Genomic DNA, 47,641 nt, shown 5'->3' with positions numbered 1-47,641 from the left:
AACCCGTCTGTGGTGTATTTCGCCACGAGGTTCACAACGGCTGAACGGATCTGCCCGAAGGCTTCCAGATATTCACCCTGGATGTCGTCGTCCCGGATGTCATGGATCAGAGCCATGATCAGTTCGATCTTGCGCTTGGCGGCGGCCATCTCGGCCTCCATCTCCTTGCTGAGCTTGCGGCGCTTCCTCGGCATCCCCACGTCCTGTCCGGGCTGAGACTACGGGAGGCACTGCGTTTCAGGGGGCATCCTCGCCAAGGAGGTAATCGAACTTTCCGATCGGCACGCCGTTGTGGCGAAGGATGGCGAAGGCGGTGGTCACATGGAAATAGGCATTGGGAAGCACGAAGGAGCGCAGGAAGTCCTCCCCCTCGAACACCCGCTCGCCTCCCCCCATGCTTCCTGGGATGGGCAGTCGGATCTCGCGGTCTTCGGCCCCATCAAGTTCCGCCGCTGTGATGCTCTCCATGAAGTCGATGCTTCGTGCGATCCGTTCCAGCAATTGGCTCAGCTCCGTCTCGTTGTCTTCCATCACGGGAGCCTCCCGTCCGGAGAGACGGGCCACGCCCCGCCGGGAGATGTCCGTGCTGATCTGCACCTGACGGGTGAGATCGAACATGTCGGGGTAAAGGCGGCTGGAGAGAAGCACGGCCATCGGGAACCCCGAGGCCTCCGCGTGACGTCCGGCCCGCCTCAGCAGGTGGCTCAGATTGTTCAGATTGCGCACCAGCGGAGGAACCAGAGCGGAGTGAAAGGAGCGAGACACGGATGTCTGGAGCTGGTGCTGCTTCTTTAGCCTTTCGCCAGTCGCTTCGGCCAGCGTGAACTCCACCTTTCGCGGTATCGCCTATGTCTCGGTCTGGGTGGTGATCTGGGGCACGGTTGCGTCACTGATGGACTGGATGCTGCTCACAGGCGAGGTCTACGAAACCGGTACGACCGGTCAGGCCATCACCTTCATCGCCTACGGGGCAGCCACCGCGGTGCTGGCGACCCGTTTTGCCGGACGTTTTCTGGCGACAGATCCCTCAGAGACTCCGGATCAGCAGTGAAACGCCCATCAGCAGGGCCAGCAGCTCGAAGGCGCGTTTCACCATGCGGCTGCCCCGCTTCAGGGACAGGTGCGCTCCGAGGTATCCACCGATCAACGACCCGGCGATCAGTGCCGGCAGCCAGTCCCAGCGGATCTCCCCGCTGATGCCCAGCACGAGGGCTCCGGTGCCGTTCCAGCCAAGGCCCACCAGGATCAGCGTGTGGGCCACCGCGCGGGTGTAACTCAGTCCGAACCAGCGCACGAGCCAGATGGTCACGAACAGTCCGGTGCCGGAGGTCAGTGATCCATTCAGGATTCCGATTCCGAAGAGCACCGCGGCCCCGACGGCGATCGTTGAACGGGTCCAAGCCGTCGGCCGGTCCTCACGGCCCAGCTCAGGTCGGCGGGCCGAATAGAACCCCAGTCCGAGGGTGAGGAGTGCGAGGGCAGCCGAGGCCAAGCGATCCGGCAGGGCCAGGACGGCACTGGCACCGATCCACACCCCGGGAAGTCCTGCCAGCAACACGAGGCCTGACAGCTGCGGATCGAGACTGCTGGCCCGCCAGTGACGTCCGGCGGCACCGATTCCCAGGGCCACGCTGGCCAGCTTGTGCGTCGCCAGGGCTGTGGCGAAAGGCAGGCCCAGCAGGATCAGGGCCGGCAGCTGCACCAGTCCGGCTCCGCCGCCGGCAAACGCCGACATCGCGTTGGCGATCACGGCGATCAGGCCGAGCCCCAGGAACAGCAGCAGGGATTCCAGGCTCATCGGGATGCGGCGGCGGTCATCCGCTCGTGAGGAAGGCGATCGGTACCGAGAAGGTGACGATGGCGTGAGGTTCTCCGGGAAGAATCGCCACACAGGCCACTTCGCGATCGCTGAGCGCCTCCCGCGAGGTCATCACGAAATCCGTGGCGTCTTCGATGCTCCACATCGGTGCTTCGCCGCGGCGGCGTTCGTCCTTGTAGGCCTGCCAGACCTCTTCGAAGGCTTCGGATTCCGGCCCTGAGTTGGATTCGTTCAGGGCCTGATCCACACCGACGGCCTCCATGCGTTCGAAGAAGCGCCGCATCAGCGGATGGCCGATGGTGGCGGATGCCCGCACCACCGAGTTGATCGTTCCGATGGCGGTGACGGTCAGTTTCGGGGTGCTGCGCCGGGCATCGATCACACCCACCGGCACGTTGAGATCCCAGGTGGTGAGGGCACTGACATGGCAGGCCAGGTCGAAGAGACCGAGGCCGCACTCCTTGATGAGGCTCTGAATCCGCTGGGGGTGCATACCGCTTCCGTCCGTGTCGAAGGACGCCTCCGTTTCCCGACCACTGTTGCCAGGATTGTGCCCTGTTGACGTCGGAACGATGTCCCTGGTTCAGATCTATCTGGATGCCGTCACCCATCAGGTGATCACCAGTGAGGAGCTGGCCTACGTCGCCGGAAACCATGACGACTTCGATCGAACGGAGCAGAAGCTCACCGCCAGGCTCGAACAGCTGATCAGTGCCGGCAACATCAGCGTCGGGTCTCGCTGAGGATCCGCATCGATCCGATGACCGATGTGATCAAGCCGATCCGACCGCAGGACTCCCGGTTCTCGGCGTGTGGAACCCTGCTTCTGCCTCAGGACGATCCAGCCAGATTCGGTCCGGAGGATGCCGATCTTCATTTCGACCCCGACGGCCAACCGCGCTTTTATCTGATGCGTCTGAGGCGTCGCCCTCCCGTGGTGGCGGCGATGACCTGCCATTTCCGCGTCAGTCAGTGCCTCGGATCCGCTGATGCCGAGCCCTGGTGGCTGGCGGTCGCTCCGCATGAAGCCGGCACCGCCGGGCTCAGCTCCGACTCTGTTCTGCTGCTGAAACTGCTCCCGGGTGAGGGCATCAAGCTGCATCCGGGTACCTGGCATGCGGGACCTTATGTGTCGAAGCCGTCGGCCCTGTTCTTCAACCTTGAATTAAGGACCACCAACGACGACGACCACAACTGCCGATCCCTGGATCATCCCCTTCCGCTTGCCTTGATCTGAGGGCTGTTCTCACCTGCTGAACGGCGGCTCAGCAGGTGGGGGAGCTGAAGATCCTCACGATGCGGTTGGGGTGGTCCTTGATGTAGTTGTTGAATTCGATGGCGAGCAACCGAGCCTGAAAGGCATCAGAGGCGTAGAAACAGTTTTCGAGGGTGCTGTTGTCAGACGTCCGGTAAAGGACGGTGTAAGGCCTGCGATCGGTCACGGACGCGACGCGAAGGACACGCCCAACATGGCCCACCACAGGCTCGCGGCGCCGCATCATTTGCTGAAGCACTGACCTCAGCTGTTCATCAGCCGAAAATCAATTGGCGCATGCTGGCGAGAAAGCGATGCAATCCTGCTTTCCGTCTGCGAAAGATGATGCGCTCAGCATTGCTGTTCATGATCTCGAAGCCGCCTTGGCAGTGTTGATAGGCGGTTCAGGATCGTTCGTCAATATCAGGGCAGGGCCACCACACCGGACCAGCTCTGCAGCACGTCAGGAGCCCCCTGGGTGAGTGCCGATACGGCGGTCGCCGAGCCGATGGCGATACCGACGATCAGCCCAATCCCGAACAGGATTGTGCCGGTCAGCAGCGATCGTTCCGTGAAATGCATGAACGCTTTTCTTTGTCAATCAGACGATCGCCCCTGATGGCTCTTCTGACCACCAATGCGTCACATGACTTTGATCAGAGACGATTGCGAATGCTGATGTGTTGTTTTTCCAATAAAGGTAGAAATACCCGCTGATCCGGTCCGCCTTCGCTCGCTAACAAACGGAGGAGAGGTTTCGACCGGAAGCATGAAAACCATCGACGACCACATCCAGAAGGATCAGGAGGAATTCCTGAAGGCCCTCGCCGATCACAACGACGGCAAGGTGCGCCACCTGACCGAGGAGCTGCAGTGGCTGCTCGATCACAAGCGTGCTTTCCCCGAGGACAAGCACGATCCTTCCCCGCTCGAGCTGTTCTGCGAGCAGAACCCCGACGAACCCGAATGCCTCGTGTATGACGACTGACCTGGTTGACAGGTTCGGCCGTCTGGCCCTGGCGGCGATGTTCATCAACGCCGTTCCAGGGAAACTGACTGACTTCGGCGGCACGGTGAGCCGCATCGCCGCCAAGGGCATTCCCGCTCCAGTGGCGGGTGCCCTGCTGGCAGCGGCGATCGTGCTCCTGATTCTCGGTTCGTTCTTTCTGGGGCTGGGGCGAGACACCCGTCTCGGTGCCTCGCTTCTGCTGATTTTTCTGGTGCCGACCACGCTGATCTTCCATGCGGCACCGATCGATGCTGGATTCATCCGCAATCTCTCCCTGATCGGAGCCCTGCTGCTGGCGATCACCCGACCCGTACCCACGGCGGGCCGTCGTTAGGGTCTGGCCAGCGACAGCACCAGCATGCTCGGCACGGTGGCCGTGAGTGGAGCTTCCGGGCGGACCGGTTTCCGCGTGGCCGAAGAGGTGGTGCGTGCCGGAGGCCAGGCCAGGCTGCTGCTGCGACCAGCATCCACGCTGCCTGAATCCCTGGAGGCCTGTGAGCAGCATCGCCTCGATCTGACGGATGACGCGTCACTTGATCAGGCCCTGCGGGATGTGGATTCCCTGGTGATCGCCACAGGTGCTCGCCCCTCGATCGATCTGAGTGGTCCGATGCGTGTGGATGCCTGGGGCGTGAAGCGCCAGGTGGAGAGTTGCCGTCGTGTCGGAGTCTCCCGTGTGGTGCTGGTCAGTTCCCTCTGTGCCGGCCGCTGGCGGCATCCCCTCAACCTGTTCGGTCTGATCCTGGTCTGGAAGCGTGTCGGCGAACGTGCGCTTGAAACCAGTGGTCTGGACTGGACTGTGATCCGACCCGGCGGTCTCTCGGAGCGAGATCAGGATCTGGAGCGCGAGGCCATTCGCTGGAGCGGGCCGGATCAACAGGAGAGTGATTCCATCCCCCGGCGGCTGGTGGCCCGTTGCTGTGTGGAGGCTCTGCAGACTCCGGCGTCGATCGGTCGCATCGTCGAGATCACCAGCAGTGAGGAACTCGAACCGGTGGCCATGGCCGATGCTCTCGCCTGATCGTGTCTCAGGGGGCACCGCCCTTCGGATGCGGTTGCCACTAGAAGAACGGCGTCCCCAGGAGCTCCCGTGCAGTTTTTCGTTTGCGAAGCGCAGATTCCCTCTGAAACCCAGGACGAGGCCTACACCGCCTTCATCGAATACATGGAAGGTGGTGCTTCCGAAGACAGATTCGACGGCTTCGAGCTCGTGGCCAGGCTCCACATGCCGGAATCAGGTCGTGTGTGCATCATCTGCAAGGCGGCTGACGCCAAAGCGCTGTTCCGGCATTTCATGTTCTGGAGATCGATGTTCGGCATCGACATCGAGTACACACCGGCGCTGAGCTGTGGCGAGATGGTGGAGATGCAGAAAGAGCACAACGCCAAGCTTGACGAGGTCGACTGACCACGCCCCCCAGCCACCGGCAGGGCTGGGTAGAAATGCTCAATTAAGCGGTTGAGCCACACTGCTTCACATAGGTTTTTTAACCTATGTGAAGTGTTAGCAGTCCCATGATCCGCGCCGTCCTTACGCGACCTTTCCTTGCAGATCTGGGTCTGCTTCTTCTGCGGGTGTTCACAGGCTCACTTCTCATTCACCACGGTTACGAGAAGCTCGCCAACATCGAGAACTTCGCCGACGCCTTCGTGCGTCCCCTGCATCTCCCCTTCCCGATCCTGCTGTCGTACGTGGCTGCATTCTCCGAAGTGATCGGCAGCTGGCTGCTGATCACGGGTCTGCTCACCCGCTTCGGGGCTCTGGCCGTCGCCGGAACGATCAGCGTTGCCATCTACCACGCCATCATCACGGCCGGATTCAACATCTACCTGCTCGAACTTCTCGGTCTGTATTTCGCGGCCGCCGTCGCCGTTCTGGCCTGTGGGCCGGGAATGCTGTCCATCGATGAGCTGATCGCCCGCCGGCTGGAGCCTGATTACACCGCCACGGCTGAATCCCTGGATGACCTGGTCTCCCGTACGCCCGGCCTGAGCGAAGTTCCTGTCAATCGTTGAAGCGGGCTTCACGTCCTGTAACATTGCTTCACGCAAAGGACCTGCCATGTCCAACTCAGTCACCCAGTCCAGCGATGCCTGGTATCAGGACGCTGCCAAGGCACAGATCCAGTCGGAGCGCATGGGACGAGCCGAGTTGCTCAACGGCCGTGTCGCGATGCTGGGTTTCCTGATCGGTCTGATCACGGAATTCCTCACCGGCCATGGCATTGCCAGCCAGATCACGTTCGGCTTGTTCGGCCAGGGCTGAATCCACCGAACTGTCACTGTGACAGTCGGCCCTCTTTCACCTGCGTTCTTCCGGTCGGACTCCCTGTGAGCCACCTTGTGACTGTGAGGACTTGATCAGGGTGGAAACAAGGTCACACGCCTGATCGGGAAAGACCCTGCCTTCGGCGGGGTCTTTTTTTTTGGGATCACTGCCGGTTCATCGCGCTGAGCACCCACCAGATGATCAGCGCCAGGATCATCCAGGGAAGCAGAGTGCGCAGCAGCACCAGTCCGAAGAGCACCACCGCGGCGGATATGCCGACCTTGCGGGTGAGAGCTTTCGCCTCCGGGGTCATGTAGCGCCAGCGAGGCAGGAGCGGCATGGGATTCAGCGTGGACGCTTGAAGGTGTAGCAACCACCGTGGTAGCCGGTGAAGGGCTGGGCATAGGACACCAGCTCCCAGCCTTGCTCCCCCAGTTCATTCATCAGCCCCACCAGTGTGATCTCCCTCTGGGGATGGCTTCGGGAGATGAGTTGCTGCTCATCAAGCCACAGCTCCTCGATTTCCCCGGTCCAGCTCTTGCCGCGCGGCACGAACCTCAACTGGGTGTATTCCCACTTCATCGGTGTGCCCAGCAGAGCGCCGAGATCATAGGGGCCCTGCCGCAGCCAGAATCGGTGCATCACCACGATGTTCCGATGAAAGAGGTCAGCCTTCTGGAGATGATCGGCCGCTCGCTGGCCAAGGTGGCGGCTGGGGCGGGTGTGGCAGCGCTGCTGCTGTGGCTGACCTACGTGATGCTCGACGTCGGGCACATGCAGTCAGGGTTCACCCTGCCGGAGTCCAGCTACTGATGCTGGCGTTGCTGCTCACAGGGGGGCTGTTCGCCGCGCTTCAGCTGTGGTGGATCGGGTCGCTTCTGCAACGCAACAGGCGCCGGCGCGGTGGAGAACCACTGAGCAGTCAGGCCTTCCGCCGGGAGTTGGAGCGGATCTTCCACGAGAGCGCCTGAACGCTGCGATGGTCCGGAAGTTCTCAGCGCGGCGCTGAACTCACCAGAAGTCCGTCCTTCGGCGAAGGGCTGGGGATCAGCTGAAGATCGAGATCCTGTCCGGGAACAAGGCTGAAGCGGACCCGCTTGAGCAGACCCACCGTCATCAGACGGAGCTCCAGCTCCGCCAGGGCCTTGCCCAGGCACACCCGTTCACCACCACCGAAGGGAAGCAGCATCTGCTGGGAGGACCCATCCAGGTGGCGCTGCGGCCGGAACGTCTCCAGGTCTCCGGCACCCTGACGGTTGGAGGCGGCCAGGGCGACCTGAATCACCCGTCCAGCAGGAATCTCCACATCCGCCAGGCCGATCGGTTCGATGGTCTGCCGGAAGAAACCACCCACCGGAGGGGTCATCCGCATCACTTCACTGCTGAGGGCCTGCAGCCGTGGCGCCCGGCTGGGATCGAAGGCTGAGGTGGGATCGCCCTGCGGTGGCCAGGTGAGTTGATCGAGTTCCTCATCCAGCCAGGGCATCAGCTCCTGATCCAGCAGCAGGGCCCGCATCAGGCAGCTCAGCGATGAGGCGGTGGTTTCATATCCGGCAAACAGCAGCAGCAGCAGCTGTTCAACGAGGTCCTCATCCGTGAGTGGCAGACCGGCTTCATCCAGGCCTCCGCTCAGCAGATCCAGGCCTCCCCTCCCGCCATCCGCTTCCTGAAGCACCGTCTGCAGGCGTTTCAGCAACCTGCTGCGTGCCGCCAGAGCCCTGGCGAAAGGACTGCCGGGAGCAGCCAGTGGAACGGAGAACAGCGCTTTCGTCCAGATCTCGAAGTCCGTGAACAGAGCATCGCGGTCGTCTTCGTCGAGACCGAGCACCGTGGTGGCGATCACCGCAAAGGCGAAGCGGCGCATGCGTTCGGCCAGAGGAACGGCCGTTTCCGACTGCAGCAGTTCGTCGGCCAGCCCGTCGACCATCGCCACGATCGATGGGCTGTAGCGCCGCAGGGCGGCGGAGGCGAACAGCTGACCCACCACGCGACGGCGCGCTTTGTGGGCGGCACCGTTGCGGTTGGCCAGGGAACGGCTCCCAAGCAGCGTCTGGACGCTCTTCGGCCACCAGCCCTGCACGGCGTCGGATTGATCGAACAGATCGCGGATCGCCTGCTCTCCCCGGATGAACACCAGTCGCTGACCGATCAGTGTCGTCTCAAAGACATCGCCGTATTCATGGAATCGTCGCGATGCGAAGTCCGGATCCCGGAAGAAGCCAAGCGCTTCAAGGATGCCGGTGACGGCGCCGGTTGTCGGGAGCGGACGAAGGGTTCCGGTCACAGAGCCATCAGGTTCGGAACAGCTCTTCCACCATGCCTCGGTAGCCTTTGAGGGAGGCACCCGGGCGGCGTTTCCGTCTCACCAGCGTCTGACCGGGGAGCAGATGATCCGGAGCGAAGGTGACCAGATCGGGTGGTGAGGCACTCTCCTGTTCCTCAGCCAGTGACCGGGCGATCTCCTCGGCGGTGGTCGGCGTGACATCACGCTCCTCGACCATCGCCACCGCAGCGGGTTCGGGGTCGCGGATCGGGCTGGGAGCCATCGGACGTGCCGCTGTTCGCCCTGCTGACGGCCAGAGGAACAGCACACTGAAGGCGAGCGCCGCCAGAGACGTGATGGTGCCGGTCAGTCCAAGCGCCAGACCCTGAAAGTTCCAGAGCAGGCCTGATGCTGCGAGACCCAGCGTGCCGAACGTCGCCAGCAGGGATCCGATCAGGGATGCTTCAGGGCGCTTCAGGCGGATCGGTTCAGACAGGGTTGGCTGGGTCTGCGGTTCGATCACCAGCACCGGCTCCGGGGGCAGGGGGCGCAGCAGCACAAGACTGATGGCGACGAGCACCAGGGAGGCGACGGTGCCGCCCAGTCCGTAGAAACGGCCCAGAAAGTTCCAGACGATGCCGGATCCGGCGATGCCAAGCACTCCGGCGGCGGAAAGAGCGATGCCCGCAAGCAGGCCGAGACGGGTCTTCACGGGTTCAGTTGCTGTTGGATCGGGTAGCGGCGTAGGCCACGGCGCCTCCGGCGATCACCGTGAGCAACCCGCTGGTCAGCAGGAATCCCACGAGCATGGCGAATCCGAGCACGCTTCCCAGCAGCGACATCTTGAGGCGAAGCAGTTTCGACTTCATCAGAAGCACGAGCAACAGCACCACCGTGGCCTTGAGACCGGCGATCTTGGCGGCGCTGATCGGGCAGAAGGGATTGGGAAGCAGCATCGATGGATCCCGGAGCGCCGTGAGTCTGGCGAAGGGGGACCATCAGCTGTGACGTTGAAGACGGTCAGCTGCGTCCTGATCTGGAACAGTGAGAGTGATCACCAGTAACAAAGCCGTGACCAGCTACCTGAACAGTGTTCGTGTGATCGTGAAGCAGGGCTGCGAAGAGCAGTACCTCGACAAGGTGCGTGCGTGGGTGCGTCCTGAGGGGATGACCTCAAACCACATGGCACGGATCGGTGAACGGCGGTATTGCTTCGTCGGCCTCTGGGACAGCGAGGACGCTCTGATGGCCGGTCGTTCCAACATGATTGAACATCTGAACAGCGTCCGGGATTTCCTCGAGGAGATTTCCCCGGAGCTGGGGGTGACAGACCCGGTCTCAGGTCCTGTCGTGATCAGCATGGGCTGAGTCTCAGCTCTGCAGACCCGCCACGGTGTTCTTCAGGTCAGCGATGTCCAGCAGACCGTTGACATCGAACCAGGGTGCCGTGGCCCAGTCGAATCCCTCCCCGAAGGTGCTGTCCGGAGCTGTCACATACCAGTGGCAATCGACGTCCGGTACGTCAACGGCGCACTGGGACCAGTCGTCCTGCCACTGAGGCACCTGAACCCAGAGGAGGGCGACGGCGACGATCGAGAGCAGGCTGCGAATCATGGGTCCCAGTCGTGTGCGCAGAACCTACCAGTGTTCTGCGCATCTCCGCGAGGCGGGATGGCGGTGGTAGGAGCGGGTGTCCTTTTCCAAGAACCGATGACCTTCTTGATGCATTGGCAATTCAAGACCGGCTACCACGAACAGGCAGCCCGTCGTTTCATGAGCACCGGCGCTCCGATGCCGGAAGGGTGCAGCTCCTGGACGCGCTACCACGCCCCCGGATCCGTCGAGGGCTGGATCATCGTTGAAACGGATGATGCCGGCGTCTGTTACGAGCACGCCGCCGAGTGGGCTGAATTCCTGAACTGGACGGTCACTCCGGTTTTCCCTGATGAGCAGGCCGGAGCACTGATCTCGAAGGTCTACAGCTGAACGGCTGATTCAGCGTTGACGCTGAGCTCTCCTGCAGGGCTCAGCGCCGGCGGTTGCGGGAGCGCTGCTTCAGCTTGCGCTTGTACTTCTCAACCGGAGTCTCGTGGTGCCGGATGCGGCGCAGATCGGAGAAGATTCCAGCCTTAGCGACCGACCGCTTGAAGCGGCGCAATGCGGATTCGATGCCTTCGTTCTCGCCGACAGTGACCTGACTCATCCGTTCTCCGAGGAAGAGGAGCAAAAAACCACTTTACCAGCAGCACCATTGCCATGTCTCTGAGGCTGACCGAGCATCCGGGCAACGCTTCTTCGATGGTCATGGCCAAACTCGGTCAGGTGTCCCTGAAACGGATTCATCAGTTCAGTACCGAGGGTGATCCCGCACTGATCCGTTGGCACAAGACCGCACTCAACGCCCTGATGCGCCGGTTTCAGCTGGGCACATATCCACTGTTATGGATCTCCTTCGCGAAGGGGGTGGCGGTGACCCTCGCCGTTCAGCGTCTTCTGGGTTGAGGCCAGGCCTCCGATCATCAAGAATTCCGTCGTTCGGTTCCCATCCCTCAGCGCAGACGAAGATGCTGCAGCGATGGGATTGACTCACTGCCCCCTCTGCATCGGTCTGGCGCTGCTCTGTGCCGTCCGGTTCACGGCTCACGGCCTGATGGCTTTTCAGTTCAGCAGCCTGCGATCCAGCCCCGCGCTCGACTGAAGCTGGGTTGGGTATTTGCACTCATGCCGCCGAAACGGTCACGACGGCCACGGAATGTGAACTAATATTAATTACTGTCAGGGCATTCAATGCCGACGAGATGGAACTGCTGATTGCAGCCGCTGTGTTCATTCCTTTCTCAGCATTGGTAATGAATGCATTTGCCGGTGATTCCGAAGACGATTACGACTTTCTGTGATGGAAACCAAACTTCTCGCTCTGCTCACGTTCGGTGCTTCCGTGATGACCCTCTGGGCCTGGATGACGGCGAATGTCGGTCGATCCGAGCGTTGATCACAGGCTTTCATCACAAGCGCCTGTTTCATTCCGCTGACGGAATCTGACCTGCGCATGCCATGCATCCGCCGTTGATTCTGTAGGGAGCAAGATGTCCTCGGAGACAACGGGTTCCGCGGAAGAATTTCACCGCTCCCAGTTCACGGGCGTGAGCATCTGTCAGCGGCAGTTTGAGCCAGGCGTCTGGAATGCTTCCCTTCAGATCCAGACGGTTCTGCTGTGCTGCACGGCGTCGTTCCAGTTCTTCTCGATCATTCTTGGCGCAGACTCCTTCCACCTGCCTCTCGCGGGAACAGTTCTCGCAGGCTGTGACGGTGGCTTTGCGGCGAGTTGTGTTGTGGGACAACTTGTCGCTCGGTACCTCCCGTTCACAGCCGCAGCTGCAGCGACACCACCAGTAGGCGTTTCCCCCGCGGGAACGGCGTTCGGATGGCCGGACGACCGTGAGCTGTCCGTAGACCTCACCGATGCGATTGCGTGGGCGCGATGGCATATGGCATGAACCCGATGGATTCAAGGAACCACCCAGATCATGCCGAATCCCTGTCGTCTCGCTTACAGGAACCATGCGTTTGACTCACCGTGAATCGCCGATCCCCGATGGCCTCGACCTTCTTTCATGTGCAGCACGAATTTCGTGCCGGTAAAGCTCAGCAGTGGTGGGACACCGCCCAGAAAGCCCAGGCTCCCGGTGGTGGCTGGGATGAGGCTGTGACGACCAACCTTGAGGCCGGCTTCTACAACCACAGCTTCAATCCGATCGCTCCGGAGGGTCCCTGTTTCTGCATCTGGGAAGTTCGCGAGGGGATCACCCCAGAACAGTTCCAGGCGTTCATCGATGGCCCCAACGGTCCAGATTTCGGCCTCGGTGCGATGATGAACATCTGCCGTGAAATCAATCTCGAGCTCGCCGGCGACACGCCCTACCCGCGTAAGTTCGCCTGATCAACCGTCTTCCGTTGATCCGCGGAGCTCGGCGAATTTGGCTGCCATGGTCGGGTTGCGCCGGGTCAGCTTCTTGATCGATACATCCTGCGCTTTGTCATTGGCAAGGCGCAGATTGTTGTCGGCACCGATCAGCGCGTCCTTGGTTTTCTGCAGGTGGAGAATTGATTTGTCGATCTCGTCGATTGCGGTCTGGAACCGTCGGCGTGCCAGATCCGTGTTGCGGGAGAAGTTGTTCCGGAACGAGTCCAGTTCATTTTCGAAGTTGGTGATGTCGATGTTCTGAGCTTTCACCAGTGCCAGCTCGGCCTTCACCTCCAGAGACTTCATGGCGGCATTGCGCAGCAGGGTGATGAACGGGATGAAGAACTGGGGTCGGATCACATAGGTCTTGCCGTACCGGTGTGAGACATCGACGATGCCGGAGTTGTACAACTCACTCTCCGGCTCCAGCAGTGAGACCAGCACGGCGTACTCGCAGTTCTTCTCGGTGCGGTCCTTGTCGAGTTCCTTGAGGAAGTCTTCATTCTTCTTCTTGGTGGCTGTTGTATCGGCTTCGTTCTTCATCTCGAACATGATCGAGATGATCTCATTGTTGGCCTCATCCTGATCGCGGAAGATGTAATCCCCCTTGCTGCCGCTGCGGGCGTCGTTGTCTTTCTCGAAATACGCCCTGGGGAAGGCGGCAGCGCGGATGCGATTGAATTCCGTTTCGCAATGCTGCTCGAGGGTTTCGCCGACCATCTTGGTGGACAGCCGCGCTTTCATATCCCGCAGGCGTTCAATCGCCTGATCGCGATCCTTGATCTGCCGTTCGTAACTGTCCTTGAGAGATTGTTCTTCCAGCTGATGTTTCAGCTGGGTCTGGTCGAGAACGTTCCGCAGGGCATCGCGCTCCTTCTCAACGCCGCTCACCGCTTCGTTGATCGCCAGCTTCCGCGCGACCCCACTGGAATCAAGCTGTGCTCTGAGGTCTCGCAGCTCACTCTCTTTCTGGAGTGTGATCGCCTGAAGGTCCTTGGCAAACTTCGTCTCCGCCAGTCGTGCTGCGGTGGCATGACTGTCCTTGAGTTGCTGCAGTTCCCCTGCAATCATGTCGCGCTGCCTCTCCGATGTGGTGACGGCTTCTGTGATCGCCAGTTGTTGAGCGAGATCTCTGGCATCCAGGGACGCTTTCAGATTCTGGATTTCTGCATCCTTTGATGCAGCGATCTTCTGCATCTCCGTGGTTACTTTCTGGGCTGTGATTTCCACAGCAGCCTGTTTCTCCCTCTCCGCCAGCGTGAGTCGTTCCTGCAGCTGTTGTTCGAAATCCCGATCTCTAACCTGTTTGAGGATGTCGGCATACCCTGCCTCGTCGATCTTGAATGCCGTTCGGCAATGGGGGCAGATGATTTCATGCATTTGTGTATTTTCCTGTAATCAGGTTTCTGTCTGTGAAGGCATTTTATCGAGGCTTTGCTAGCTGTTCATCAATCGCCCTTTCCTGCCATGTGTGTGCTCACCTCCTCCTGGTCCGCACTGATGGCCGATCCCAGAGCGCTGATGGAAACGCTGATCATCGTTGGCTTCGTGGCTTTCGCGACGGTGGGCTTTCTGGCCGGCCTCCGGGAGATGGCCAGCGATCTGCGTCGTTTCCGGCGGGCCAAGGTCTGAGTCCGCAGGGGTGATCAACCCTCGAGCGCAGCGTCCAGCTCCATCAGCCGGCGGGCGTTGACGCCCAGGTCGGAATCCCCGAGTCGTGAGATCGAACGGGCCTGCACTTCCTGCCCCTCCTTGAGGCGCAGGAGTTCCAGATCGTCGACGAAACCGAACAGAGCGCTGCTCACCTGAGTATGCAGATAGCCGTCATCCCTCTCCACCACGACGCTGCGGGGCAGGTCTGCGGCAGCCTCCGCCAGTGTCTCGAAACCGGCCTGGGGGTCCGCTGGGTTCCATGAACGGCTGGCGCAGTGGGCGGGACTGGGGCATGGGCTGAGCTGGCCGTTGTGGACACCCAGATCTCCGGGCACCGGACCCACGAGATGGAACAGCATCAGGAGCGGCAGAAACAGGCCTGCGATCAGCTGCATGGACTCATTCCGCTGTCAGGGCGTCCATCATGGGGCTGAATGAGGTGGTTGATCTTGAGCCCTGCCTGGATCCTGGTGGCCTGGACTGTTGTGGCGACAGCCTCGTTCTGGAAGTTCTGGCGCATCACAGGTGCTTACCGCCGCAAGCTGGGTGCGGCGGCTCCGCCATCGGTTTCCGACCGGGAACGGTTGGAGCGCAGCTGGCGCAGGAGCGAGCCCTGACCCCGATCGGAACATTCTGTGAGTTCGAAACGAGCTTGGAATGTGCGCTTCTAAGATGATCTGCTGAAATTTCAATTCTTGCGTTCGACAGAGAATCAGCGGGCTCCATTCCCCTCGTGTGCATCGTGTAGGAGTCCCGACGTTTCTTCGACGATTCCGATGAAACCCCTCATCGTTGTCGCTGCATTTCACGCCCCGTTTGTTCTGATGGGGGCGCCTGCCCGCTCTGCTCCTCTCTCTCCGCAGCAGGTCGCCATGTATCGCCAGTGCCGATCGGTGAACACGCAACGGCCGGAGGAGTTCGCTCACCGATTGTGTGGCTGCGCCGTGCAGGCCTATGAAGCCGGACTTCCCGCTGCAGCGGCGATGGAGCAGTGCTCCGCGTTTGCATCGGGCAACTGATGGCCGCCATGGTTGACAGCTCCACACAATGAAATTGTTGACCTTGGAGCATGTCAATGCTCATCACATTTCAACGATCACAGTCATCATGTGGGCGCCGCGAGTGTCAGGCTTGCTCCGGTCATGGTTATCTCCGAACCGGGCGGAATGAGTTCCGTCATTGCCACCACTGCAATGGCTCCGGGCTTGTTGAGGCGAAACCGCTGACACCCCCTGTCGGCACGGATCCCAGCCTCTGACATCAAGGGGTGATGTGCCTGAATGGAACGGTGGGAGCTTTCATCGATGCCAGAGCATCGGTTCCGGGGTGTTGATCTGAATTCCGAGGGACACGTCCGTCTCTGCGAGGCACTCGCCGCTGCTGACGTTCTGTTCTGCTTCGAGGTACGAACCTGCATTCCCGGTGGCGATCCCACCATCTGTCGTCGGCTGGATCTGCTGGTGATCGGCCCGCATTCGCTGCTGAATGTGGAGGTGGATGGAGCCCGTCACAACCGCACCAAGAAACGGGAGTGCGATTACGAGCGTGATCGTCTGCTCAGTCGGCACATGCGCACGCTCCGGTTCACCCATGAAGCGGTTCTTGCGTCTCCGGAGCAAGTGGTGGACTGCATCCAGCGGGAACTGGAGCAGGATGCCCGATCGCTGACTCTGCAGCTCAGCAGACTCAAGGACACACAAGGCGGCTGACTCACCGATCCATCGAACGCGTTGCCTGGTGCGTGGAACCGGTCAACAGCGCTTCACCGCGTTGATGAATGGTCCGGGCGTAGTCGGTCCAGGTGCCCTGGCCCCAGTAACGGAAGCAGCTGGTCTCGAGCAGCAGAAGGTGCAGCAAGGCCTCCTGGTAGGCCGGCGTGCCGGTGACGGCCGGGTCTGCGGACACCTGTTGGTCGAATGTCTGGTGGAACCGCGCGCTCAGCTGGTTCATCGGCTCCAGAACATTGTCGTAGCCCTGCACCCAGCTGAGGTTGTTGGTCCAGGACGCACCTTCCATCGAAAAACCATCGCCGGCGGCCTGGAGCGAGGCGATGGCGGTCTGGACGGCTTCCGGTGTGGCGGTCTCACCGACCGCTGCCCAGACACGTTGCTGCTGCACCGCCTGGATCACCGGAAACCGGTCGCTGCCGACACCGGCGGCATCGAGCAGTTCCAGGTATTCGCTGCCGTTGATGGCCACGCAGTCGTTGCCGTCGTCCCGGATCCGTTGATTGGCCTGCTGGAAGGCGGAGGGGAACTCATTCATCATCACGCCGCCGTTCTCGCCGTCAGCGATCTGGCTCACCAGCGAAGGGATGGAGATGTCTCCCAGCTGTTGGCGTTGCAGTCCCAGTGCCTCGTAGCAGGGCTGCATCTGGCCGACCAGCTTGGTGTCGGAGCCCTGGGTTTTGATCAGGGCCGTGATGCTCACGGTGTCGCCGCTGCTGTTGCGGGCGGTCAGCTGATTCGGCAGGTACTTCTGGCTTTGGCTGAGAGGTTCGCCGCTGAGGGTCTCCACGCTGTGTTCCTGCACCAGCAGCCAGCGGTAACCGCAGTCCTTCAGGGCGCTGATGAATTCGTAGAGGGTGTCCGGGTGATTGGGCAGATGCATCTCCGGTGGCGAGAAGCCCCTCACCCGTTGCAGCGCCTCGGTGCCGAACAGAGCCGCGAACTGATGCTGCCAGGCGCTGATCTGCAGCTTCAGATCAGGGATCGGCGTGGAGGGCGCGACGGCATGGCTCCAGAACGTGCCGAGCCACTCCACATGGCGCTGCATCACCGGATCGCAGGCCAGGTGGCGTAGGGAGGCTGTGATGTCGGTCCGGCCCATCTGCTCCACTCCCCAGAGCAGATTTCCGGAGTAATCGAGCATGATCCGCGGGTCGCAGCCGTCGCTGATCAGCTGAGGAATCAGATCGGCGAGCCGTCTGTAGCACTGGGCGAAGGGCTCGGCGTTGTGGTTATCCCCCTCCCCCTGGTGCTCGAACATGTACTGAAGGTGGGAGATCAGCGCTCCGTTGCCGCCGGCTGGAATGGTGGGCTGATGCATGTGCAGCGCACAGGCGAAGCCGGATCGGATCCGATCGAGCGCCAGGTTGCTGTGGGCTCGCCAGATCGGGGCGTCCTGCCGCATCAGGGTCTGCAGTTCATCCTCACGACCGGCGATGGGAGGCAGGGCCGTCATGAGCGCACCCGCTTCACGGCAAGACCGGCTTCCGCCGCCGTGATCCCGGCCAGCACCAGCAGGCCGAGCAGGCCGACGAGCTGGTTGATCGCCTCCGCATCGGCATCGGCACCGCGACCCAGCAGGGCACCGGCCACAAACCAGGCGGTGGCTGCCAGCGAGGTGATCCAGTACTCGCGCCAGCGGCGCTGATACAGATAGCCGGCTCCAAGGCCCGGCACCACATTCAGCAGCACTGCCACCCATCCGGCTGATGCGGCGAGAACCTGTTCGCGGCTGGCCTGGTTCATCGGTGCTCGCATCGGTTCCTGCACTCTGTCGGATCGTCTGGTTCTGCGTGGTTGTCTGGAGGCTGCTGTCGTGCACCCCCCCTGGACCCTGTTCTGATCTGTGGTGTGCTTCTGCTTCTGATGGCCGCCGCGGCGTGCATCGGCCTGCTGATCCTGCAGCTGGGGCTGCAGCAGGTGTTCGCTGTGGCGCCCAAGCTGCAGACGCCGCCAGACGCCGCGCTGCCATCCACCTCCCTGAGTGTGGTGATTCCGGCCTACAACGAAGCCGCCAACATCGGCGCCTGCCTGGCGGCTGTGCTGAGCAGTGAGAGTCCCTGCAGCAGCTGGGAGGTGCTGGTGGTGGACGACGATTCCAGCGATGCCACAACGGAGCTGGCGCTGCGCACCGCCGACGAGCAGGGCGCGAGCGCAGCCGAGGTTCATCTGGTGCAGGCCGGACCGCGACCGGACGGGGAGCGCTGGGTGGGCAAGAACTGGGCCTGCACCCGGGCCATGGAGCAGGTGAGCAGCAGCTGGGTGCTGTTCATCGATGCCGATGTGCGCCTGAAGCCGGATGCCCTGAGACGGGCCCTCGCCCAGGCGATCGATGAGGAGGCGGATCTGTTCAGCCTGGCGCCGAGGCTGGTCTGCGGCTGCCTCGCGGAGTGGATGGTGCAGCCGATCATGGCCAGCCTGCTGGGTCTCGGCTTTCCGATCGTTGCCGCCAATGATCCGGCGTCGTCGGTCGCCTTCGCGGCGGGGCCGTTCATGTTGTTCCGGCGCTGCAGCTATGACGCGATCGGCGGACACCGCGCCCTGGCCGCCGAGGTGGTGGAGGACCTGGCCCTGGCGCGACGGATCAAAGCGGAGGGCTACCGGTTGCGGTATCTGCTCGGTGTCGATGCCGTGGACCTGCGCATGTATGCCGACCTTGCCTCGCTCTGGGAGGGCTGGACCAAGAACTGGTTTCTCGGTCTCGACCGTGATCCACTCCGGGCTCTCGGTGCGGCGGCGGTTGTGGTGCTGATGTTCAGCACCCCCTGGCTGCTGGCACCGGCTGCCGTGGTGCTGCGGTTGGTGCTGCCTGAGCAGGCAGGGCTCTGGTCTGCTCTGCTGGCGCTGGCTCTGCTGGCCATCGTTCAGCAGCTGGTTCTGCGTCTGTGGAACCGCCACCGTTTCGCTGTGCCGCTCACCCACTGGTGGCTGATGGGGGCAGGAGGGCTGCTGGTGGGTGCCATCGGTCCGGTGTCGGTATGGCGGACGCTCACCGGACGCGGCTGGACCTGGAAGGGGCGTCAGCTGGCCTGAACAGCCACGCGCTCCCGCGAAAAGCCATGAAAAAGGGAGGGTTCCCAGGCCCTCCCGATAGTCGACGCATACCCCTCACCGGGGTGCGTTCATCATTCCGCTCAAAGCCGGGAGAGGGTGTAGGTATCGCTACTCATTGCTGTGCCGATTCGCTGACGGCGTCGCTGGGGGGCTGCTTGGCGGTAGGACGGAATCGGACTGAGGGATGCGTACGGATGGCGACTTATCTGGTGACCGGTGCGAACCGCGGCATCGGGCTCGAGTACTGCCGCCAGCTGCAGGCCCGCGGCGACCAGGTGATTGCCGTCTGCCGCCAGAGCTCCCCCGAGCTGCGGGATCTGACGGTGCGCATCGAAGACGGCATTGAACTGAGCAGCGAGCCGGCGATCGCTGATCTGGTGCAGCGCCTCGATGCGCAGCCGCTGGATGGAGTGATCCTCAATGCCGGGATCCTCCAGTCGATGGGACTGGCTGATCTCGATGCGGAGGGCATCCGCCGCCAGTTCGAGGTGAATGCCCTGGCGCCGCTGCTGCTGGCACGGGAGCTTGTGCCGCAGATGCCCCGCGGCTCCAGGCTGGCGCTGATGACCAGCCGCATGGGCTCGATCGACGACAACAGCTCCGGAGGGTCCTATGGATATCGGATGTCGAAGGTGGCACTCAACATCGCGGGCAAATCGCTGGCGATCGATCTGGAGCCGCGCGGCATTGCCGTGGCGATCCTGCATCCCGGGCTGGTGCGCACGCGGATGATTCAGTTCCATCCCAGCGGCATCAGCCCGGAGGAGTCTGTGGCGGGATTGCTGGCACGGATTGATGCGCTGACCATGGAGACCAGCGGCAGCTTCTGGCATGCCAACGGCCAACGGCTGCCGTGGTGATTGATCCCGTGATGAGCGGAACCTGCCGTGGGCTTTGATCCACGCGACTGGTCGCGCGCGTCACGGCCACGTCAGGAGCGGGTCACCAGCAACGTGGAGGCGTTGCTGGCGGAGAACGATGCGCTGCGGCGCGAGGTGATGCGGCTCACCCGTGAGCTGGACCTGCTGCGTCGGCCCCAACACCAACCGCCGGTCGCTGATCCCGCGCGGATCAGTCGTGAGCAGGTGTTGCAGTGGGGTGAGGCTCTGGCCGGTCAACCGGGTTGGAGCGGCCTGCGTCAAGCTGCGCTCGAGGCGTTGATCGTGCGCCTCAACCGCCTCGGTTTCCCTGGGCATCTGACGCTGCAGCAACGGCTCGACCGGTTGGTGAGCGGTCTGGGCACGGATCTGCTGTCGGCGGTCGGCGGGAAGGCGACCAAGAAGTCGACGGCTGTTCTGGCGGCCTTTGCTCTGTACGGCGTGCGGGCCAGTGAGTGGCTGGATGAGGATCCGAAGCGGGTGGTGCTGGATCTGCAGCAGCAACTGCAGCAGAGCGAGGCCCGCCGTCGTGGGCGCCGGACGCGCACGGATCAGCGCAAGACGGATCAGCGCACGACGGATCAGCGCACGCCCGATGAACCGTGGGGGAGCAGGGCCGCTGCCCTGGCGGTGCTCGGCCTGGAGGCGGGGGCCTCTGCCGAAGCCATCAAGCAGGCCCATCGTCGCCTGGTGAAACGGCATCATCCCGACATGGGGGGATCTGCGGAGGCGTTCCGACGTGTGAACGAGGCCTATCAGCGGTTGATGGCCTGAGCCTTGATCGGGCAGGTGAAGGATGATCAGGGCAACGGATGGTTCGAGATGCCGATCGAATTCGGATTTGTGTTCATCGGGGCCGGCATCGCCGTCGGTATCTCTTTTGCGGTTGCGGTTTGGTTTGAGCGCTCGAAGCAGAAGCAGCCTGATCCTTGAGGCCCCAGCTCAGGTGGATTCATAATTGCCAGAGATCCTGATCCGTTTTTGACCCCTGCAGACCGACCTGATGCCAGGCGCAGGACACTGATCTCATCGCTGCAGCTGCGCTACGGCGAGGCACAGAAACGCGGAGATGCCAAAGCCAAGCTGGTGCTGTTCCGAGAAGCTGTCTACCTCGGCATCCAACCCCAGCTGTTTACCGACGACCACTGAATCGGTGCAACTGTTCCAATCACTCTGGGGCTGGGATGATTCTCTGGAAGCCGCCTTGGATCGTGCCGCGAGCCAGGGATTCGACGGCCTGGAATGCAACATCGACCATGCCTGCATGGAACCACTGCCGCCTGATGAGGTGCGGCAGCTGTTCATCGCCCGTGGGAACCCGCTGATCCTGGAAATCACCACCGGTGGCGGGTACACACCCGATCTCGCGGATGGCCCCCAGCAGCACCTTGATCAGCTTGTGCGGGCCTTGGATCGTGCCAGGAGGATGGACCCACTCAAGATCAATCTGATCACGGGCAGCGACAGTTGGCCTGAGCCCGAGCAGCATCGGTTCCTGGAAGCAGTTCTTGATCTCACCGAGGCTGAGCCCTGTCCGGTGATGGTGGAGACCCATCGCAGCCGCAGTCTGTTCAACCCCTGGCAGATGCCGGTCTGGCTCGAGCGTCATCCGCGGTTGCGGCTCACGGCAGACCTGAGCCATTGGTGTTGCGTTGCCGAACGATTGATGACGCCCGATCTGATTCCGATCCAGGTGATGGCTGAACGGGTCGATCACATCCATGCCCGGATCGGCCATGCCCAAGGGCCTTCGGTGAGCCATCCCTTCGCGCCGGAGTGGGCCGATGCGCTGGAGGCCCATCGTCGTTGCTGGCAGCTGTTCGTGGATGCCGTCGGCACATCGGCTCAACCAGTCACGATCACCCCCGAGTTCGGACCGGACGGCTACATGCCCTTGCAGCCCTTCAGCGCAGAACCGGTGGCTGATATCGCGGCGATCAATTCGGCGATGGCGGGTTGGCTTCGCTCCGCCCTCCATACGCCCAGCAGCTGAGGGATTGGGTCAGCTCATCCGGCAGGTCCCGGCGGTAGACCTCCTGCCAATGCAGGATCCGCTGTTCGAGGGCATGCACCGGACCGGGCACGAGTCCACTGCGGTAGCCCCGCTGGGCGGATTCCACCAGGGCCTGGTCCTCGTCGAGGAACGCCAGTAGCTCCTTCAACCAGACGGTGTTGGCCGCATCCGCTGGCAGTCCAGGTCCGTCGCTGTCTGCCCCTGGAGCGAACAGCCGCAACTGCATGCAGCAGCTGTCGAGGCTGAGGGGAAGAAACTCCAGCAGCGCCAGCCGGCCGTCCGGCCAGGTGATCAGGTGCAGCCACGGGGGCAGGCCGAAGGTGTGAAAGCAACCGCCATCGGCGTGGGGCGTCACCAGCAGGTTCACCAGGGCCGTGGTGTGGTGGACGTAATCGCGCACCGGCCCCTGTTCGCGATGCAGCGTCGTCGGATGGGCCACGGCGACGTGGTAGTCGTCGAGGGTGTTGTCGTGGGCGATCTTCCAGTTGCAGCGCAGGGTGCGTTGCAGGATCCGCACCTGATGGAGGGGCTGTCTCCAGAGGTCAGCCACCCGTTGATGCACCAGGTCGAGCTGCTGCTCCAGGGGCGTCACCGCCGGGGTGAGTGCGACCCAGATCAAGGGTCCATCCTCTCGGCAGGGCAGGGATGGGAGCGGCCAGTCCTGGCGTTGGAAGGGGGGATCGAAGCCCTGTTCGCGGGCAGCGGCCAGCAGCTCCCCCTGCAGGGAGTAGGTCCAGCCGTGGTACGGGCAGATCAGGCGACGGCAGGCGGTTGCTCCGTCGCGTTCGTGCTGGAGGGCCACGCCGCGGTGGGGGCAGCGGTTGTGAAAGGCGCGGGGGGTTCCGTCATCGGCTCGGGTGAGCAGAAGCGGCTGATTCAGCAGGGTGAGCGCCAGGCTGTGGCCGGCCGGCAGGGCCGATCCAGCGGTCAGTGGATGCCAGTAGCGCTGGGCGTAACCGCTGCAGTCCCAGTGATGCACCTGCGGATCGGTGTAGGCCTGGGCCGGCAGAAACCGCTGCGGGGACGCCATCACCCGATGGTTGGCTCCAGCTGACGCAGGCTTGTGGCCAGGCTGCGGCGCAGCTGCAGGAAATCACTGCTGAGGCGCAGCTGATCCAGATCGCTTTTATCCAGGATCACGTCGAGCGAGCGGATGATCCGGCCGGGGTTCGGTGCCAGCACGTGCACGCGCTGGGCCAGCACCAGAGCTTCCTCCACGTCGTGGGTGATCAGCAGCACGGTCAGTCCGGTGCGTTGCCAGAGATTGAGCAGGAAGTCCTGCATCGTTTCGCGGATTTGCAGATCCAGAGCCCCGAAGGGTTCATCGAGCAGCAGCACGCTGGGATTGGTGGCCAGGGCGCGGGCGATGGCCACCCGTTGCTGCATGCCACCGGAGAGTTCCCGCGGCAGTTTGGTGGCGGCATCCTGCAGACCCACCACCTCAAGGAAATAGGCGGTGCGATCGCGTACGTCGTTCGATGTCATGCCTTGCAGCCGCATGCCGAAGGAGACGTTGTCGGCGGCATTCAGCCAGGGGTAGAGGCTGTATTTCTGAAACACCATGCCCCGGTCGGGGCCGGGCCCTTGAACGGTGGATCCATCCACGTGAATCGAGCCGCTGCTGGGGTGATCAAGGCCGGCGATCAGCCGCAGCAAGGTGCTTTTGCCGCAGCCGGAACTGCCGACGAAGGTGACGAACTCACCGGATTGCATCGAGAAGTTGATGTCCTCGAGGACTGTTTTGTCGCCGAACTGTTTGGAGAGGTTCTTGACCAGCAGTTCCATGGCTCAGACCGCCCAGCGGCAGCTGAGGCGCAGCAGCAGTCGGAAGCCCATGTCGATGGCGAAGCCGATCAACCCCAGCACGATCAGCTCAGCGAAGATCTGGTCGGTGCGGAAGAAGCGCTGGGCCAGCTGGATGCGTTTGCCCAGGCCCACTTCCGCCGCCACCAGCTCGGCCACCACCACCAAATTCCAGGAGGTGGCGATGTTGATGCGCAGGGTGTCGATGATGCTGGGCAGGCTGTAACGAGCCACCACTTGCACCAGCACCTGGCGGCTGCGGCCGCCGAGGGTGAGGGTGGTTTCGATCAGTTCCTTGGGAACGAACTTCACCGCATCCATCACCATCAGGATGTTGAAGTAGATCGTGCCGAGGAAAATCAGGGCGATCTTGGGTTCCTCGCCGATGCCGAGGTAGATGATCAGCAGGGGGATGAACGCTGCTGCCGGCATGTAGCGGAGCATGGCGATCAGGGGTTCGCACAGGGCGCAGACCGCCGGATACACCCCCATGCAGATGCCGATCGGAACCGCCAGAACGGTGGCGAGCAGGAAGCCAGCGAACACCCGCCCGGTGCTGGCGACGATGTCCTGAAACAGGATGCCGCTCTCGGCCATGGAGGCCAGGGAGCGGAACACGGCTCCCGGTGATGGCAGGAACTTCTCGTCCACCAGGCCCAGAGAGGCGATGGCCGCCCAGACCAGCAGTGGGATGAGCAGGGAGGCGACCTGCAGGCCACCGCGCACTGGCCCCGACGGGGTGGCCCCCAGGGTGAACATGGAGAGGAGCCCTGAGCCCCTCCCCTTGGTTGCAGCGGCGGCCGTGGCAGTCATCAGGAGTCGGCGACCTTCTTCACGAAGCTGGAATCAAACAGGTTGCTCATGTCCGGCTTCTCGGGAATGAAGCCGACGGAGACCATGAAGTCCGCCATGGATTCCGAGGCGAAAGGCATGTACTGCATGCCTTCGCCCTCGCTGAAGGCTTCCAGGTTCTCTTCGATCGAGAAGAAACGGGTGCCGTCCTTGTACTGCTCGTATTCCTCGGTGGGAATGCCGGCCCGCTTGGCCATGATCTCCTCGGACTTCGCGGGGTTCTTCTCCATGAAGTCGCGCACGTCCCACCAGGTCTTGACGATCTTCTGAACGTCATCGGGCCGTTCCTTGATCAGATTGGCGCTGACGGTGAGCAGATCGGGGATGGCGCCGGGGTACTCCTTGGAGCTGGCGATCACCCGAGCACCTTCGCGCTGCATGGCGGTGCCGGTGTACGGCGGGAAGGCGCCGACGGCATCCACCTGCCCGGCGGCGAAGGCGGTGGCGGCCTGGTCGGTGGGCATGCCTTTGATCACCACATCCTCACGGCTGAGGCCCACATCCTTGAGGGCCAGGCTGAGCAGGTAGTCGTCCACGACGCCCTCTTCCACCGCCACCGTCTTGCCCTTGAGCTCGGCGACGGAGGTGATCGAGGCGTCAGCAATGATCTGGTCGTTACCTGAGGAGTTGTCGTTCACCAGCACCACCACTTCACCACCGTTCTCACCCGGCAGGAAGGAGATGGTGTCGTTCAGGGTCTGGGAATTGCCGTCGATCTTGCCGGCGGCGAAGGTTTCCATCGACTGCACGTAGCCGTCGAACCACTTCATCTCAACATTCACGCCGTTCTTTTCGAACAGCTTCTCCTCCACGGCGATGGCCCAGGGCCACCAGCCGGCCCAGTTGCTGTAGCCGAGCACGATCGGCGTACCGCTGACGGCGGTGGGTGTGGGGGACTTGGCGCAGGCGACAGCCAGAACGATCGCCAGGCCGGCGATCAGGAGATTGCGGAGTTGCTTGGTCATGGCATCGGCGTGATGAGTTGAATGACGGGATCGGGGCTCAGGCGGTGGCCAGAGCAGGGGATTGGTCTGGCGCGTGGGCTGTGGAGGCTCCGGCGGTGCGATCGGCAAGGGCCTGCCGCACCCACTGGTGCCAGGCATCGAGGCCTTCGCCGCTGAGGGCGGAGACCTCGATCACCGTGGCGTTGGGATTGATGCTGTGGATGTTGCGGCGGATCGTCGCCAGCTCCACCGGCAGGTGGGGCAGCAGATCCACCTTGGTGATCAGCACCACATCCGCCTGGCGGAACATCAGCGGGTACTTCAGCGGTTTGTCGTCGCCTTCGGTGACGCTGAGCAGGGCCACCTTGTGGTGTTCCCCCACCTCGAATTCCGCCGGGCAGACGAGGTTGCCCACGTTCTCCACCAGCAGCAGATCGAGCTGGGCTGGATCCAGACGTTGCTTCAGCAGCTGGAGGCCACCGCTCACCATGGCGGCATCGAGATGACAGGCCCGACCGGTGGTGATCGGCACCACGGGAATTCCGACGGCTTCCAGGCGCTCGGCATCGAGCTGAGTGGTCATGTCGCCCTCCAGTACGGCCATGCCCCAATCGGCGGCCAGTGCTGGCAGGGAACGTTCGAGCAGAGCGGTCTTGCCGGCACCGGGGCTGCTCATCAGGTTGAGGCAGAGCACGTTCCAGGCCTGGAAATGCTCGTGGTTGTGCTCCGCCTGGTGCTGGTTGGCGGCGAGGAGGTTGAGACCGAGGGTGTCCTCGAGAGGCATGTGCATGGCTAAAGGGGCGTAGGTGTCAGCGCATGCGCTGGATGGAGCCGGACTCAAGGGCAGCGCCGGCCTCACTGCGGTAATCGATGCTGCGGATCCGCAGTTCACGGCCGCTGACGATCTCCTCCAGTGGGTGATCGCAGCAGGGGGAGCGGTAGGCGCTCTCCGGCACTGGGTCGTAGGTGCTGTTGCAGACCAGGCAGCGACCGACGAACGGAATGTCGGTGATGGTGAGCCGGGAACCATCCAGCCAGCTGCCCTGCACCGCGGCGTTGTAGGTGGTCACCAGCTGATCGGGCTCAACGCAGGTGAAGCGGCCCACCTCGAGGTGGACGGTCTCCACCATCGCGCTGGGGTCGTCCCGACGCTGCCGCCATTCATTGAGGGAGATCAGCAGGCACTTGGTCATGTCGACTTCGTGCATGGCTTATCTCCACTTCTGATCGACGTTCATGTTGCAGACATCGCTGACCCAGGCCGGCTTGTCCTTGCGGGGCAGCTGGCCGCTGACCACCAGGTGGGCCATGGCATCGCAGATCACGCGGGTGGCCATCAGTGAGGTCATGTCGCTGATGTCGTACGGCGGCGACACTTCGACGATCTCGAGACCGCACACCGGCACGTTGCGCACGATCAGCTCGAGCAGCTTGAGTGCCTCGCGCGGCAGCAGTCCGCCGGGTTCGGGCCAGCCGGTGCCGGGAACGAAGCCGGCATCGATGCAGTCGATGTCAAAGGAGATGTAAACGCAGTCGGTGCCGTCGGTGGCCCGTTCGATCGCGTACTGGGCTGCCGCCTCCAGACCCATCTCGGTGATGTCCGTGACGGTGAGCACGTTGGTGCCGCGTTCGCGGCAGACCTTCACGCCCTCGCGCGGCACCTGCCAGCCGCCGATGCCGAGCTGCACCAGGTTCTCGGCCGGAGCATTGGCCATGTTGGTGGCATGGAACCAGGGGCAGGTGTGCATCCGCTCGTCCAGGTCGATCTCCTGGGTGTCGACGTGGCGGTCGAAGTGGATGATGCCGACTTTCTTATCGCCGAGGTGGCGGCAGACGCCGCGCACGGTGGGGAAGCCGATGGAGTGGTCGCCGCCGAGAATGATCGGGAAGGCGCCGCTGGCGAACACGTGGGCGATGCCCTTGGAGATCTGATCGAAGCTCTTTTCGTTGTTGGCCGGAATCGTGAAGATGTCGCCGACATCGCAGAGGGTGATCTGTTCGCGCAGATCCACTCCCATTTCGTAGTTGTAAGGGGTGTACAACGCTGAGATACGGCGGATGCCCTGAGGCCCGAAACGGGTGCCGGGGCGGTAGGTGGTGCCGCAGTCGTGGGGGACCCCGACGATGGCCACGTCGTAGTTGCCCACCTGGTTCACATCCTCCAGGTAGGGCGCCTTCATGAAGGTGTTGATGCCCGCGAAGTGGGGCAGCTCGCCGCGGGAGAACGTGGAGATGTTGCGGTCCACGATGCTTTCGGCCGCTTCAAGACCCAGGCGCTTGGCCTGATCAACTTCCTGCTGCCAGCCGGTGAGGGGCAGCTTGCGTTCCTTCTCGAGCGCCTGCATGCCTTCGCTGGGATGCGAACGCTGAAAGGCCCCGTTGGGGTCCGTTGGGGATGACATCGGAGGGGGAGTTGGGGTTGTGGCGGTCTCCCGGGCTTTTGTCCCTCCGTGCAGCCGGCTGTGCCGACCGAAACCTCTCGGACCAGACATCCCGAATGGGATCGGAACCCTAGATTTCTCCGCTTTTCCACTTTCTGCGGCGCTGGCGGCACGCGTGGTGTGATCAGCTACGGAACTGATGCTTCAAACCGATACAGCTCTTGTGTTACGACCCTGATCTCCTCGATTGTTGGATCCTTAGGTCGAATCAGGCTTGATCCGTTTGTCGGTTTCTTCATCTGGTGATGAGAACGCGAAGCTTCCCGGGCGACGCGCTTGATTGGTTGAAGAGTCGAACCGGTCAGAGGATCACGATCTCAACAAGGGTGATCCCGAACAGGGTCTGTTGTTTTCTGGGGGATCTACTGGCTATGGCTTTGATGTGACCATCCAAGTTGAGTGAGATGTACTGCATCGAGCGTCTTGAGTCTGGTGGTGAGTGGGTTCGGGAGCTCTGCTTCAAGACCGAGTTCAAGGCTTTTGTGCATGCGCGCACGAAGTCGCGGATCATGCCCTGCACCTATCGGGTGATTCAGCCCACCTGGAATGACGTGCTGGTGGTTCTGGAGGGCAAGTCGGCCTCTCAGGATGCCTCCCACTGAGTGCTGAGCGGAATCTGAGCGCCATGATTCATACGCGCTACCTCAGCAGTGAAGGCTGGGTGGAGGAGTGTTCGCATCGCTCCGTTTTTGATGCCTACATGGATGCGCGCCGCCGCTGCGTGCTGAGGGGCTGTCCCTATGTCCTCTTCGATGGGGAGAGTGGGGCAACCCTCTCCGTGCTCACGGTGAAGCAGTGTCTGAGGCAGTACGGCATCGATGGGGAATTCTCACGGGCCGGATGAGCAACGGCGGTTGTTTGCGTGTCCGCTGATGCTTACTGAATGTGACGCTGCTTGCGCATCACTGAGCCCTCCTTACGTTGAAGACGATTGGTTGCATGGTGAAATGAATTCCGCTCAGAACAAAGACGACCTGGTCCGCTCGCTTGAGCGCAGGGCCTACAAGCCGATCGCGGTCGACAGCCTGATCTGGCTGAGAAAGCGACTGCTTCAGCTGGAAACAGAGATGCGCTGGGAGGATCGTCTCAGCCTGTTCGAAGAGTTCTTTCCGAACGACGCCATGGTGGGCAGGACATGACGCCGTCGCTCGCGTTCATGCTGGGCGAGCTGGAGATCGGAAACCTCACGGCGGGCTTCCTGGTTGTGGTGGCCTTGGTCTTCGTCGGCAGCTTCGCGGTGGTGTCGTTGCAGACCGGTGAGCTGATCAAACCGGAGAAAAAGGACTGACGGCGACCGGCTGCATCAGGGTCCGGTCAGAAGGCGGCGAGCAGCTGGGTCATGGCGGCGGCTGAACCGATGCCACCGAAGAACAGAACGAGGGGCAGCAGCACGGGCCAGCTGGATGTGGAATCGGAGTTCATCAGGTGTCTGTGCTGGTGGTCTGCTGCTGACTGCGCGGACAGGTGGTGGTTTCCGCTGCGGCCATGTTGGCGAAGGCGGCGAGCACCATCACGGCGATGACAACGGTGCCGCCCGCAAAGGCGATGAGTGGACTTCGGTTCACTGGCCTGAGCTGATGGGTTGGTGAAACTAACCAGCTGAACCGATGTGTGGCCGTTGCCACCAAGGGCTCATGACGAACAGCTGTAGTGGGAAATCCCTCCGGCGCTGAAGAACTGACGTGGTCTGAGCTGGTCGTATCCGGCGGCCAGATCGGCGGTTGGGGTGTCGTACGGGGTTCTGAACAGGGTCTGCAGTTCCTGGATCAGGCCGTTGTCACCCAGTTCTGCCTGTTGATAGGCGGGGGCGATCAGCCATTCCCGCCAGGTGATGGCGGGGTTGACCCGTTGCATGGCTGCCGATGTCGCCTCGAACGAGCCGTTGGTTGTGATCAGGGCACGCCAGCGTTGCAGCCAGAGCAACCACTGGGCGTTCAGCTCCTCGGAACAGGGCAGATAGAAGCCTGCGTGAAGCTCCGACGGATGCTCGGGGATGGCGCAGAGCAGGCGGAAGACCCGGGTGTAATCAGCTCTGGAGGCCACCAGCAGCTGCAGCAGTTCGCTGATCAGGGCTTCGTCGTAGGCGGCCAGCCCGAGCTTGCGGGCCCACATGTTCTCGAGCTGCTGCTGCATTGCCGCGGCGAAGCCTCCCTGCAGTTGATCCAACTGCTCCTGGGCGTCGCTGTCGTCCTCCATCAGGGTGCGCAGGGATTTCCAGAACATGCGGTAGTTGGCTTCCGCCGCCATCGGCTGGTTGAAGAAGGAGAAGTGGGCTCCTCCGCCTGTCCATGGCTGGAAGCGGGGATCGAACAGTTCGCAGAAGCCGAAGGGGCCGTAGTCGAGGGTGTAGCCGCCGGCGGCACAGTTATCGCTGTTGAAATTTCCCTGGCAGTAACCGACACGCATCCAGTCGGCGACGAGTGCCGTCAGCCGGCCGCGGAACAGGCGGGCCAGCTCCAGCACCTGCTCACGGAAGGACAGGTCGGGATCGATCTCCGGACGGTAGTTGCGGTCGATCAGGTGCTGCACGATCAGCTGCAGCTCATGGCGCGCTTCAGGGTGGGCGTTCTCGCGGGCGCGGCGGGCGAACAGTTCGATCTGCCCGACGCGCAGGAAGGAGGGGGCGACGCGGGTGCTGATCGCCGCCGGGTTGTCCACCATCACGTCCGGATCAAGGGAGCGTGAGTGCTCTGAATACCAGGGCCGCCGCACGGTCTCATCGCGCGACATGTACAGCGTGAGCGAGCGGGAGGTGGGAATGCCGAGGGCATGCATGAACTCCTGGGCGAGGAATTCGCGCACGCTGGAACGCAGCACGGCGCGGCCATCAGCCCCGCGGCAGTAGGGGGTCGGACCGCCGCCCTTGAGCTGCATCTCCCAGCGTCTGCCTTCAAAGACGCCTTCGACGATCGACATCGCCCGTCCATCGCCGTAGCCGTTGCCGGTGCCGAAAGGACACTGCTGGATGTATTCGGTGCCGTAGATCGACAGGGCATAGCCGGTGGCCCAGCCCCAGGGATGCATCGGGGGGGTGGCCACCGATGCATCACCGGAGAAGAGGCGGGTGAAATCGGGGTCGTGGGCGAGCGCATCGTCCAGGCCCAGCTCGGCGAACAGGGTGCTGCTGTGGGCGACGTAGTCCGGATTGGGAATCGGTGTGGGCGTCACCGGCACGTAATGGCCGGACATCACCGGCCTTGGCCGGTGATCGTTGCCATCAACCGTGGCGTCCGGATCCGGCCGGAGAGCCTCCAGCAGCGAATAGTCGACCCGCGCGGCGAACTCCTGGAAGCTGTTCGCTGTGGTGGGCATGGGGTCGGATCAGGTCTCTGCCGATGCTATGGAGCCGCTCCTGCGCGGATCAGAGATCCGGCACCGAGGTTTCCGCCCGCAACGTGCACCAGGGTTCCAGATCCGTCGCCTTCCCGCAGCGGGGGCAGCTCCGTCCCCTGGCCTGCACCTTGGCGAAGGGGATCCAACGGGAGTTGTCGCGGCCCTCGTAACCGCAGTGCCTGCAGTGGATTCGATATTCAGCCATCGTTCAGTCCGATGAGCCTTCCAGGCGCTTCACGGCCTCATGGGCCCGTCGCCATCCCTTCACCTTGAAACAGCTGGAGTGATGGCAGACCAGGTACTGACCGTTGCCGACGGCATCGATGGTGGAACCGCGCGAGTTGGCAAAGATGCGGCTTCTGAAGTCCATGGCGTCTCCCCTGCCCTGGATTCACTGTTGTGGGGCGGCTTCCCATCGGCAACCCGTGTAAAGGCGCATTGCCCAGAAGACGACAGACAACGAAGCTGGAAACGGCGTGCTCAGTTCGATCTCAGCTCTCGCTGCACATGTGGTGCTAACTGAGTATTTAAGCCTGAGAATTTCCTCCTAAGTAATTTACTCTGCGCAATGGTTTTCTTGACCTGAACTGAATGCTGCTTGTAAGTGTGTTGAACTTGCGAGGCTCACATGTATTCGCTCAGACGAGAACACAACCATGAATCCATCACTGAACGATGGCAAGCCCTGGATGAGTACTTCGTTTGCATCACTGAATGCGACATCAATGATCAGGTCTGTGTCACCACCTGCCTGACAAAGCATCTCAAGATCGACGACGGGTCCGATCTCTCGATGGCCTCCTGAGCCGATTCACTCCGATGCACCAGCGTCTGCGGCTGGACGGGCACGGCCCGTTACTGGGGTGTGGTGGTGAGCTGAGCGGTCGATCCAGCCCCTAGAGCTGGTCTCCGTTGTTGCGCAGAGCGCACTGCGGCTGCTTGCTGCCGTACTGCCATGGTCGGCGCATGGCCCAGTACTCATCCACCAGGCCGAGCAGGTAGGTGCCGATGCGCTGGAGCCAGGAGTGTTGCTTCATCCCTTCAACATGCCAAGGGATCGTCTCAACGGCCATGGTTCTCCAGCGGCCTGACCTTGTTCAGGAGCCCAGCAGAGCGGTGCATTCCAGCCGTTCCTGGCTGGCGTCCCGCCGTTTCAGCCTCAGGCTGATCAGCCGTGCGAGATACAGAGCATCGTCTTTCACGCCGCAGAACCGTCCGGACCCCCAGGTGTGCAGCCAAGGCAGGCCGAGGAAATACAGGCCGTTGCTCTGGGTGACGCCACGATCGTGGGCGGGTTGTCCGGAACCATCGAACACCGGTACATCGATCCAGCTGAAATCACTGCGGTAGCCCGTGCACCAGATCACTGCCGCCAGCGGTTCACCGGTGAGATCAAGACCCGGATCCTGCCCATCCGGTGGCTGCCAGCAGGGGGAGTAAGGAGCCTCCGAGGGGGCCTCGATGCCCTGCTTCTCGATCCAGCTGTCGATGCTGCTGCGGATCCGGCAGTACACCGCATCGGCCTGATCAAGATTGCGGCTGAGGTCGTCGGCGAACCGGATCCGGTCGCTGCTGATCATCGCGAGGCGACCGTGCAGATGCAGTCCTTCGATCGCACGCCTCCGCAGATCGATTTCCCTGCCGCCATCCCGGCCCGTGAGGTAGTGGTTGGTTTTGGCACGCACGCTGCGTGGATCGTCGTGCTCGCTGATCGGCATGGCGTAGTAACCCATGCGATCCAGCCAGTCCACCACGTCCCGTCCCCGGTACATCCGTGGCGAGCGGGGGGCGCTGCCCACGCTCAGGTGCACCGTCCGTCCGGTCAGAAACAGGTCTTCAGCAATCTGACTGCCGGACTGGCCGCTGCCGACCACCAGCACAGGGCCTTCCGGCAGGGATCCGGCATTGCGGTAATCGCGGGCATCGAGCTGCAGCACGGAGGTCGGTAGCCGTTCCGCCAGTGGATGCCTGCGTGGTGTGTGATAGCCACCGGTGGCCACCACCACCTGCTGCGCTCTCACCTCGCCTTCGCTGGTGAGCAGGCGGTAGCCGCTGCCGGTCTGCGAAAGCCGCTGCACGGCCACACCCTCGTGCACATCAGCCCCGACGTGCTGGGCGAAACGGCGCAGGAAGGCCACGATCTCCGCCTTGGCCATGAATCCCTGAGGCTGGTCGCCGTCGTAGGGGAAATCAGGCAGCTGGCACTGCCAGTTGGGAGTCACCAGGCAGAAGGAATCCCAGCGTTGTTGATCCCAGGCGTGTCCGATCCGGTTCTTCTCAAGCACCAGAGGACGGATTCCGTGCTGCTGAAGTGCCTGGCTCACGGAAAGACCGGCCTGTCCGGCCCCGATCACCACAACCTGATGGAGATCGGAGTGATGCGCGCTGTTGAGCATGCTTCAGCACACAACTTGGCATTGCAATGATTCAGGAAAATCATTTTCATTTGTGTATTGAAAGGCACAATTAGTTGAAGCGATTTCTCGCGCATTGGTGCTGTATTTGGTTGCAAATGGAACACTTTTCGTTGATGCCAGGGTGCACGCTTCTGTTCATCAACGTTTCTTCACATGCCTGCAGTCGACCGCCCCGCCAATCAGCCGGGGGATTTTCTCGTTGACTACGAGGAAAAAGTTTTTCCTGACGTCAAGGCTGAGCCGGGTGAAAAGGCTCTGGTCACATTCCATACCGTTGCCTTCGAAGGATCCATCGGTCTGGTGAACCTTCTGCAGGCCAGTCGTCTGATCAACAAAGGCTTCGAAACCTCAGTGCTGCTCTACGGTCCTGGCGTCACTCTCGGGGTGATGCGGGGTTTCCCGAAGCTTGGTGATGCCGCCTTTGACGGCCATCTCAACTTCAATGCACGCCTTCAGAAATTCATGGATCAGGGCGGAAAGGTCTACGCCTGCCGCTTCGCACTTCAGGCGCTTTACGGCCATGGTGAGAAGGCCCTGATGCCAGGGATCACGCCGGTCAATCCTCTCGATGTGCTCGACATCGTGCTGATGCACCGCAAGGAAGGCGCCTTCATCCTCGACACCTGGACGCTCTGAGCCGGAGCTGATCCCTGTCATGGTGACCACTGTCAAAGTTGCCGCCGCTCAGATCCGTCCAGTGCTGTTCAGCCTCGACGGATCTCTGCAGAACGTGCTCAAGGCCATGGCCGATGCGGCGGCCGAGGGTGTGGAGCTGATCGTCTTTCCGGAGACATTTCTTCCCTACTACCCCTATTTCTCCTTCGTCGAACCACCGGTTCGCATGGGTCGCCCCCACCTGGCTCTTTACGACCAGGCGGTCGTCGTGCCGGGTCCTGTCACCGATGCAGTCGCGGCCGCTGCCCGTCAGCACGGCATGCAGGTGCTTCTCGGAGTGAACGAACGCGATGGAGGCACGCTCTACAACACGCAGCTGCTGTTCAACAGCTGCGGCGAGATCGTTCTCAAGCGACGCAAGATCACACCCACGTATCACGAACGGATGGTCTGGGGGCAGGGCGACGGTGCCGGGTTGAAGGTGGTGCCCACCCCCCTCGGCCGCATCGGTGCGCTGGCCTGCTGGGAGCACTACAACCCCCTGGCCCGTTACGCCCTGATGGCTCAGGGCGAGGAGATTCACTGCGCCCAGTTCCCCGGTTCACTCGTCGGTCCGATCTTCACCGAACAGACCGCGGTGACCATGCGACACCACGCCCTGGAGGCCGGCTGCTTCGTGATCTGCTCCACCGGGTGGCTGGACCCCGAGGATTTCGCGTCGATCACGCCGGATACGTCGCTGCACAAGGCCTTTCAGGGGGGCTGTCATACCGCGGTGATCAGTCCGGAGGGGCGTTACCTGGCCGGACCACTGCCCGATGGCGAGGGCCTGGCCATCGCAGAACTGGATCTGGCTCTGATCACCAAGCGCAAACGGATGATGGACAGCGTCGGCCACTACAGCCGGCCGGAACTGCTCTCGCTGCGCATCAACCGCACTCCGGCCCTGACCATGGACGACATGCCGGTCGAGCCGACCGCTTTCAGCGAGGAGCTCGACCATGTCTGATCTGGGTCGCCTCGTCACGGAACTGCAGGTGAAGGGTCTGCGGGCAGAGCCGTTGAACGGCAATCAGGGGCGTCGGGGTGGAGCCGGCCCCTCGGATCACCGCGCTCTCGAGATCGGTGGCCGCACGGTGATGGTGCCTGTGTACAACAACGCCTCCGAGGCGTCGCCGTATCATCTCGACGCTTCCCCGGACGGTGTCGCCCTCAGCGGTCCGGGCGATGCCTCCCTGGCCCAGGTCGCCGCCACCGATGAACCGGCGTTCTACGGGCTCAGCACCGCGGATGGCATCCCCTACCGCTCGATCGCCCTGCTGCACAGCCGGGATGTGCTCGCCACAACGCTGCTGCAGACCTGCATCCGCTTCCGCGATCGCTCGCAGTCCTGCCAGTTCTGCGCGATTGAGCAGTCGTTGGAGGACGACGCGACGCTGGTCCGCAAGACCCCCGAGCAGGTGGCCGAAGTGGCCGAGGCGGCGGTGCGTCTCGATGGCGTCAGCCAGCTGGTGATGACCACCGGCACGCCCAACGCCGATGACCGTGGTGCCCGGCTGATGGCGGAGACGGCGGCCGCGGTGAAGCGCCGGGTCGATCTGCCCATTCAGGGTCAGTGCGAGCCCCCCGATGATCCGATCTGGTATCGGCGGATGAAGCAGGCCGGCATCGACAGCCTCGGCATGCATCTGGAGGTTGTGGAGGCGGACGTGCGTCGCCGCATCCTGCCCGGCAAGTCCGAGATCAGCCTGGAGCGTTACTACGAGGCGTTCGCCGATGCCGTCGCCGTCTTCGGTCGCGGTCAGGTGTCCACATATCTTCTGGCGGGCCTTGGAGACAGTCGGGACGCCTTGATCGACTGCAGTCGCCGCTTGATCGAGCTGGGTGTCTATCCCTTCGTCGTTCCCTTCGTGCCCATCTCCGGAACGCCCCTGGAGCATCACCCCGCTCCGGACACCGGCTTCATGGTGGATGTCTACCAGGCCGTCGCCGACCTGCTGCGGAAGGGGGATCTGCGTTCGGAGCAGATGGCCGCTGGATGTGCGAAGTGCGGTGCCTGTTCGGCTCTGTCGTTGTTCGAGCAGGCGGGCTGATCATCATGTTGTGTCTTGATCCCAGCAGTGGAGGCATCGGCAGGAGCGTGAGCTCGGCCCCGCGACTGTTCACGCCGTCGGTGCGTGCCGGAATCGGCGTTGATGCCGACGATTTCCAGTTGTCTCCGACGGCCTGCTCGGATCGGTTCTCGTTCCATCTGCTGCGTGCTGACTCCAACCTGATCCGCGGTTACTGGCGCTTGCGGCGCAGCATCTTCTGCCGTGAGCAGAACGTGTTCGAACGCTCCGATCGCGATGAACTCGATGCTGTGGCCTGGCCGATCGCGGCCCTGCAGCACGGTCCTCCCTCCCCGGATGCGGATGACGATGTTGATGTGGTGGGTGTGGTCCGGATCGTCGAGACCGAACCGCGCCTCTGGTACGGCGGCCGGCTTGGTGTGCACAGTTCCTTCCGCCGCCACAATCAGATCGGCAAGGGCCTGATCTGGAAAGCGGTCACCACGGCGAACGGCTGGGGATGCGACCGGTTTCTGGCCACGGTGCAGCTGCAGAACGTGCGCTTCTTCAAGCGATTGCACTGGACGTCGATCGAGGAGCTGGAGATCCGTGGCATCCGCCATCACCTGATGCAGGCGGACCTCAGCTACTACGTTCCGGCCAAACAGCAGCGACCGTCCCTGCAGCTGGCCGCATGAGCCTGGTGTCGCTGGCGGAAGAGCTGCGTCGTCAGAGCGGTCTGCTCGCCAAGCGGGACATCCGCCCGGCGGCTTCGGTGTTCAACCACGTGCCGTTTCCCCATCTCGGCAAGCCGGGCCGGTTGGGCGACGATGCCGCCCTGTTGCCGGCTCAGAGCGGGCAGCTGTTGATGGCCTGCGAGGGCATGCATCCCGCTCTGGTGGTCGAGGATCCCTGGTTTGCGGGCTGGAGCGGCGTGCTGGTGAACCTCAGCGACATCGCTGCGATGGGAGGGCGACCGCTGGCTGTGGTGAACAGCGTCTGGACCGCGGGGCCCGATTCGCTGCAGCGTCTGCTGGAGGGGATGAGCAGCGCCTGTGACCGCTTCGCGGTGCCGATGGTCGGTGGCCATTCCAATCAGCAGAGCCCCTACGAAGCGCTGTCGGTCGCGGTGCTCGGTGTGGCGGAGGGGCCTGTGCTGTCGGCCCGGTCGGCGTCAGCCGGGGATGAACTCTGGCTGCTGGTGAACCGGAGCGGTCGCTTCTATCGGCACTACCCCTTCTGGGATGCCGCCACGGCGGCGAGCCCCGGTCTGCTCCGCTCTCATCTCAGCCTGCTTCCGGCGCTCGCGGCCGATGGCATCGTTCATGCCGCCAAGGACATCAGCATGGGCGGACTCTGCGGCACGGCGGTGATGTTCGCGGAATCCTGCGGTTCTCCCATCACCCTGGAGCTCGATGCGATCGAGCGACCTGATCAGGTGGATGAACAGGCCTGGCTCCGCTGCTTCCCCAGTTTCGGATATCTGCTGGCGGTGCGTCCGTCGATGACCGGCAGGTTGCAACGGATGCTGCAGGGGGATCCGCACCTGATCTGCTGCCGGATCGGATCCTTCGGCAGCGGCCCCTGTCGGGTTGCGTTGCAGCGTGAAGGTGATCAGGAACTTCTGTGGGATGGCAGCGAAGGGCTGACTGGCTTCGGCTGTGACTGATGAGACAGCAGCGGCGGATTTGCGTGATGCAGGATCCTTTCGGTCAGGCCTGATGAATGCCCGAAGTCCGTTTTGAGCTGGAATGGCCTGATGGTCAATCCAGCACGTTGTATTCACCTTCCACGGTGATCCTGCAGTACCTGAAAGCCGGTGATTCCTTCCGGGTTTCTGAATTCGAATCGCTGGGCGTCAAGGCCCTGCGGGCCGCATCCGAGCGGGTTCGAGCCCGTTATGGATTCGCCTGTACACGAACGGATGAGGAGGAATCTCAGCTGCTTCAGTGGGTTGCCCGCTACAGCCCTGATGCCAGCGTGCGTGTGATCAGCCAGCTGCCCTGACTTTTTTTAATCCCATGACTGGAAAACCACCGTTTCCACCGTTCACGCTGGAAACCGCTCAGCAGAAAGCCAGGATGGCGGAAAATGCCTGGAACACCAAAGATCCAGAGAAGGTTTCGCTGGCCTACACCGAAGACAGTTTCTGGCGCAATCGCAGCGAATTCATCCACGGCCGGGATCAGATCCTTGCTTTTCTGAAGCGCAAATGGTCTCAGGAACTTGATTACAAGTTGATCAAGGAGGTGTGGGCCTATGCCGGCAACAGAATCGCTGTTCGATTCCAATACGAATGGCATGACGATTCCGGACATTTCTTCCGGTCCCATGGCAACGAAAACTGGGAGTTTTCGGAGACCGGTCTGATGCGGCGCCGTGAGGCAAGCATCAACGATGTGTCGATCAAACCGGAGGATCGCCGATTCACCTGGGGTGATGGACCCCGGCCGGATGACTTCCCCGGTCTGACCGAACTGGGCCTCTGAGTGTGAATTTTCAGCGTCACCCGCTGCCCCAGGCGATTGATTCCATCGCTCACCTGCGGCTGTTCGTTGAACATCACGTTTTCGCGGTGTGGGATTTCATGCTGCTGCTCAAGGCTCTGCAGCAGCATCTCGCTCCATCCGGTGCGCCCTGGGCTCCGCCGCCGCACCCCAGGATTGCCGGGCTGATCAACAGCCTCGTGGCCGAGGAGGAGTGCGATTGCCTGCCGGATCATCTCGGCGGCCCGTTGCATCTCAGCCACTTCGCCATCTACCGGCGGGCGATGGAGGAAATCGACGCCGACACCAGCGTGATTGATGCCGTTCTCGTTCAGGCGATGGCCGGAGATCTGCACGGTTCCGTGTGTCACCCCTCGATTCCGGATGCGGCACGCCGATTCCTGCGCACCACCCAGGACCTGATCCGTGCGGGCGAGGTGGATGCCCTCGCTGCGGCCTTCACCTACGGCCGGGAGCTGATCGTGCCTGATCTGTTCCGTTCGCTGCTGGCGCGTCTGCGTCTGATCAATCTCCCCTGCCCAACTCTGTGCTGGTACCTCGAGCGCCACATCGAGCTGGATGGAGACATCCATGGCCCCCTGGCCGAGCAGATGGTTGAGGCACTCATCGGTTGCGATCCCATGGCACGCGATCGGGTGGAGCGGGTGCGATCACGGGTGATCGGCGATCGGCACTGTTTCTGGGACGCTGTGCAGGCTCAGCTGGCGAATCCCGTCGCCGTCTGATCTGATTCAGGCCCGGCCACCGCGGGGCGTCTGGCGGAGCAGCCTTTCCCAGTGGCGTTGCCAGCTCTGTTCATCACCGATGCCGGCGAGCAGCTCCACCTCACCGGGGGAGTGCTGCAGGCGGAGTTTCCACGCACTGATGTCGTCGGCCTGATTGATCCAGAGCCGCAGCACATCCTGATGAATTCTGTCTGCATCCCATTGGTGCTGGAGTGCCACCTCCTGTGACCAGATCACCAGATCATCCAGATTGAGTGGTCGGAAGCCCATCAGATTGAGCCCGGTGAGCTGCTCAAGCTCAAACCGGCGCAGAACATCTCCCAGCCCGAAGAAGTGAAGCAGGATCATGCATCTTGTCACTCGTTCCGTTCGAACGTACGGGTTTTTTCTCTGGGAAAAGGTTCGTGTTGATGATCTTTACTCACTCTTGATTGCGCCCTCTCGTCATCACTTCCAACTGGCACTCTCATCCTCAGAGTGCTAACTGTTCGCTGCTTGTTCCGGTCAGGGGATGGCCAGGGCGGTTCCCTCGCGGCGCGGGTCGGCAGCCCCCTGCCAGCGGCCGTCGATCCACTGCAGCAGGGCGGTGCCGCTGCCGAGGCGTTGCCGTCGCATCGGTTGATCGTTCAGCACCAGTTGATCGGTGGCGACCGGCCAGGGCAGGGGCGGATCCTTCTCCACCGCCAACCCCGAGCTGCGCATCGAGAGATGCGGCAGTCCCACGGCCCGCGCCGGTGGCTCCTGCCACACCAGTGAGGCCAGCAGCACCCGGCTGAGCACGTGGGGGATGCTGCGTCCTCCCGGGCTGCCGACCGACAGCACCGGTTTGCCGTGGCGGAACACGATCATCGGGGCCATCGACGACACCGGGCGGCGCCCGGGCCGGCGGCGGTTCGCCACCGGGCGGCCGTTGATCGCGGGTTGAAAGGAGAAGTCGGTGAGCTGGTTGTTCAGCACCATCCCCGCCACCAGATGGCGGCTGCCGAACACGGTCTCCACCGAGCTGGTGTAGGAGGCGAGGTTGCCCCGGGCATCCACGATCGCCAGATGGGTGGTGCCCTGTTCGCGGCCCTGATCCGGCAGCGCGAAGGGATAACGCGCCATGCCCGGCGGCAGTCCCGGGGCCGGACGCTGGGCTGGGGAGGCCTGCATCGCTGCGCTGCGGGCCTGGATGTAACGCGGATTCAGCAGCGCCCCGGTGGGGATGGCGCCATCGATCGGATCGTGCACCCAGTAGAGGCGATCGGCATCGGCCCAGGCCTGGGCTCGCGCCAGCTGCCGCCAGGTGTGGGGATCGGATGCATCGGTCAGCTCCTTGCCCCGCTCCAGCAGCGCCAGGGTCTGCAGCACCGCCAGCCCACCACTGCTGGGTGGCGGCATGGTGCACAGCCGGTGGTTCCACTGCTGCCTGCAGAGGGGTTGGCGGCGTACCACCGCATAGGAGCTGAGGTCGGCAGCAGTCCAGCCGCGGAAGCCGGGCTGCAGGGTCTGCAGGGCAGCCATCCCCGCCAGGATCCGCTCCGCCAGAGCCCCGTCGTAAAACGAGGGGCCACCGTCGTTGGCCAGCAGCTCCAGGCTGCGCGCCAGGGCCGGGTTGCGGAACAGCTGGTCGGCGGGAGGGGGCTGGCCGCCGGGCAGGTAGAGCGCCTGGAAGGCGGGGCTGTGGTCCACGCCGATGCGTTGGGCGATGCCGAGCGAGCGGCGCAGGCGCGGGCTGGGGCGGAAGCCATCGCGGGCCAGGCGGATGGCCGGTTTCAGCGTGGTGGCCCAGGGCAGGCGGCCGTGCTGCTGATGGGCCTCCCAGAGCAGAGCCACGGTGCCGGGCACACCGATGGCCTCAAGGCGGCTGGTGGCTTGCCGCCAGGGCAGCGGTTCGCCGGAGGGCTGCAGCAGATCGCCCGGTCGGCTGCGCTGCGGGGCGATCTCGCGGCCATCGAGCACTTCCAGCTGCTGCTGCCGGGCATCCCAGTGCAGCAGAAAACCACCGCCCGCCAGGCCGGAGCTCTGGGGTTCCACCACCGCCAGCACCGCCTGGGCGGTGACCAGGGCATCCACCGCGGAACCGCCGGCATTGAGAACTGCCAGGGCGGCCCGGCTGGCGCGGGGATTGGCGGTGACCACCACGGCCGAGCCGACGGCGGTGGAGATGGCGGCACCACCGGGATCGGATGATTCCGGATCGTCGCGGCTCACCGGTGCTGCGCCAACGGCGGTGCTGCTGATGCAGAGGCTGAGGATCAGCAGCAGGGCGCGGAGCATCAAGGTGGTGCTGGATCAACCCTGCCTAGCTTGTGCGCCTCGACCGGCGGCAGGGCTGAATGATGGCGGTGCAACACCGATCAACGGCCGGCCCTTCGCAGGTGGTGGTGATCGGAGCCGGCTGGGGTGGCTGGGGTGCGGCCAAGGCCCTCTGCCAGGCCGGTGTGCGGGTCACGCTCGTGGATGGGCTGGCGGATCCCACCGGCAGCACGCCGCTGACCACCGCCAGCGGCAAACCGTTTGAAGCCGGCACCCGCGGCTTCTGGCGGGATTACCCCAACATCAATGCGCTCACCGATGAACTCGGACTGAGCAACGTGTTCACCGACTTCACCAGCAGTGCCTTCTGGTCGCCCCAGGGGCTGGAGGCCACAGCACCGGTGTTCGGTGATGGGCTGCAGCTGCCCAGTCCGCTGGGGCAGGCGTTCGCCACGATCAGCAACTTCAAGCGACTGCCGGTTGCCGATCGGCTCAGCATCGCCGGGCTGCTGGTGGCGATGCTCGATCTGAACCGCAGCCCTGCGGTGTACGCGCGCTACGACGCTCTCGATGCGCTCAGCCTGTTCCGGCAGCTGCAGATCAGCGAGCGGATGATCGATGAGTTCCTGCGGCCGATCCTGCTGGTGGGCCTGTTCAAGCCCCCGGAGGAGCTGTCGGCGGCGGTGACGATGGAGCTCCTCTACTACTACGCGCTGGCCCATCAGGATTCCTTTGATGTGCGCTGGATCAGGAGCCGGAGCATCGGCGAGCAACTGCTCGCGCCGTTGAGCCAGCGGCTGGGCCGCGAGCATCAGCTGCAGGTGCTGGGGGGCACCCTGGCGGCTCGTTTGAACGTCTCCCCAGAGAACGGGGCGATCGAATCGGTGCAGACGCGATCGCTGGCCACGGGCGAGACGGGGTTGATCGACGACGTGGATGCCGTGGTGCTGGCGGTGGGGGCCCGAGGGCTGGGATCGCTGATGGCGGCATCACCGCAGTGCGCCGCTCTGGCACCGGAACTGCTGCGGGCCGGCGAGCTCGGCGCGATCGATGTGGTGTCGGTGCGGCTGTGGCTGGATCGCACGGTTGCCGTTGCCGATCCCGCCAATGTGTTCTCGCGGTTCGAGGCTCTGCGCGGTGCCGGGGGCACCTTCTTCATGCTGGATCAGCTGCAGGGCGAAACGCTGCAGGAGCTCTGGGGCAATCAACCGGTGCAGGGGTCGGTGATCGCCAGCGACTTCTACAACGCCAGCGCCATTGCGGAGTTGAGCGATCAGGCAATCGTCGACTGCCTGATGCAGGAACTGCTGCCCCTGGCGCAGCCGGCCTTCCGGGAGGCGCAGGTGGTGGATCAGGAGGTGCGGCGTTATCCGGGATCGGTGTCGTTGTTCTCGCCGGGCAGCTTTCAGCAACGCCCGCCGCTGGAGACCTCCATGGCGACGGTGGTGTGTGCCGGCGACTGGGTGCGCATGGGGGAGCGGGAGCACGGCGCCAAGGGCCTCTGCCAGGAACGGGCCTATGTGTGCGGCCTGGAGGCGGCCAATTCGCTGCTGCGGCGCGGGGTTGTGCGCGGAACGGGCTCCGGCGAACACCGGGTGATTCCGATCCGCCCGGATGAACCGCAGGTGGTGCTCGGCCGGGCCCTCAACAAGCTGGTGATGGATCCTCTCGAGGCGGTGGGTCTGCGCTGGCCCTGGCTGGCGGGGTCCGGATGAGCCGGCGAGTACCGGTTGTCGGTTTCAGGCGTTTTTGCTGAGTGCCATTCATGCATCTCTCGCTAGCGTCGATTCAGTGAAGGGTTGTGAGTGATGCAGATATTGGAGATGGTCACGCTTGTTCTGGTGGACCTCGCGCTGATGGTTTATCTGGTTGAAAAGGGATCGGGTTTTGTGCGGGAGCGCCGCAAGATCACGCGTCTTGTGAATCGTCATCCCGAGATGAGAGGTGTCCATCCGGAACAAGACGATCTGTTCGTGTTTGAAAGCGACGATTGCCTGAAGGATTTTGTTCTGCAGAACAATGAGCCTGGAATGGATGAACCGTTCTACGTTCCAGACGACGAGCTGGATCAAGACTGAGTTAGCGTTCGCCCCCACAAGTGCCACGGCAGTAACCCCAGCCGATGAATCGCCAACGTTTCAGAGGCTTGTACCTTCAGAACACGGGCCATCCGCTGTGCTTTTCGTTCGTCACGTATACGCCGCAGACCAGAGACCAGATGGTGTCCTGCGGTGATCTGAGCGCGGACGATGAGTATTTCAGCCCGGTGGTGTTTGATTTTCTGCTGTTCGTTTCCGAGGGCATTCTTGGTTGCCCGCCTGATGCGTCTTTCCCGTTTGGTTATGACGATTTGGCCATTGCCGCGTCACGAATCCGGGGAACCGGCGTGCAGCATGAGTATCTGATCGCTGTGAATCAGGTTGCGTGGAACGACGACAAGCAATCCGTTCTTGATCGGCTGAGAGAGATCCTGTCGAGAGCGTCGTGGGATGGGGCTCGCCTGAGCCGGCGTGATGATCCTCAATGACATCGTGGATTCACCCCTGCGTGATCCCCTTGGCCAGCCCAGCTGATCCTGATGTGAACCTCAAGCGGGCCCTGGAGCAGCTGGGCCAGAACGAAGCGGCGGTGGCCGAGGCGATCAACGAAGCCCGGGCTGAACAGTCCCGCACGCGAGCCGCCGGTCTCCGGCCCGGAGTTGCTCGCGCGCATCGATGAACTGGCAGACCAGCGCTCACTCGACAGCCAGGACGCCGCATTGCTCTGCCATTGGCCCGATGCCGCCTCGATCGGCCAGGCCTGGTTCGCGCTCAAGCACCCCGGCCAGAGCGTGCCCAGCCCGATGCTGGTGCTCGATGCCTATCTGGTGGGGGCGCCGCCGTTTCTGAGCAAGGCCCAGCGTGATCAGGTGAGCGACTGGTACCGCAGCAAGGTGTCGGCCAATGCCGAGTACACCGCTGCGGTGACCGGTGCGGCCAAGGCCTTTGTGCTGATCGGTGATCTCAACGCCAGTGCCGCCGGCATGGCCTGGCAGACGATCATTCCCGATCTGCTCGCGCAGGGCCACGATCTGGGGTTCAACGTCACCAAGGAACAGGTGACGGCGGCGGCAGCCCGTTGGATCGTGGCGGTGGCCGACACGTTCACGCCGCCATCGCTGGACTGAGGATGCCGAGTCGATGCTTCACGACGTGCCTGCGCTGGCCCAGGGGTTGATCAGCGGCAGGCCAAGGGCGTCGAAGTCAGCGGTGTTGCGTGTGGCCAGCTGTCCGTCATGGGCGAGAGCCGTGGCGGCGATCACAGCGTCGGCGGTGCTGATCGGGCGTGCCATGCGCTCGCGATGGCTCACCAGGGCTGCATACCAGTGCGCTGCTGCGCTGTTGAACGGAAGCACTGGGAGCTGGAGTACCTCAGCAACGAGGCTGCTCCAGCTCCGCTGGAGTTGCTGCTTGCGCTGGGAGTCGGGCAGGCGGGCGATGCCGTGCAGGATTTCGGCCTCATTCATGGCTGTGATGGCGACGGCTTCGGCACTGAGTTGATCGGCCCACGCCATCACGGAGGCTGCCGGCTCTGGCTTCATCAGTTCCGAGAGCACATTGGTGTCGAGAATGATCACGGCTCAAGGCTCGGCGCTGATGGGCTGTCGTTTCGTGAGGGCAGATCCAGCTCGAGGCTCCCAAGGCTTGCGAAGTGGTTGTGGATGCGTGATCCCAACCCCTCTGTGGTTGCCGCTGGTTTCGCGGGTTCAACCACCTGGCGAAGAATCTGGCGGACCTCTTCCTCCATCGAGTGCCCGTGCTCGGCGGCGCGGCGCCGGAGTCGATCGCGCACGGCGTCGTCGAGGTTGCGGATCGTCAGGGTGGCCATGGGGCGAAGATTGCCTGCAGTGCTGTCATTGCTGTCAACGCTAGCGATGGCCATGGGGTTTGATCGGTTGCTCCCTGCCATGCCTTCATGCCCTGGCTGTCTCACTCCATCAGGTTTGCCGGCACCCAGATGGCAGCGGTGGCATCACCAAGCCCGGCGGTGCGGCCTTCGAGGTGCTCGATGCCGATCCAGGCGCAGATCAGGGCATCAAGCATGTCTTCCACTGGCTTGAGCGACGAGAGCGTCGTCACCTCGGAGGGCTGGGGCAGGCTGAGAGGAATGGCGCTGATGCGCTGGCTGAGGGCCTGGTGGATGGCGGTGAACTCAGCCAGCAGACGTCTGATCCGTTCGGCCATCGATGGTTGCTCCGTTTTCCAGTACTGCGCCGATCGGCTCACTTTGTAGGGCACGCGGTAGTTGCGGTTGAGCAGCGCCAGCAGGGCCACATGGGGGTAGCACTCAATCAAAGCCGGCTCTTGGCGAGCCGTAGTTGTGGTGTGCAGGGCAACGCCGAGTTCGGCGAAGCGTTCGCGCAGGTGATCGGCGATGGTGCCAGGGCGTTCGGCTGATGGGCTGTGCACGGCGCAACCCTTCGGCCCGAAGCGGCTGGCGATGGCGGTGTCGGCGGCCCTGCGGCTGGTGATCGGTGTGGTGGCCAGGGGCATGTCGACCGACACGCAGTCCACCGGTTGCCCCGCCAGTTGGTGGCAGGCCTTCAGTAGTGCGGCGGGGTCGGGCTCACTGCCCTGCGCTTTGCGGCTCCGACCCCAGGGTTGGCCGGCGGAGAGGGCGAGAAAGGCGTTGTAGCTGGGGGCCAGGGACAGGCATCGCCAACCCTCAGCAGCCCGTTGCACCAGGGCCACACCGCTGGGATTGTGGGCCGTCCAGGCAGCGTCAATGCCCAGGACGCAGTGGCCGTTGTCTGGATCAGGTTGGTTGGCCATCCAGGGCCCAGGGATTGATGAGTGGTGAGTCGATAGCCTCTGCTCCAACACTTTGCAGCGTCCCGAGGTGGCCAGGCGCCATCACGCCTTCCTCCATGTGAAGGAATGCATGAAGTACCTATTGATTTTCGAGAGCAGAGGAGTAGAGATAAATCAGCGATACGGAGAGAGATGGTCACGATCTGTTCAGGTTTTTTTGATCTATGCATCCCACTCAATGCATTGGACAAGGCTCAGCCCAGTCAGGCTGACGAACCCAGGCAAGCAATGAAGTCTCAGCACGATCTGTACTGGGAGGAGCGTTGCGACAAATCACCGACTGCACCTGGATGCAAGATCTACGACGACTGAGCGCAGGACTGATTTCCGCGTTGAGACGATCGGGGTAATGCAACGGATTGCCTTCACGCCATACAACAACTTCAGGCTGATCTGACTGGGATTGTTATTGGGATTTTGTCAAGAATCTGTTTCTTGCCTGGCTTGCAATCGTACTGGAAGCCAGGAAGATCGCCTTTGCCAGGGTAAAGCAAGATGGTGCAAGGTTTTTGCTGATAACCGCATTCATTGACGTCATGACGCGTTAAGTATTCAAGCGTAAAATCCCATGAAAAACAAAATTGTCGTACTCGACACGAATGTGCTTCTCCATGACCCTGAGGCTCCACAGCGCTTTGGAGATCTGAGGGTTGTGATCCCCATGCAGGTGGTGGAAGAAATTGATCGCTTTAAAAAGATCACTCTGAAAAAGGCAGGAATGCCCGGCGGATTTCAAGGCTCCTGGATTCCTATCGCGCTCGCGGAAGCCTCGCTGATGGCGTTCCAATCCAGGGATCTGATCAGGGAATGCTGCAAGTGATTTTCTGCCAGACCCAAGCCCTCAATGAATTACCGGCAGAGTTGCAGGGTGGTGGGGGTGACAACAACATTCTCGCGGTGGCCCTGGAGCAGATGCGATGCAGCGGGCTGAAAGAGGCGCCTGAGGTCGTCTTGATCAGC

At 62.7% G+C, this 47,641-nt stretch carries 79 protein-coding genes, 1 pseudogene and 1 riboswitch (1 of these 81 cut by a window edge); of the genes and pseudogenes, 44 read left to right on the top strand and 36 right to left on the bottom strand.

Going from position 1 to position 47,641, the window contains the following annotated elements:
* Both ACJ0G7_RS00740 and ACJ0G7_RS00735 read right to left on the bottom strand, forming a co-directional pair.
* Nucleotides 1–194, bottom strand: partial view of a hypothetical protein gene (locus ACJ0G7_RS00740; RefSeq protein WP_043690650.1) — the 5' portion only. It extends 76 nt beyond the left edge of the window; only the first 194 of its 270 coding nucleotides appear in the window; the start codon lies at nt 192–194; its stop codon lies beyond the left edge, outside the window.
* A gap of 43 nt (nt 195–237) precedes the next feature.
* Nucleotides 238–765: a DUF1993 family protein gene (locus ACJ0G7_RS00735; RefSeq protein WP_043696359.1), complete on the bottom strand. Its 528-nt coding sequence runs from the start codon at nt 763–765 to the stop codon at nt 238–240.
* 55 nt (nt 766–820) lie between these two features.
* Between ACJ0G7_RS00735 and ACJ0G7_RS00730 the strand changes: the two genes are divergently transcribed.
* Nucleotides 821–1,051 carry a hypothetical protein gene (locus ACJ0G7_RS00730; RefSeq protein ID WP_407394754.1) on the top strand — a complete coding sequence of 77 codons (231 nt, stop codon included), beginning with the start codon at nt 821–823 and terminating at the stop codon, nt 1,049–1,051.
* Here the strand turns inward: ACJ0G7_RS00730 and ACJ0G7_RS00725 are convergent.
* Nucleotides 1,028–1,798, bottom strand: a complete 771-nt coding sequence (locus tag ACJ0G7_RS00725) for a sulfite exporter TauE/SafE family protein (protein WP_407394752.1) — start codon at nt 1,796–1,798, stop codon at nt 1,028–1,030. The two genes, ACJ0G7_RS00730 and ACJ0G7_RS00725, sit on opposite strands and share 24 nt — an antisense overlap.
* Nucleotides 1,799–1,814: 16 nt before the next feature.
* Nucleotides 1,815–2,312, bottom strand: a complete 498-nt coding sequence (locus tag ACJ0G7_RS00720) for a hypothetical protein (protein WP_407394750.1) — start codon at nt 2,310–2,312, stop codon at nt 1,815–1,817.
* Between the two features lie 79 nt (nt 2,313–2,391).
* On the opposite strand from ACJ0G7_RS00720, the gene ACJ0G7_RS00715 reads away from it, so the two are divergent.
* Both ACJ0G7_RS00715 and ACJ0G7_RS00710 read left to right on the top strand, forming a co-directional pair.
* Nucleotides 2,392–2,562: a hypothetical protein gene (locus ACJ0G7_RS00715; RefSeq protein ID WP_173402102.1), complete on the top strand. Its 171-nt coding sequence runs from the start codon at nt 2,392–2,394 to the stop codon at nt 2,560–2,562.
* A 17-nt stretch (nt 2,563–2,579) separates the two neighbouring features.
* On the top strand, nt 2,580–3,056 hold the full coding sequence (locus ACJ0G7_RS00710; protein ID WP_407394749.1) for a hypothetical protein: 477 nt from the start codon (nt 2,580–2,582) through the stop codon (nt 3,054–3,056).
* Between the two features lie 28 nt (nt 3,057–3,084).
* Here ACJ0G7_RS00710 and ACJ0G7_RS00705 read toward each other — a convergent pair whose 3' ends face one another.
* A complete protein-coding gene (locus ACJ0G7_RS00705; protein ID WP_407394747.1) occupies nt 3,085–3,318 on the bottom strand; it encodes a hypothetical protein in 234 nt (77 codons plus the stop codon).
* A gap of 179 nt (nt 3,319–3,497) precedes the next feature.
* Complete coding sequence (locus ACJ0G7_RS00700) at nt 3,498–3,656, bottom strand: hypothetical protein (RefSeq protein WP_156957054.1); 159 nt, start codon at nt 3,654–3,656, stop codon at nt 3,498–3,500.
* Between the two features lie 187 nt (nt 3,657–3,843).
* Between ACJ0G7_RS00700 and ACJ0G7_RS00695 the strand changes: the two genes are divergently transcribed.
* The 6 genes from ACJ0G7_RS00695 (at nt 3,844) to ACJ0G7_RS00670 (ending at nt 6,349) form a co-directional block, all read left to right on the top strand.
* Nucleotides 3,844–4,062, top strand: coding sequence for a CP12 domain-containing protein (locus tag ACJ0G7_RS00695; protein ID WP_043690663.1), 219 nt, complete (start codon nt 3,844–3,846; stop codon nt 4,060–4,062).
* Nucleotides 4,052–4,417, top strand: coding sequence for a DoxX family protein (locus ACJ0G7_RS00690; RefSeq protein WP_407394744.1), 366 nt, complete (start codon nt 4,052–4,054; stop codon nt 4,415–4,417). The genes ACJ0G7_RS00695 and ACJ0G7_RS00690 overlap by 11 nt, the downstream gene beginning before the upstream one ends.
* 24 nt (nt 4,418–4,441) lie before the next feature.
* Nucleotides 4,442–5,104: an SDR family oxidoreductase gene (locus tag ACJ0G7_RS00685; protein WP_407394742.1), complete on the top strand. Its 663-nt coding sequence runs from the start codon at nt 4,442–4,444 to the stop codon at nt 5,102–5,104.
* A gap of 69 nt (nt 5,105–5,173) precedes the next feature.
* Nucleotides 5,174–5,491 (top strand): DUF3303 domain-containing protein, encoded by a 318-nt coding sequence (locus tag ACJ0G7_RS00680; RefSeq protein WP_043690671.1) that lies wholly within the window; start codon nt 5,174–5,176, stop codon nt 5,489–5,491.
* A 107-nt stretch (nt 5,492–5,598) separates the two neighbouring features.
* Nucleotides 5,599–6,099, top strand: coding sequence for a DoxX family protein (locus ACJ0G7_RS00675; RefSeq protein WP_043690674.1), 501 nt, complete (start codon nt 5,599–5,601; stop codon nt 6,097–6,099).
* Between the two features lie 46 nt (nt 6,100–6,145).
* Entirely contained in the window at nt 6,146–6,349 is a 204-nt protein-coding gene (locus ACJ0G7_RS00670) for a chlorophyll a/b-binding protein (protein ID WP_407394739.1), read from the top strand.
* Between the two features lie 166 nt (nt 6,350–6,515).
* Here the strand turns inward: ACJ0G7_RS00670 and ACJ0G7_RS00665 are convergent, their stop codons facing one another.
* Nucleotides 6,516–6,692 carry a hypothetical protein gene (locus ACJ0G7_RS00665; protein WP_173402103.1) on the bottom strand — a complete coding sequence of 59 codons (177 nt, stop codon included), beginning with the start codon at nt 6,690–6,692 and terminating at the stop codon, nt 6,516–6,518.
* A gap of 5 nt (nt 6,693–6,697) precedes the next feature.
* Complete coding sequence (locus tag ACJ0G7_RS00660) at nt 6,698–6,934, bottom strand: hypothetical protein (protein ID WP_043696366.1); 237 nt, start codon at nt 6,932–6,934, stop codon at nt 6,698–6,700.
* Between the two features lie 75 nt (nt 6,935–7,009).
* Here ACJ0G7_RS00660 and ACJ0G7_RS00655 point away from each other — a divergent pair, with 75 nt between their 5' ends.
* Together ACJ0G7_RS00655 and ACJ0G7_RS00650 are read left to right on the top strand one after the other, a co-directional pair.
* Nucleotides 7,010–7,165 (top strand): hypothetical protein, encoded by a 156-nt coding sequence (locus tag ACJ0G7_RS00655; RefSeq protein ID WP_173402104.1) that lies wholly within the window; start codon nt 7,010–7,012, stop codon nt 7,163–7,165.
* Nucleotides 7,165–7,323: a hypothetical protein gene (locus ACJ0G7_RS00650; protein WP_173402105.1), complete on the top strand. Its 159-nt coding sequence runs from the start codon at nt 7,165–7,167 to the stop codon at nt 7,321–7,323. The genes ACJ0G7_RS00655 and ACJ0G7_RS00650 overlap by 1 nt, the downstream gene beginning before the upstream one ends.
* A 23-nt stretch (nt 7,324–7,346) precedes the next feature.
* Here ACJ0G7_RS00650 and ACJ0G7_RS00645 read toward each other — a convergent pair whose 3' ends face one another.
* Genes ACJ0G7_RS00645 through ACJ0G7_RS00635 form a run of 3 tightly spaced genes read right to left on the bottom strand, consistent with a single transcriptional unit; the run spans nt 7,347 to nt 9,571 of the window.
* Complete coding sequence (locus ACJ0G7_RS00645; protein WP_043690678.1) at nt 7,347–8,636, bottom strand: cytochrome P450; 1,290 nt, start codon at nt 8,634–8,636, stop codon at nt 7,347–7,349.
* Nucleotides 8,637–8,643: 7 nt separating this feature from the next.
* Nucleotides 8,644–9,327 carry a hypothetical protein gene (locus tag ACJ0G7_RS00640; RefSeq protein WP_052378114.1) on the bottom strand — a complete coding sequence of 228 codons (684 nt, stop codon included), beginning with the start codon at nt 9,325–9,327 and terminating at the stop codon, nt 8,644–8,646.
* Nucleotides 9,328–9,331: 4 nt separating this feature from the next.
* A complete protein-coding gene (locus ACJ0G7_RS00635; protein ID WP_043690681.1) occupies nt 9,332–9,571 on the bottom strand; it encodes a hypothetical protein in 240 nt (79 codons plus the stop codon).
* 94 nt (nt 9,572–9,665) lie between these two features.
* On the opposite strand from ACJ0G7_RS00635, the gene ACJ0G7_RS00630 reads away from it, so the two are divergent.
* The gene (locus ACJ0G7_RS00630) at nt 9,666–9,983 is read left to right on the top strand and encodes a hypothetical protein (RefSeq protein ID WP_407394736.1); all 318 of its coding nucleotides are present in this window, start codon (nt 9,666–9,668) and stop codon (nt 9,981–9,983) included.
* A gap of 3 nt (nt 9,984–9,986) precedes the next feature.
* Here the strand turns inward: ACJ0G7_RS00630 and ACJ0G7_RS00625 are convergent, their stop codons facing one another.
* Complete coding sequence (locus ACJ0G7_RS00625) at nt 9,987–10,229, bottom strand: hypothetical protein (protein ID WP_407394734.1); 243 nt, start codon at nt 10,227–10,229, stop codon at nt 9,987–9,989.
* Between the two features lie 96 nt (nt 10,230–10,325).
* Here ACJ0G7_RS00625 and ACJ0G7_RS00620 point away from each other — a divergent pair, with 96 nt between their 5' ends.
* Nucleotides 10,326–10,601 carry a DUF3303 domain-containing protein gene (locus ACJ0G7_RS00620; RefSeq protein WP_043690687.1) on the top strand — a complete coding sequence of 92 codons (276 nt, stop codon included), beginning with the start codon at nt 10,326–10,328 and terminating at the stop codon, nt 10,599–10,601.
* Between the two features lie 40 nt (nt 10,602–10,641).
* Here ACJ0G7_RS00620 and rpsU read toward each other — a convergent pair whose 3' ends face one another.
* Nucleotides 10,642–10,818 (bottom strand): 30S ribosomal protein S21, encoded by a 177-nt coding sequence (gene rpsU / locus ACJ0G7_RS00615; protein WP_009790002.1) that lies wholly within the window; start codon nt 10,816–10,818, stop codon nt 10,642–10,644.
* Nucleotides 10,819–10,919: 101 nt separating this feature from the next.
* Between rpsU and ACJ0G7_RS00610 the strand changes: the two genes are divergently transcribed.
* Nucleotides 10,920–11,117 carry a hypothetical protein gene (locus tag ACJ0G7_RS00610; RefSeq protein ID WP_407394732.1) on the top strand — a complete coding sequence of 66 codons (198 nt, stop codon included), beginning with the start codon at nt 10,920–10,922 and terminating at the stop codon, nt 11,115–11,117.
* 73 nt (nt 11,118–11,190) lie between these two features.
* Nucleotides 11,191–11,313 carry a hypothetical protein gene (locus ACJ0G7_RS00605; protein ID WP_255475596.1) on the top strand — a complete coding sequence of 41 codons (123 nt, stop codon included), beginning with the start codon at nt 11,191–11,193 and terminating at the stop codon, nt 11,311–11,313.
* A 322-nt stretch (nt 11,314–11,635) separates the two neighbouring features.
* On the opposite strand, the gene ACJ0G7_RS00600 is transcribed toward ACJ0G7_RS00605, so the two are convergent.
* Entirely contained in the window at nt 11,636–12,103 is a 468-nt protein-coding gene (locus ACJ0G7_RS00600; protein ID WP_043690694.1) for a hypothetical protein, read from the bottom strand.
* A 107-nt stretch (nt 12,104–12,210) separates the two neighbouring features.
* Here ACJ0G7_RS00600 and ACJ0G7_RS00595 point away from each other — a divergent pair, with 107 nt between their 5' ends.
* Complete coding sequence (locus tag ACJ0G7_RS00595; RefSeq protein ID WP_043690697.1) at nt 12,211–12,555, top strand: hypothetical protein; 345 nt, start codon at nt 12,211–12,213, stop codon at nt 12,553–12,555.
* Here ACJ0G7_RS00595 and ACJ0G7_RS00590 read toward each other — a convergent pair whose 3' ends face one another.
* Nucleotides 12,556–13,959, bottom strand: coding sequence for a DUF2130 domain-containing protein (locus tag ACJ0G7_RS00590; protein ID WP_407394729.1), 1,404 nt, complete (start codon nt 13,957–13,959; stop codon nt 12,556–12,558). It abuts the gene before it with no gap.
* 120 nt (nt 13,960–14,079) lie between these two features.
* Between ACJ0G7_RS00590 and ACJ0G7_RS00585 the strand changes: the two genes are divergently transcribed.
* Complete coding sequence (locus ACJ0G7_RS00585) at nt 14,080–14,211, top strand: hypothetical protein (RefSeq protein WP_255475597.1); 132 nt, start codon at nt 14,080–14,082, stop codon at nt 14,209–14,211.
* Between the two features lie 14 nt (nt 14,212–14,225).
* Here the strand turns inward: ACJ0G7_RS00585 and ACJ0G7_RS00580 are convergent, their stop codons facing one another.
* Nucleotides 14,226–14,627, bottom strand: a complete 402-nt coding sequence (locus ACJ0G7_RS00580; RefSeq protein ID WP_407394728.1) for a DUF1499 domain-containing protein — start codon at nt 14,625–14,627, stop codon at nt 14,226–14,228.
* 54 nt (nt 14,628–14,681) lie between these two features.
* Between ACJ0G7_RS00580 and ACJ0G7_RS00575 the strand changes: the two genes are divergently transcribed.
* From ACJ0G7_RS00575 to ACJ0G7_RS00565, 3 genes are all read left to right on the top strand, one after another.
* Nucleotides 14,682–14,849 (top strand): hypothetical protein, encoded by a 168-nt coding sequence (locus tag ACJ0G7_RS00575; protein WP_186485772.1) that lies wholly within the window; start codon nt 14,682–14,684, stop codon nt 14,847–14,849.
* Nucleotides 14,850–15,008: 159 nt separating this feature from the next.
* The gene (locus ACJ0G7_RS00570; protein ID WP_407394726.1) at nt 15,009–15,251 is read left to right on the top strand and encodes a hypothetical protein; all 243 of its coding nucleotides are present in this window, start codon (nt 15,009–15,011) and stop codon (nt 15,249–15,251) included.
* Between the two features lie 285 nt (nt 15,252–15,536).
* Nucleotides 15,537–15,941: a DUF559 domain-containing protein gene (locus tag ACJ0G7_RS00565; RefSeq protein ID WP_162176148.1), complete on the top strand. Its 405-nt coding sequence runs from the start codon at nt 15,537–15,539 to the stop codon at nt 15,939–15,941.
* Between the two features lies 1 nt (nt 15,942).
* Here ACJ0G7_RS00565 and ACJ0G7_RS00560 read toward each other — a convergent pair whose 3' ends face one another.
* Both ACJ0G7_RS00560 and ACJ0G7_RS00555 read right to left on the bottom strand, forming a co-directional pair.
* Nucleotides 15,943–17,415, bottom strand: a complete 1,473-nt coding sequence (locus tag ACJ0G7_RS00560; protein ID WP_407394724.1) for a glycosyl hydrolase family 57 — start codon at nt 17,413–17,415, stop codon at nt 15,943–15,945.
* A complete protein-coding gene (locus ACJ0G7_RS00555; RefSeq protein WP_043696381.1) occupies nt 17,412–17,705 on the bottom strand; it encodes a hypothetical protein in 294 nt (97 codons plus the stop codon). Before ACJ0G7_RS00555 ends, ACJ0G7_RS00560 begins: the two co-directional genes overlap by 4 nt.
* Nucleotides 17,706–17,825: 120 nt before the next feature.
* Between ACJ0G7_RS00555 and ACJ0G7_RS00550 the strand changes: the two genes are divergently transcribed.
* The 6 genes from ACJ0G7_RS00550 to ACJ0G7_RS00525 all read left to right on the top strand — a co-directional run bounded on the left by ACJ0G7_RS00550 (nt 17,826) and on the right by ACJ0G7_RS00525 (nt 21,884).
* Nucleotides 17,826–18,992, top strand: a complete 1,167-nt coding sequence (locus ACJ0G7_RS00550) for a glycosyltransferase (protein WP_407394846.1) — start codon at nt 17,826–17,828, stop codon at nt 18,990–18,992.
* A 215-nt stretch (nt 18,993–19,207) separates the two neighbouring features.
* Nucleotides 19,208–19,873 carry an SDR family oxidoreductase gene (locus ACJ0G7_RS00545; RefSeq protein ID WP_407394722.1) on the top strand — a complete coding sequence of 222 codons (666 nt, stop codon included), beginning with the start codon at nt 19,208–19,210 and terminating at the stop codon, nt 19,871–19,873.
* A gap of 27 nt (nt 19,874–19,900) precedes the next feature.
* Nucleotides 19,901–20,665 (top strand): J domain-containing protein, encoded by a 765-nt coding sequence (locus ACJ0G7_RS00540; protein WP_407394721.1) that lies wholly within the window; start codon nt 19,901–19,903, stop codon nt 20,663–20,665.
* A gap of 3 nt (nt 20,666–20,668) precedes the next feature.
* The gene (locus tag ACJ0G7_RS00535) at nt 20,669–20,824 is read left to right on the top strand and encodes a hypothetical protein (protein ID WP_156957056.1); all 156 of its coding nucleotides are present in this window, start codon (nt 20,669–20,671) and stop codon (nt 20,822–20,824) included.
* A 48-nt stretch (nt 20,825–20,872) separates the two neighbouring features.
* On the top strand, nt 20,873–21,040 hold the full coding sequence (locus ACJ0G7_RS00530; RefSeq protein ID WP_173402106.1) for a hypothetical protein: 168 nt from the start codon (nt 20,873–20,875) through the stop codon (nt 21,038–21,040).
* Between the two features lie 4 nt (nt 21,041–21,044).
* Nucleotides 21,045–21,884, top strand: coding sequence for a sugar phosphate isomerase/epimerase family protein (locus ACJ0G7_RS00525; protein WP_407394719.1), 840 nt, complete (start codon nt 21,045–21,047; stop codon nt 21,882–21,884).
* Here ACJ0G7_RS00525 and ACJ0G7_RS00520 read toward each other — a convergent pair.
* From ACJ0G7_RS00520 to speB, 7 genes are read right to left on the bottom strand one after another with little or no spacing between them, the layout of a single operon-like run.
* A complete protein-coding gene (locus ACJ0G7_RS00520) occupies nt 21,829–22,935 on the bottom strand; it encodes an aromatic ring-hydroxylating oxygenase subunit alpha (RefSeq protein ID WP_407394717.1) in 1,107 nt (368 codons plus the stop codon). The genes ACJ0G7_RS00525 and ACJ0G7_RS00520 overlap by 56 nt on opposite strands.
* On the bottom strand, nt 22,935–23,690 hold the full coding sequence (locus ACJ0G7_RS00515) for an ABC transporter ATP-binding protein (protein WP_043690721.1): 756 nt from the start codon (nt 23,688–23,690) through the stop codon (nt 22,935–22,937). The genes ACJ0G7_RS00520 and ACJ0G7_RS00515 overlap by 1 nt, the downstream gene beginning before the upstream one ends.
* Nucleotides 23,691–23,693: 3 nt before the next feature.
* A complete protein-coding gene (locus tag ACJ0G7_RS00510; RefSeq protein WP_043690723.1) occupies nt 23,694–24,521 on the bottom strand; it encodes an ABC transporter permease in 828 nt (275 codons plus the stop codon).
* Nucleotides 24,521–25,525 (bottom strand): ABC transporter substrate-binding protein, encoded by a 1,005-nt coding sequence (locus ACJ0G7_RS00505; protein ID WP_407394715.1) that lies wholly within the window; start codon nt 25,523–25,525, stop codon nt 24,521–24,523. The genes ACJ0G7_RS00510 and ACJ0G7_RS00505 overlap by 1 nt, the downstream gene beginning before the upstream one ends.
* Before the next feature lie 37 nt (nt 25,526–25,562).
* On the bottom strand, nt 25,563–26,294 hold the full coding sequence (hypB, locus tag ACJ0G7_RS00500) for a hydrogenase nickel incorporation protein HypB (protein ID WP_084187904.1): 732 nt from the start codon (nt 26,292–26,294) through the stop codon (nt 25,563–25,565).
* Nucleotides 26,295–26,313: 19 nt separating this feature from the next.
* Nucleotides 26,314–26,712 carry a hydrogenase maturation nickel metallochaperone HypA gene (locus ACJ0G7_RS00495; RefSeq protein WP_043690729.1) on the bottom strand — a complete coding sequence of 133 codons (399 nt, stop codon included), beginning with the start codon at nt 26,710–26,712 and terminating at the stop codon, nt 26,314–26,316.
* Between the two features lie 3 nt (nt 26,713–26,715).
* On the bottom strand, nt 26,716–27,906 hold the full coding sequence (gene speB / locus ACJ0G7_RS00490; RefSeq protein WP_043690732.1) for an agmatinase: 1,191 nt from the start codon (nt 27,904–27,906) through the stop codon (nt 26,716–26,718).
* A gap of 25 nt (nt 27,907–27,931) precedes the next feature.
* Nucleotides 27,932–28,030: riboswitch (guanidine-I (ykkC/yxkD leader) on the bottom strand.
* A 310-nt stretch (nt 28,031–28,340) separates the two neighbouring features.
* Between speB and ACJ0G7_RS00485 the strand changes: the two genes are divergently transcribed.
* The 4 genes from ACJ0G7_RS00485 (at nt 28,341) to ACJ0G7_RS00470 (ending at nt 29,233) form a co-directional block, all read left to right on the top strand.
* Entirely contained in the window at nt 28,341–28,547 is a 207-nt protein-coding gene (locus tag ACJ0G7_RS00485; protein ID WP_407394712.1) for a hypothetical protein, read from the top strand.
* Between the two features lie 23 nt (nt 28,548–28,570).
* The gene (locus ACJ0G7_RS00480) at nt 28,571–28,789 is read left to right on the top strand and encodes a hypothetical protein (RefSeq protein ID WP_043690737.1); all 219 of its coding nucleotides are present in this window, start codon (nt 28,571–28,573) and stop codon (nt 28,787–28,789) included.
* A 103-nt stretch (nt 28,790–28,892) separates the two neighbouring features.
* Nucleotides 28,893–29,084: a hypothetical protein gene (locus tag ACJ0G7_RS00475; RefSeq protein ID WP_084187906.1), complete on the top strand. Its 192-nt coding sequence runs from the start codon at nt 28,893–28,895 to the stop codon at nt 29,082–29,084.
* Nucleotides 29,081–29,233, top strand: coding sequence for a hypothetical protein (locus ACJ0G7_RS00470; protein ID WP_186485346.1), 153 nt, complete (start codon nt 29,081–29,083; stop codon nt 29,231–29,233). The genes ACJ0G7_RS00475 and ACJ0G7_RS00470 overlap by 4 nt, the downstream gene beginning before the upstream one ends.
* Before the next feature lie 133 nt (nt 29,234–29,366).
* Here the strand turns inward: ACJ0G7_RS00470 and ACJ0G7_RS00465 are convergent, their stop codons facing one another.
* From ACJ0G7_RS00465 to ACJ0G7_RS00440, 6 genes are all read right to left on the bottom strand, one after another.
* Nucleotides 29,367–29,510 carry a hypothetical protein gene (locus ACJ0G7_RS00465; RefSeq protein WP_407394710.1) on the bottom strand — a complete coding sequence of 48 codons (144 nt, stop codon included), beginning with the start codon at nt 29,508–29,510 and terminating at the stop codon, nt 29,367–29,369.
* 67 nt (nt 29,511–29,577) lie between these two features.
* Nucleotides 29,578–31,257, bottom strand: coding sequence for a protein adenylyltransferase SelO family protein (locus ACJ0G7_RS00460; RefSeq protein WP_407394708.1), 1,680 nt, complete (start codon nt 31,255–31,257; stop codon nt 29,578–29,580).
* Nucleotides 31,258–31,306: 49 nt separating this feature from the next.
* Nucleotides 31,307–31,483, bottom strand: coding sequence for a hypothetical protein (locus ACJ0G7_RS00455; RefSeq protein WP_156957058.1), 177 nt, complete (start codon nt 31,481–31,483; stop codon nt 31,307–31,309).
* 3 nt (nt 31,484–31,486) lie between these two features.
* On the bottom strand, nt 31,487–31,648 hold the full coding sequence (locus ACJ0G7_RS00450) for a hypothetical protein (protein ID WP_173402109.1): 162 nt from the start codon (nt 31,646–31,648) through the stop codon (nt 31,487–31,489).
* Nucleotides 31,649–32,174: 526 nt separating this feature from the next.
* Nucleotides 32,175–32,315, bottom strand: coding sequence for a hypothetical protein (locus tag ACJ0G7_RS00445; protein WP_407394706.1), 141 nt, complete (start codon nt 32,313–32,315; stop codon nt 32,175–32,177).
* Between the two features lie 60 nt (nt 32,316–32,375).
* Nucleotides 32,376–33,674: an MSMEG_0569 family flavin-dependent oxidoreductase gene (locus ACJ0G7_RS00440; protein WP_407394705.1), complete on the bottom strand. Its 1,299-nt coding sequence runs from the start codon at nt 33,672–33,674 to the stop codon at nt 32,376–32,378.
* A gap of 174 nt (nt 33,675–33,848) precedes the next feature.
* On the opposite strand from ACJ0G7_RS00440, the gene ACJ0G7_RS00435 reads away from it, so the two are divergent.
* The 8 genes from ACJ0G7_RS00435 to ACJ0G7_RS00400 are packed head-to-tail and all read left to right on the top strand — an operon-like array spanning nt 33,849 to nt 39,593.
* Nucleotides 33,849–34,331, top strand: coding sequence for an MSMEG_0572/Sll0783 family nitrogen starvation response protein (locus ACJ0G7_RS00435; RefSeq protein ID WP_006041142.1), 483 nt, complete (start codon nt 33,849–33,851; stop codon nt 34,329–34,331).
* A 19-nt stretch (nt 34,332–34,350) separates the two neighbouring features.
* The gene (locus ACJ0G7_RS00430) at nt 34,351–35,319 is read left to right on the top strand and encodes a Nit6803 family nitrilase (RefSeq protein ID WP_186485353.1); all 969 of its coding nucleotides are present in this window, start codon (nt 34,351–34,353) and stop codon (nt 35,317–35,319) included.
* Nucleotides 35,312–36,403, top strand: a complete 1,092-nt coding sequence (locus ACJ0G7_RS00425; RefSeq protein ID WP_407394703.1) for an MSMEG_0568 family radical SAM protein — start codon at nt 35,312–35,314, stop codon at nt 36,401–36,403. The genes ACJ0G7_RS00430 and ACJ0G7_RS00425 overlap by 8 nt, the downstream gene beginning before the upstream one ends.
* Nucleotides 36,404–36,408: 5 nt before the next feature.
* A complete protein-coding gene (locus ACJ0G7_RS00420) occupies nt 36,409–37,059 on the top strand; it encodes an MSMEG_0567/Sll0786 family nitrogen starvation N-acetyltransferase (protein ID WP_084187908.1) in 651 nt (216 codons plus the stop codon).
* A complete protein-coding gene (locus ACJ0G7_RS00415) occupies nt 37,056–38,030 on the top strand; it encodes a sll0787 family AIR synthase-like protein (RefSeq protein WP_407394701.1) in 975 nt (324 codons plus the stop codon). The genes ACJ0G7_RS00420 and ACJ0G7_RS00415 overlap by 4 nt, the downstream gene beginning before the upstream one ends.
* Before the next feature lie 56 nt (nt 38,031–38,086).
* Nucleotides 38,087–38,368 (top strand): MSMEG_0570 family nitrogen starvation response protein, encoded by a 282-nt coding sequence (locus tag ACJ0G7_RS00410; protein WP_043690753.1) that lies wholly within the window; start codon nt 38,087–38,089, stop codon nt 38,366–38,368.
* A gap of 14 nt (nt 38,369–38,382) precedes the next feature.
* Nucleotides 38,383–38,850: a nuclear transport factor 2 family protein gene (locus ACJ0G7_RS00405; RefSeq protein ID WP_043690754.1), complete on the top strand. Its 468-nt coding sequence runs from the start codon at nt 38,383–38,385 to the stop codon at nt 38,848–38,850.
* 2 nt (nt 38,851–38,852) lie between these two features.
* Entirely contained in the window at nt 38,853–39,593 is a 741-nt protein-coding gene (locus tag ACJ0G7_RS00400; RefSeq protein ID WP_407394699.1) for a DUF3050 domain-containing protein, read from the top strand.
* A gap of 6 nt (nt 39,594–39,599) precedes the next feature.
* Here the strand turns inward: ACJ0G7_RS00400 and ACJ0G7_RS00395 are convergent, their stop codons facing one another.
* Both ACJ0G7_RS00395 and ACJ0G7_RS00390 read right to left on the bottom strand, forming a co-directional pair.
* Nucleotides 39,600–39,941, bottom strand: a complete 342-nt coding sequence (locus tag ACJ0G7_RS00395; RefSeq protein WP_407394698.1) for a hypothetical protein — start codon at nt 39,939–39,941, stop codon at nt 39,600–39,602.
* Between the two features lie 156 nt (nt 39,942–40,097).
* Nucleotides 40,098–41,852, bottom strand: coding sequence for a gamma-glutamyltransferase family protein (locus ACJ0G7_RS00390; protein WP_407394696.1), 1,755 nt, complete (start codon nt 41,850–41,852; stop codon nt 40,098–40,100).
* 62 nt (nt 41,853–41,914) lie between these two features.
* Between ACJ0G7_RS00390 and ACJ0G7_RS00385 the strand changes: the two genes are divergently transcribed.
* The 5 genes from ACJ0G7_RS00385 (at nt 41,915) to ACJ0G7_RS00365 (ending at nt 44,997) form a co-directional block, all read left to right on the top strand.
* Complete coding sequence (locus ACJ0G7_RS00385; protein ID WP_407394695.1) at nt 41,915–43,546, top strand: FAD-dependent oxidoreductase; 1,632 nt, start codon at nt 41,915–41,917, stop codon at nt 43,544–43,546.
* Between the two features lie 126 nt (nt 43,547–43,672).
* Complete coding sequence (locus ACJ0G7_RS00380) at nt 43,673–43,909, top strand: hypothetical protein (protein ID WP_253912780.1); 237 nt, start codon at nt 43,673–43,675, stop codon at nt 43,907–43,909.
* 44 nt (nt 43,910–43,953) lie between these two features.
* Nucleotides 43,954–44,358 carry a hypothetical protein gene (locus tag ACJ0G7_RS00375; protein ID WP_407394692.1) on the top strand — a complete coding sequence of 135 codons (405 nt, stop codon included), beginning with the start codon at nt 43,954–43,956 and terminating at the stop codon, nt 44,356–44,358.
* 29 nt (nt 44,359–44,387) lie between these two features.
* On the top strand, nt 44,388–44,549 hold the full coding sequence (locus ACJ0G7_RS00370; protein WP_407394690.1) for a hypothetical protein: 162 nt from the start codon (nt 44,388–44,390) through the stop codon (nt 44,547–44,549).
* The gene (locus ACJ0G7_RS00365) at nt 44,530–44,997 is read left to right on the top strand and encodes a hypothetical protein (protein ID WP_407394688.1); all 468 of its coding nucleotides are present in this window, start codon (nt 44,530–44,532) and stop codon (nt 44,995–44,997) included. The genes ACJ0G7_RS00370 and ACJ0G7_RS00365 overlap by 20 nt, the downstream gene beginning before the upstream one ends.
* 18 nt (nt 44,998–45,015) lie before the next feature.
* Here ACJ0G7_RS00365 and ACJ0G7_RS00360 read toward each other — a convergent pair whose 3' ends face one another.
* Genes ACJ0G7_RS00360 through ACJ0G7_RS00350 form a run of 3 tightly spaced genes read right to left on the bottom strand, consistent with a single transcriptional unit; the run spans nt 45,016 to nt 46,642 of the window.
* On the bottom strand, nt 45,016–45,447 hold the full coding sequence (locus tag ACJ0G7_RS00360) for a type II toxin-antitoxin system VapC family toxin (RefSeq protein ID WP_407394686.1): 432 nt from the start codon (nt 45,445–45,447) through the stop codon (nt 45,016–45,018).
* Complete coding sequence (locus ACJ0G7_RS00355; RefSeq protein WP_407394685.1) at nt 45,444–45,752, bottom strand: FitA-like ribbon-helix-helix domain-containing protein; 309 nt, start codon at nt 45,750–45,752, stop codon at nt 45,444–45,446. The genes ACJ0G7_RS00360 and ACJ0G7_RS00355 overlap by 4 nt, the downstream gene beginning before the upstream one ends.
* Nucleotides 45,753–45,799: 47 nt before the next feature.
* Nucleotides 45,800–46,642: a DUF429 domain-containing protein gene (locus tag ACJ0G7_RS00350; RefSeq protein ID WP_407394683.1), complete on the bottom strand. Its 843-nt coding sequence runs from the start codon at nt 46,640–46,642 to the stop codon at nt 45,800–45,802.
* A gap of 607 nt (nt 46,643–47,249) precedes the next feature.
* Between ACJ0G7_RS00350 and ACJ0G7_RS00345 the strand changes: the two are divergent.
* A pseudogene (locus tag ACJ0G7_RS00345) lies at nt 47,250–47,641 on the top strand (PIN domain-containing protein); the annotation flags it as partial.

It is taken from the genome of Parasynechococcus sp., assembly GCF_045559935.1.
Classification (GTDB): domain Bacteria; phylum Cyanobacteriota; class Cyanobacteriia; order PCC-6307; family Cyanobiaceae; genus Parasynechococcus.
This window is presented reverse-complemented; position numbering and strand designations above follow the sequence as displayed.

Coding starts and splice junctions, on each gene's coding strand:
- ACJ0G7_RS00695 (WP_043690663.1), top strand. CDS start 3,844: ATGAAAACCATCGACGACCACATCCAGAAGGATCAGGAGGAATTCCTG.
- ACJ0G7_RS00350 (WP_407394683.1), bottom strand. CDS start 46,642: ATGGCCAACCAACCTGATCCAGACAACGGCCACTGCGTCCTGGGCATT.
- ACJ0G7_RS00390 (WP_407394696.1), bottom strand. CDS start 41,852: ATGCTCCGCGCCCTGCTGCTGATCCTCAGCCTCTGCATCAGCAGCACC.
- ACJ0G7_RS00625 (WP_407394734.1), bottom strand. CDS start 10,229: ATGATTCGCAGCCTGCTCTCGATCGTCGCCGTCGCCCTCCTCTGGGTT.
- hypB (WP_084187904.1), bottom strand. CDS start 26,294: ATGCACATGCCTCTCGAGGACACCCTCGGTCTCAACCTCCTCGCCGCC.
- ACJ0G7_RS00440 (WP_407394705.1), bottom strand. CDS start 33,674: ATGCTCAACAGCGCGCATCACTCCGATCTCCATCAGGTTGTGGTGATC.
- ACJ0G7_RS00415 (WP_407394701.1), top strand. CDS start 37,056: ATGAGCCTGGTGTCGCTGGCGGAAGAGCTGCGTCGTCAGAGCGGTCTG.
- ACJ0G7_RS00565 (WP_162176148.1), top strand. CDS start 15,537: ATGCCAGAGCATCGGTTCCGGGGTGTTGATCTGAATTCCGAGGGACAC.
- ACJ0G7_RS00585 (WP_255475597.1), top strand. CDS start 14,080: ATGGCCGATCCCAGAGCGCTGATGGAAACGCTGATCATCGTTGGCTTC.
- ACJ0G7_RS00590 (WP_407394729.1), bottom strand. CDS start 13,959: ATGCATGAAATCATCTGCCCCCATTGCCGAACGGCATTCAAGATCGAC.
- ACJ0G7_RS00445 (WP_407394706.1), bottom strand. CDS start 32,315: ATGAAGCAACACTCCTGGCTCCAGCGCATCGGCACCTACCTGCTCGGC.
- ACJ0G7_RS00595 (WP_043690697.1), top strand. CDS start 12,211: ATGGCCTCGACCTTCTTTCATGTGCAGCACGAATTTCGTGCCGGTAAA.
- ACJ0G7_RS00560 (WP_407394724.1), bottom strand. CDS start 17,415: ATGACGGCCCTGCCTCCCATCGCCGGTCGTGAGGATGAACTGCAGACC.
- ACJ0G7_RS00480 (WP_043690737.1), top strand. CDS start 28,571: ATGATTCATACGCGCTACCTCAGCAGTGAAGGCTGGGTGGAGGAGTGT.
- rpsU (WP_009790002.1), bottom strand. CDS start 10,818: ATGAGTCAGGTCACTGTCGGCGAGAACGAAGGCATCGAATCCGCATTG.
- ACJ0G7_RS00515 (WP_043690721.1), bottom strand. CDS start 23,690: ATGGAACTGCTGGTCAAGAACCTCTCCAAACAGTTCGGCGACAAAACA.
- ACJ0G7_RS00635 (WP_043690681.1), bottom strand. CDS start 9,571: ATGCTGCTTCCCAATCCCTTCTGCCCGATCAGCGCCGCCAAGATCGCC.
- ACJ0G7_RS00660 (WP_043696366.1), bottom strand. CDS start 6,934: ATGAAGTGGGAATACACCCAGTTGAGGTTCGTGCCGCGCGGCAAGAGC.
- ACJ0G7_RS00425 (WP_407394703.1), top strand. CDS start 35,312: ATGTCTGATCTGGGTCGCCTCGTCACGGAACTGCAGGTGAAGGGTCTG.
- ACJ0G7_RS00710 (WP_407394749.1), top strand. CDS start 2,580: ATGACCGATGTGATCAAGCCGATCCGACCGCAGGACTCCCGGTTCTCG.
- ACJ0G7_RS00580 (WP_407394728.1), bottom strand. CDS start 14,627: ATGCAGCTGATCGCAGGCCTGTTTCTGCCGCTCCTGATGCTGTTCCAT.
- ACJ0G7_RS00690 (WP_407394744.1), top strand. CDS start 4,052: ATGACGACTGACCTGGTTGACAGGTTCGGCCGTCTGGCCCTGGCGGCG.
- ACJ0G7_RS00420 (WP_084187908.1), top strand. CDS start 36,409: ATGTTGTGTCTTGATCCCAGCAGTGGAGGCATCGGCAGGAGCGTGAGC.
- ACJ0G7_RS00510 (WP_043690723.1), bottom strand. CDS start 24,521: ATGACTGCCACGGCCGCCGCTGCAACCAAGGGGAGGGGCTCAGGGCTC.
- ACJ0G7_RS00355 (WP_407394685.1), bottom strand. CDS start 45,752: ATGGCCATCGCTAGCGTTGACAGCAATGACAGCACTGCAGGCAATCTT.
- ACJ0G7_RS00650 (WP_173402105.1), top strand. CDS start 7,165: ATGCTGGCGTTGCTGCTCACAGGGGGGCTGTTCGCCGCGCTTCAGCTG.
- ACJ0G7_RS00405 (WP_043690754.1), top strand. CDS start 38,383: ATGACTGGAAAACCACCGTTTCCACCGTTCACGCTGGAAACCGCTCAG.
- ACJ0G7_RS00460 (WP_407394708.1), bottom strand. CDS start 31,257: ATGCCCACCACAGCGAACAGCTTCCAGGAGTTCGCCGCGCGGGTCGAC.
- ACJ0G7_RS00545 (WP_407394722.1), top strand. CDS start 19,208: ATGGCGACTTATCTGGTGACCGGTGCGAACCGCGGCATCGGGCTCGAG.
- ACJ0G7_RS00430 (WP_186485353.1), top strand. CDS start 34,351: ATGGTGACCACTGTCAAAGTTGCCGCCGCTCAGATCCGTCCAGTGCTG.
- ACJ0G7_RS00715 (WP_173402102.1), top strand. CDS start 2,392: ATGTCCCTGGTTCAGATCTATCTGGATGCCGTCACCCATCAGGTGATC.
- ACJ0G7_RS00395 (WP_407394698.1), bottom strand. CDS start 39,941: ATGATCCTGCTTCACTTCTTCGGGCTGGGAGATGTTCTGCGCCGGTTT.
- ACJ0G7_RS00455 (WP_156957058.1), bottom strand. CDS start 31,483: ATGGCTGAATATCGAATCCACTGCAGGCACTGCGGTTACGAGGGCCGC.
- ACJ0G7_RS00705 (WP_407394747.1), bottom strand. CDS start 3,318: ATGCGGCGCCGCGAGCCTGTGGTGGGCCATGTTGGGCGTGTCCTTCGC.
- ACJ0G7_RS00450 (WP_173402109.1), bottom strand. CDS start 31,648: ATGGACTTCAGAAGCCGCATCTTTGCCAACTCGCGCGGTTCCACCATC.
- ACJ0G7_RS00655 (WP_173402104.1), top strand. CDS start 7,010: ATGAAAGAGGTCAGCCTTCTGGAGATGATCGGCCGCTCGCTGGCCAAG.
- ACJ0G7_RS00605 (WP_255475596.1), top strand. CDS start 11,191: ATGGGATTGACTCACTGCCCCCTCTGCATCGGTCTGGCGCTGCTCTGT.
- speB (WP_043690732.1), bottom strand. CDS start 27,906: ATGTCATCCCCAACGGACCCCAACGGGGCCTTTCAGCGTTCGCATCCC.
- ACJ0G7_RS00620 (WP_043690687.1), top strand. CDS start 10,326: ATGACCTTCTTGATGCATTGGCAATTCAAGACCGGCTACCACGAACAG.
- ACJ0G7_RS00495 (WP_043690729.1), bottom strand. CDS start 26,712: ATGCACGAAGTCGACATGACCAAGTGCCTGCTGATCTCCCTCAATGAA.
- ACJ0G7_RS00375 (WP_407394692.1), top strand. CDS start 43,954: ATGAATCGCCAACGTTTCAGAGGCTTGTACCTTCAGAACACGGGCCAT.
- ACJ0G7_RS00610 (WP_407394732.1), top strand. CDS start 10,920: ATGGCCAAACTCGGTCAGGTGTCCCTGAAACGGATTCATCAGTTCAGT.
- ACJ0G7_RS00550 (WP_407394846.1), top strand. CDS start 17,826: ATGGCCGCCGCGGCGTGCATCGGCCTGCTGATCCTGCAGCTGGGGCTG.
- ACJ0G7_RS00570 (WP_407394726.1), top strand. CDS start 15,009: ATGAAACCCCTCATCGTTGTCGCTGCATTTCACGCCCCGTTTGTTCTG.
- ACJ0G7_RS00555 (WP_043696381.1), bottom strand. CDS start 17,705: ATGAACCAGGCCAGCCGCGAACAGGTTCTCGCCGCATCAGCCGGATGG.
- ACJ0G7_RS00520 (WP_407394717.1), bottom strand. CDS start 22,935: ATGGCGTCCCCGCAGCGGTTTCTGCCGGCCCAGGCCTACACCGATCCG.
- ACJ0G7_RS00685 (WP_407394742.1), top strand. CDS start 4,442: ATGCTCGGCACGGTGGCCGTGAGTGGAGCTTCCGGGCGGACCGGTTTC.
- ACJ0G7_RS00700 (WP_156957054.1), bottom strand. CDS start 3,656: ATGCATTTCACGGAACGATCGCTGCTGACCGGCACAATCCTGTTCGGG.
- ACJ0G7_RS00475 (WP_084187906.1), top strand. CDS start 28,893: ATGAATTCCGCTCAGAACAAAGACGACCTGGTCCGCTCGCTTGAGCGC.
- ACJ0G7_RS00385 (WP_407394695.1), top strand. CDS start 41,915: ATGGCGGTGCAACACCGATCAACGGCCGGCCCTTCGCAGGTGGTGGTG.
- ACJ0G7_RS00720 (WP_407394750.1), bottom strand. CDS start 2,312: ATGCACCCCCAGCGGATTCAGAGCCTCATCAAGGAGTGCGGCCTCGGT.
- ACJ0G7_RS00665 (WP_173402103.1), bottom strand. CDS start 6,692: ATGCCGCTCCTGCCTCGCTGGCGCTACATGACCCCGGAGGCGAAAGCT.
- ACJ0G7_RS00600 (WP_043690694.1), bottom strand. CDS start 12,103: ATGCCATCGCGCCCACGCAATCGCATCGGTGAGGTCTACGGACAGCTC.
- ACJ0G7_RS00505 (WP_407394715.1), bottom strand. CDS start 25,525: ATGACCAAGCAACTCCGCAATCTCCTGATCGCCGGCCTGGCGATCGTT.
- ACJ0G7_RS00410 (WP_043690753.1), top strand. CDS start 38,087: ATGCCCGAAGTCCGTTTTGAGCTGGAATGGCCTGATGGTCAATCCAGC.
- ACJ0G7_RS00435 (WP_006041142.1), top strand. CDS start 33,849: ATGCCTGCAGTCGACCGCCCCGCCAATCAGCCGGGGGATTTTCTCGTT.
- ACJ0G7_RS00670 (WP_407394739.1), top strand. CDS start 6,146: ATGTCCAACTCAGTCACCCAGTCCAGCGATGCCTGGTATCAGGACGCT.
- ACJ0G7_RS00725 (WP_407394752.1), bottom strand. CDS start 1,798: ATGAGCCTGGAATCCCTGCTGCTGTTCCTGGGGCTCGGCCTGATCGCC.
- ACJ0G7_RS00470 (WP_186485346.1), top strand. CDS start 29,081: ATGACGCCGTCGCTCGCGTTCATGCTGGGCGAGCTGGAGATCGGAAAC.
- ACJ0G7_RS00675 (WP_043690674.1), top strand. CDS start 5,599: ATGATCCGCGCCGTCCTTACGCGACCTTTCCTTGCAGATCTGGGTCTG.